The following is a 44,370-nucleotide window of genomic DNA, read 5'->3' on the forward strand; positions in this document are numbered from 1 at the left end:
CGGCGAGGTCAAGAAGCCTGAGACGATCAACTACCGCACCCTGAAGCCGGAGAAGGACGGACTCTTCTGCGAGAAGATCTTCGGTCCGCAGCGGGACTGGGAGTGCTACTGCGGTAAGTACAAGCGCGTCCGGTTCAAGGGCATCATCTGTGAGCGCTGCGGCGTCGAGGTGACTCGCTCCAAGGTCCGTCGTGAGCGGATGGGGCACATCGAGCTCGCCGCTCCGGTGACCCACATCTGGTACTTCAAGGGCGTTCCGAGTCGGCTGGGCTACCTGCTGGACCTCGCCCCCAAGGACCTCGAGAAGATCATCTACTTCGCCTCGTACGTCGTGACGAGCGTGGACGCCGAGTCGCGTCACCGTGACCTCTCGACGATCGAGAACGAGATCCTGGCCGAGAAGCGGCAGTCCGAGAACAGCCGCGACTCGGAGATCGAGAAGCGGGCCGCCAAGCTCGAGGCCGACCTGGCCGAGCTGGAGGCCGAGGGTGCCAAGGCGGACGTCCGGCGCAAGGTCAAGGAGGGCGGAGAGCGCGAGATGCGCCAGATCCGCGACCGGGCCCAGCGCGAGATCGACCGCCTGGACGAGGTGCTGGACACCTTCCGCAAGCTGGAGCCGAAGCAGCTGGTCACCGACGAGCTGCTCTACCGCGAGCTGCGCGACCGTTTCGGTGAGTACTTCACCGGTTCGATGGGCGCGGAGGCGATCAAGGCGCTGGTCCAGAACATGGACCTCGACGCCGAGGCCGAGAGCCTGCGGGAGACCATCCGGTCCGGCAAGGGGCAGCGGAAGATCCGGGCGCTCAAGCGGCTCAAGGTCGTGGCGGCGTTTCTGAACACCCGTAACTCGCCGCTCGGCATGGTGCTGGACTGCGTCCCGGTCATCCCGCCGGACCTGCGCCCGATGGTGCAGCTCGACGGTGGCCGCTTCGCGACCTCGGACCTCAACGACCTGTACCGGCGTGTGATCAACCGGAACAACCGCCTCAAGCGGCTGATCGACCTCGGCGCGCCCGAGATCATCGTCAACAACGAGAAGCGGATGCTCCAGGAGGCCGTCGACGCGCTGTTCGACAATGGCCGTCGCGGCCGGCCGGTCACCGGCCCGGGCAACCGCCCGCTCAAGTCGCTGTCCGACATGCTCAAGGGCAAGCAGGGCCGGTTCCGCCAGAACCTGCTGGGCAAGCGCGTCGACTACTCGGGCCGTTCGGTCATCGTGGTCGGCCCGAAGCTCAAGCTGCACCAGTGTGGTCTGCCCAAGCAGATGGCGCTGGAGCTGTTCAAGCCGTTCGTGATGAAGCGGCTGGTGGACCTCAACCACGCGCAGAACATCAAGTCCGCCAAGCGGATGGTCGAGCGTCAGCGCCCGGTCGTGTGGGACGTGCTGGAAGAGGTCATCGGCGAGCACCCGGTGCTGCTCAACCGGGCGCCGACCCTGCACCGTCTGGGCATCCAGGCCTTCGAGCCGCAGCTGGTCGAGGGCAAGGCGATCCAGATCCACCCGCTGGTCTGCACCGCGTTCAACGCCGACTTCGACGGTGACCAGATGGCGGTGCACGTGCCGCTGTCCGCCGAGGCCCAGGCCGAGGCGCGGATCCTGATGCTGTCGTCGAACAACATCCTCAAGCCGGCCGACGGCAAGCCGGTCACCATGCCCACGCAGGACATGGTCATCGGTCTGTACTACCTCACCCACCTCACCCCCGGTGAGAAGGGCGAGGGCCGGGTGTTCAGCTCGGACGCCGAGGCGCAGATGGCCTTCGACAACGGTGAGCTGGGCCTGCAGGCGCCGGTGAAGATCCGCCTGCGTGGCGTGGTCGGCGTCGACAACGGCACCGGCGCCGAGGCGTGGACCGCCCCGGAGGGCTGGGTCGAGGGTGACCCGCTGACCGTGGAGACCACCCTGGGCCGGGTGCTGTTCAACGAGACGCTGCCGCAGGGCTACCGCTTCGTGAACTACGAGATCCGCAAGGGTCAGCTCTCCGCGATCGTCAACGACCTCGCCGAGCGCTTCCCCAAGGTGGCGCTGGCCGCCACCCTGGACGGGCTCAAGGAGGCCGGTTTCCACTGGGCCACCTGGTCCGGCGTGACGATCGGCATGGAGGACGTCATCGCTCCGCCGCGCAAGGCGGAGATCCTGGCGAAGTACGAGAAGGAAGCCGACCGGATCGACAAGCAGTACCAGCGTGGTCTGATGACCGCCGAGGAGCGTCGCGGCGAGCTCATCGAGATCTGGACCAAGGCGACCAACGAGGTCGCCAAGGAGATGGACACCGCGCTGCCGCAGGAGAACCCCCTGTGGGTGATGATCAACTCGGGTGCCCGCGGTAACCTGCTCCAGCTCCGGCAGATCGCGGCGATCCGTGGTCTGGTGGCCAACCCGAAGGGCGAGATCATCCCGCGGCCGATCAAGGCCAGCTACCGGGAGGGTCTGTCCGTGCTGGAGTACTTCATCTCCACGCACGGTGCCCGTAAGGGTCTCGCCGACACCGCGCTGCGGACCGCCGACTCGGGTTACCTGACCCGTCGTCTGGTGGACGTCTCCCAGGACGTGATCATCCGCGAGGAGGACTGCGGCACCGACCGGGCGATCCCGATGCAGATCGGCGAGAAGCTGGACGGCAAGCTCGTCATTCACACCCACGCCGAGACCAGCGTGCACGCCCGGACCCTGGCCGACGACATCAAGGGGCCGGACGGCACCGTGGTGGCCGAGCGCGGTCAGGACATCAACTCCATCGGGGTCGACAAGATCGTCGCCGCTGGCGTGGAGACGGTCCGGGTGCGCAGCGTGCTCACCTGCGAGTCGAAGCTGGGCGTCTGCGCGGCCTGCTACGGCCGTTCGCTGCCGACCGGCAAGTCGGTCGACATCGGTGAGGCTGTCGGCATCATCGCCGCCCAGTCCATCGGCGAGCCGGGTACGCAGCTGACGATGCGTACCTTCCACACCGGTGGTGTCGCGGGTGAGGACATCACCCAGGGTCTGCCGCGTGTTCAGGAAATCTTCGAGGCTCGGGTCCCGAAGGGTAAGGCGCCCATCGCCGACACCCCCGGCCGGATCCGGATCGAGGACGGCGAGCGCTCGCGCAAGATCATCGTGGTGCCGGACGACGGCAGCGAAGAGATCGTCTACGACAAGATCTCGAAGCGCGTCAAGCTCCGGACCCACGACGGCGGTCACGTCGCGGTCGGCGAGAAGCTGACCGAGGGCACCATCGACCCGCACGAGCTTCTGCGGATCATGGGTCCGCGGGCGGTCCAGGTCCACCTGACCAGTGAGGTCCAGGAGGTCTACCGCTCGCAGGGTGTGCTCATCCACGACAAGCACATCGAGATCATCATCCGCCAGATGCTCAAGCGGGTGACGGTCATCGACTCCGGCTCGACCGAGTTCCTGCCGGGTGTGCTGGTCGACCGGGCGCTGTTCGAGTCGGAGAACCGCCGGCTCGTGTCGGAGGGTGGCGAGCCCGCCGCCGGCCGTCCGGTGCTGATGGGTATCACCAAGGCCTCGCTGGCCACCGACTCCTGGCTCTCCGCGGCCTCCTTCCAGGAGACCACCCGGGTGCTGACCGACGCTGCGATCAACTCGCGCAGCGACTCGCTGGTCGGCCTCAAGGAGAACGTGATCATCGGTAAGCTCATCCCGGCCGGTACGGGCATCAGCAAGTACCGCAACGTCCGGGTCGAGCCGACCGAGGAGGCCAAGGCCAAGGTCTACTCGATGACCGGCTACCCGGAGACCGACTACGGGTTCGGGCCGGCCAGCGGGCAGGCTGTGCCGCTGGACGACTTCGACTTCGGGTCGTACCGCTAAGCACCGACACCGACGAGGCCCCCGGCACCTGCCGGGGGCCTCGTCGTGTCCGGACCGACCCGGCCGTCGACCGGGTTGGGCATGATGGAGGCATGACGACCGCACCCGGACAGGTGTCCGTCGCGTCCCAGGGCCTGCGCCACCCGCTGGATCCGGACCCGGCCCGTGCCACGAAGGCGCGGGCGGTCTTCGCGCTGGGGCTGCTCGGCATGTTGACCGGGCTCTTCATCGGCGGGGTGGTGCCGGCGACGGTGGCGCTGCAACTGGCCCGGCAGGCCCGCCGGGAGGCGTACGCCTCGGGGGGTTTCCTGACCGGCGGCGTCTGGCTGCGGCGGGGGGAGCGGTTGGCCTGGACCGGCCTGGCGCTGGTCGCGGTCACCGTGGTCGTCGCCGTGGTGATCGGGGTGGTCCGGCTGGCTGACACGCCGTTCGGCCACGACTACCCGGCGAACATGGACTGACCGTTTCACCGGCCACGCCCAGCGCGGACGGCGCAGCTTCCGGCGGTAGCCTGGCCGGTGTCCGCCGCGCGGCGACGGCGGCCCTGTCGACAGGAGGACCTCGTGACGGAACCGGCGCGGCCCCCGGCGGACGAGCCGGCGGGGCATCCTGACGCGCCGGCCGCGAGCCCGGCCCCCTCCGGACCGGACGACCGGGCCCAACCCGATCCGGACGGGCAGCCCGCCCCACCCGCCGACGTCCCCGATCCGGGTACGCCGCCGTCGGGTTGGGGCGCGCCGCCCCCGCCCGGATGGGGTCCGCCCACGGCCGAGTGGGGCGGGGTCTATCCGCCCGGACACGGCCAGCCCCATCCCGCTTCCGGGGCGCCGCTGCCGCACGCCTGGGGTCAGCCGCCGTCGGGCCCGGGTGCGCCGACGGGCTGGGGTCAGCCGTCGGGGCCTGCCGCGCCGTCGGGCTGGGGTCAGCCGTTGTCCGGGACTGGTGCGCCCGGGGGTTGGGGGCACCCGCCGGCGGGGGTTGGTGTGCCGCCCGGCTGGGGTCAGCCGCCATCGGGGCCCGGCGCGCCAGCGGGTTGGGGCCAGCCGGCGCAGGGCCAGCCGCCCGGGTGGGGCGTGGCTCCCGCCCGACCGGTGCCGCCGCCCACCGACGACCAGCGGCGGCCGCCGAAGCGGGTGGAGGCGGTGCCCGGCACGCCGTTCGGCGTGGTGTACCTGGACGTGCCGCCGGTCACCTCCGGACTGGCGACCGGGGCGCTGGTGGCGGGCATCGCGTCGATCCTGGTCTCGCTCCTGGTGATCTGCTTCGGGGTGGCCTTCGCAGACGACGGCGGCGTCTGGGCCTCCGGCGCCTTCACCGTGCTGGGGGTGCTGGCGGGGGTGGCGGCGATCGTCACCGGTCTGCTCGGTCGGCGGCAGATCGGCCGACCGGCCGCGCCGTCGGCGGTACGGTTCACCGGGCGAGGGCTGGCGGTGGCGGGCATCAGCTGCGGCGCGGCGGGTGCGGTGCTCAGCCTGCTGGGTCTGGGTCTGGCGTTGCTGATCACCCTGACGTGAGGCCGTGCGCCGGGTCTGCGGTGCCTGCCCGGGGGCGACGGGTGGTCCGGCGGGGAAGCCGGTACACTTGTGTCCGTAGGTGCCCATCGCGGGCGACGAGGCGGGACGAGATCCGGCCGGCGAGTGTGAGACGGTCGCCGACCCATTCCGTTTTGACCTGGGCGGCTGTGGTAGGTACTCTTTCCCCTTGTGCCCGGGCGTGCCCGGGCAACTCGTGCGTGCGCTGGATCCGGAGTCCGGACGGCGGCACGACAAGCCAGAGATCCGGGGCGGGGCGATCCGCGTGCCGGTGACAGAAAACCCGGTACGCCTGCGAAAGCGTCCGCACCGGGACCGTGAGCTGGGCGACACGCCCGACCGCGGGTGCCGGGGCCTCCGCAAGGTGGCCCTGGTCGGAATGTAGGAGAGCCGGTCATCAGGCCGGCTAACGAGCAGACGGCGCGGCCGCGTACAGCGGCCGAAGGGAGCGGAGAAACCCGGTGCCCACCATCCAGCAGCTGGTCCGAAAGGGCCGTCAGGCCAAGACGACCAAGACCAAGACCCCGGCGCTCAAGGGGTCCCCCCAGCGGCGCGGCGTGTGCACCCGCGTGTACACCACCACCCCGAAGAAGCCGAACTCGGCGCTGCGCAAGGTCGCTCGTGTGAAGCTCAGCAGCCAGATCGAGGTGACCGCCTACATCCCGGGCGTCGGTCACAACCTGCAGGAGCACTCGATCGTGCTCGTTCGCGGCGGCCGGGTGAAGGACCTCCCCGGCGTGCGTTACAAGATCGTCCGCGGCTCGCTGGACACCCAGGGTGTCCGCAACCGCAAGCAGGCGCGCAGCCGTTACGGCGCGAAGAAGGAGAAGAGCTGACATGCCGCGTAAGGGACCCGCTCCGCGGCGGCCACTGGTCGCTGACCCGGTGTACAACTCGCCGCTGGTCACCCAGCTGGTGAACAAGATCCTGCTGCGCGGCAAGCGTCAGCTCGCCGAGTCGATCGTGTACGCGGCCCTCGAGGGCTGCCGCGAGAAGTCCGGCACCGACCCGGTCGTCACCCTCAAGCGGGCGATGGACAACGTCAAGCCGACCCTCGAGGTGCGCAGCCGTCGTGTCGGTGGCGCCACCTACCAGGTTCCGGTCGAGGTCCGCCCCACCCGGGCGACCACCCTGGGCCTGCGCTGGCTGGTCACCTACTCCCGCGCCCGGCGCGAGAAGACCATGGTCGAGCGGCTGATGAACGAGCTGCTGGACGCGAGCAACGGCCTCGGTGCCGCCGTCAAGCGGCGCGAGGACACGCACAAGATGGCCGAGTCGAACAAGGCCTTCGCGCACTACCGCTGGTAACACCCTGGTTCCGGCGCCTCCGGGCGCCGGAACCGCCACCAGTTGAGTCGAGACGACGATAAGTAGGGATTGAAGTGGCCGCCGCAGACGCGCTCGCCAAGGTACGCAACATCGGCATCATGGCGCACATCGATGCCGGTAAGACCACGACCACCGAGCGAATCCTGTTCTACACCGGCATCACGTACAAGATCGGTGAGGTCCACGAGGGCGCTGCCGTCATGGACTGGATGGAGCAGGAGCAGGAGCGTGGTATCACCATCACCTCCGCTGCTACCAAGTGTGAGTGGAAGGGCCACACGATCCAGATCATCGACACGCCTGGTCACGTCGACTTCACGGTCGAGGTCGAGCGGTCGCTGCGTGTCCTGGATGGTGCGGTCGCGGTTTACGACGGTGTCGCCGGCGTGGAGCCGCAGACGGAGAACGTCTGGCGGCAGGCCGACAAGTACAACGTCCCGCGCATGTGCTTCGTCAACAAGCTCGACCGGACCGGCGCCGACTTCTTCCGCTGCGTGCAGATGATGATCGACCGGCTGAACGCCACCCCGCTGGTGCTCCAGATCCCGATCGGGCTCGAGGGCGACCACATCGGTGTCGTCGACCTGATCGGCATGCGCGCCCTCACCTGGCGTGGGGAGACTCAGAAGGGTGAGGACTACGCGGTTGAGGAGATCCCGGCCGACCTGGCCGACTCCGCTGCCGAGTGGCGCGAGAAGCTGATGGAGACCCTCGCCGACGTCGACGACTCGGTGATGGAGAAGTACCTGGAGGGCGAAGAGGTCTCCGTCGAGGAGATCAAGGCCGCCATCCGGCGTGCCACCATCGCCGGCAAGGCCAACCCGGTGCTCTGCGGCTCGGCGTTCAAGAACAAGGGCGTCCAGCCCATGCTCGACGCCGTGGTCGACTTCCTGCCGTCGCCGCTGGACGTTCCGGCGATCGAGGGTACGGCCACCGACGGCGAGACCCCGCTGCTGCGTAAGCCGTCCAACTCGGAGCCCTTCTCCGGCCTGGCCTTCAAGATCCAGACGGACAAGCACCTGGGCAAGCTCACCTACGTGCGGGTCTACTCCGGCACGCTCGATTCCGGTTCCCAGGTGGTCAACTCCACCAAGGACCGCAAGGAGCGCATCGGCAAGATCTACCAGATGCACGCCAACAAGCGGGAAGAGCGTCCGTCGGCGCAGGCCGGCGACATCATCGCCGTGCAGGGTCTCAAGCAGACCACCACCGGCGACACGCTCTCCGACCCGGCGAACCCGGTCATCCTGGAGTCGATGACCTTCCCGGAGCCGGTCATCTCGGTGGCGATCGAGCCGAAGACCAAGTCCGACCAGGAGAAGCTGGGCACCGCCATCCAGCGCCTGGCCGAGGAGGACCCGACCTTCCGCGTCCAGCTGGACGAGGAGACCGGTCAGACGGTCATCTCCGGCATGGGTGAGCTGCACCTGGACATCCTGGTCGACCGGATGCGCCGCGAGTTCAACGTCGAGGCCAACGTCGGCAAGCCGCAGGTGGCGTACCGCGAGACCATCCGCCGCAAGGTGGACAAGGTCGAGTACACCCACAAGAAGCAGACCGGTGGTTCCGGCCAGTACGCCCGCGTCATCGTGAGCGTCGAGCCGCTTCCGCTGGACAACGACTCGCCGACCTACGAGTTCGCCAACGCCGTCAGCGGCGGCCGCATCCCCCGGGAGTTCATCCCCTCGGTGGACGCCGGTGCGCAGGACGCGCTGCAGTACGGCATCCTGGCGGGCTTCCCGCTGGTCGGCGTGAAGCTGACCCTGCTGGACGGCCAGTACCACGAGGTCGACTCGTCGGAAATGGCATTCAAGATCGCCGGCTCGATGGTGATGAAGGACGCGGCCCGCAAGGCCGACCCCGCACTGCTCGAGCCGATGATGGCCGTTGAGGTCACCACTCCTGAGGAGAACATGGGTGACGTCATCGGCGACCTCAACTCCCGCCGCGGCATCATCCAGGCGATGGAGGAGCGCAGCGGCGCCCGCATCGTGAGGGCTCTGGTGCCGTTGTCGGAGATGTTCGGCTACGTCGGCGACCTGCGGTCGAAGACCCAGGGCCGGGCTAGCTACAGCATGCAGTTCGACTCCTACGCCGAGGTTCCGCAGAGCGTCGCGAAGGAGATCATCGCGAAGGCAACGGGCGAGTAACTTCCCCGAGCAGGTGATTCGTGGTCGGTCGCGGGTGGTTTCACCCGCCCGCGGCCACCACGATCGGATCGCGTGAGACCGGGCCTGTAGGCTTCATCGCCGCAGAACCCACAAAAGCTCTCCGGCCGCCAGGCCGGAAAGGCTGTCGACAGAGTCCTAAGCGCCGACCGGCGCGCCGGGCGTACGAACCAAGAAGTCCACAGGAGGACACCAGTGGCGAAGGCTAAGTTCGAGCGGACTAAGCCGCACGTCAACATCGGCACCATTGGTCACATCGACCACGGTAAGACGACGCTGACGGCGGCCATCACCAAGGTCCTGCACGACCAGTTCCCGGACCTGAACCCGTACACGCCGTTCGACGAGATCGACAAGGCGCCGGAGGAGAAGGCCCGCGGCATCACGATCTCGATCGCGCACGTCGAGTACCAGACCGAGGCGCGGCACTACGCGCACGTCGACTGCCCCGGCCACGCGGACTACATCAAGAACATGATCACCGGTGCCGCGCAGATGGACGGCGCGATCCTGGTGGTCGCGGCGACCGACGGCCCGATGCCGCAGACCCGTGAGCACGTGCTGCTCGCGCGTCAGGTTGGCGTGCCGTACATCGTCGTGGCGCTCAACAAGAGCGACATGGTCGACGACGAGGAGCTCCTGGAGCTCGTCGAGCTCGAGGTCCGTGAGCTGCTCTCCTCGCAGGAGTACCCGGGTGACGACCTGCCGGTCGTCCGGGTTTCGGCGCTGAAGGCCCTCGAGGGTGACCCCGAGTGGACCGGCAAGCTCCTGGACCTGATGACCGCGGTCGACACCGCGATCCCGCAGCCGGAGCGTGAGACCGAGCGGCCGTTCCTCATGCCGATCGAGGACGTCTTCACGATCACCGGTCGTGGCACCGTCGTCACGGGTCGCGCCGAGCGCGGCATCCTCAAGCCGAACGAGGAGGTGGAGATCGTCGGTATCCGCGAGAAGTCGCAGAAGACGGTCTGCACCGGCATCGAGATGTTCCGCAAGCTGCTCGACGAGGCCCGCGCGGGCGAGAACGTCGGTCTGCTGCTGCGTGGCATCAAGCGCGAGGACGTCGAGCGCGGCATGGTGGTCGTCAAGCCGGGCACCACGACCCCGCACACGGAGTTCGAGGCGACGGTCTACATCCTCTCCAAGGAGGAGGGCGGCCGGCACACCCCGTTCTTCCAGAACTACCGTCCGCAGTTCTACTTCCGGACCACGGACGTCACCGGTGTCGTCACCCTCCCCGAGGGCACCGAGATGGTCATGCCGGGCGACAACACCACCATGTCGGTGAAGCTGATCCAGCCCATCGCCATGGAGGAGAACCTCAAGTTCGCGATCCGCGAGGGTGGCCGCACCGTCGGCGCCGGGTTCGTCACCAAGATCATCAAGTGAGCTAGGTAACCCCGATTAGACCCGCCGCCGGTCGTGCGGCATACTAGTCAGGTTGCGTAACGACAGTTCGTCGCCTGTGTTCGGCTTTCGCTGAACCTCCGGGTGGCGAGACAGTCGAGCGTGGGGTGGTTGGCGGCCCAGTCGCCAACCACCCTCGCACGGCGTTCAGGTCGCGGTAATGCGATCGGCGCCTTGACCCACCGCGCGGTCAGCACCACTCCGGAACCACGGGGCGGAGCCCGGCCCGAGGGCGCGACACGCCCGACCGCGGGGGTCGGCGAAGTGGGCCTGTGCCAGCCGGTACAGGCGCCCGCAACACAGCGGCATCGAGAGAAGGAACAGAAGCCACCATGGCGGGACAGAAGATCCGCATCCGGCTCAAGGCCTATGACCACGAGGTCGTCGACTCCTCGGCTCGGAAGATCGTCGAGACGGTGACGCGCACCGGGGCGCAGGTCGCGGGCCCGGTGCCGCTGCCCACGGAGATCAACCGTTTCTGCGTTATCCGCTCGCCGCACAAGTACAAGGACTCGCGCGAGCACTTCGAGATGCGCACGCACAAGCGGCTGATCGACATCATCGACCCGACCCCGAAGACGGTCGACTCGCTCATGCGCCTCGACCTGCCGGCTGGCGTCGACATCGAGATCAAGCTGTAGGGACCGGACAAATGGACAGGCAAGTCAAGGGGATCCTGGGCGCCAAGCTCGGCATGACCCAGGTCTGGGACAACAACAAGGTTGTTCCCGTGACCGTGGTCGAGGCCGGCCCGTGCGTCATCAGCCAGGTTCGTAGCGCCGAGAAGGACGGTTACTCCGCGGTCCAGCTGGCGTACGGCACGATCGACCCGCGCAAGGTCAAGAAGCCGATCAGCGGGCACTACGCGAAGGCGGACGTGGCGCCGCGCCGGCACATCGTCGAGCTGCGCACCACGGACGCCGGGGAATACTCGCTGGGCCAGGAGGTCACGGTCGAGGAGTTCCCGGCAGGCGTCACGATCGACGTCACCGGCAAGACCAAGGGCAAGGGCTACGCCGGCCCGATGAAGCGGCACGGCTTCCACGGCCTGGGTGCCGGTCACGGCGTCGAGCGCAAGCACCGCTCGCCGGGCTCCATCGGCGCCTGCGCCACTCCGGGTCGTGTCTTCAAGGGCACCCGGATGGCCGGCCGCATGGGTGGCGTGCGCTACACCGTGCAGAACCTCACCGTCCAGGCGGTCGACACCGAGAACAACCTGCTGCTCGTCCGGGGTGCCATTCCTGGTCCCAAGGGCGCGCTGGTTCTGGTCCGTACCGCGGCCAAGAGCAAGGTGAAGAAGGGCGGTGCGGCCAAGTGACCACCGTTGACGTGCGCACCGTCGAAGGCAGCACCAGCGGCTCCGTCGAGCTGCCGGCTGACATCTTCGACGTGCAGGCCAACGTCGCGCTGATGCACCAGGTCGTGGTGGCCCAGCTCGCGGCGGCCCGACAGGGCACGCACAAGACCAAGACCCGCGGCGAGGTCGCCGGTGGCGGCAAGAAGCCGTACAAGCAGAAGGGCACCGGTCGCGCCCGGCAGGGCTCGATCCGCGCGCCGCAGTTCGCCGGCGGTGGCGTGGTGCACGGTCCCGTGCCGCGCGACTACAGCCAGCGGACCCCGAAGAAGATGAAGGCCGCCGCACTCCGCGGTGCCCTCTCGGACCGGGCCCGCGCCGGGCAGGTGCACGTCGTCGAGGCGTTCGTCTCGGGCGAGAAGCCGTCGACCAAGGCCGCACTGGCCACGTTGACCACGCTCACCGAGGCCCGTCGGGTTCTCGTCGTGCTGAGCAGCACCGACGAGCTGAACTGGGTGTCGCTGCGCAACGAGCCGCGGGTGCACCTGATCGAGTCCGGCCAGCTGAACACGTACGACGTGCTGGTGGCCGACGACGTGGTCTTCACCAAGGACGCCCTGGACGAGTTCCTGGGCGTGCCCGCCGAGACCACCGAGGAGGGTGGCAAGTGAGCACGATCGCCGACCCGCGCGACATCATTGTGGCGCCGGTCGTCTCGGAGAAGAGCTACAGCGAGCTGAACCGGAACTGGTACACCTTCCTGGTGCACCCGGACGCGAACAAGACCGAGATCAAGATCGCTATCCAGCAGATCTTCGACGTCCGCGTCCTGACGGTCAACACGCTCAACCGCCAGGGCAAGCGCAAGCGCACCAAGACCGGCTTCGGTCAGCGCAAGGCGACCAAGCGGGCGATCGTGAAGCTGGCTGACGGTGACCGTATCGAGGCCTTCGGCGGCCCGGTCAGCTGAGGGGTGTAGACAATGGCTATCCGTAAGTACAAGCCGACGACGCCGGGCCGACGTGGCTCCAGCGTCGCCGACTTCGCCGAGATCACCCGGTCCACGCCGGAGAAGTCGCTGCTGGCTCCGCTGCCGAAGAAGGGCGGGCGTAACGCCCACGGCCGGATCACCACGCGGCACCACGGTGGCGGTCACAAGCGCCAGTACCGTCTGATCGACTTCAAGCGGGTCGACAAGGACGGCGTGCCGGCGAAGGTCGCTCACATCGAGTACGACCCGAACCGCACGGCGCGCATCGCGCTGCTGCACTACGCCGACGGCGAGAAGCGGTACATCATCGCGCCGAAGGACATGAAGCAGGGCGACCGCGTCGAGTCCGGTCCGGGCGCCGACATCAAGCCGGGTAACAACCTGCCGCTGCGCAACATCCCGGTCGGTACCACGATCCACAACGTGGAGCTGCGTCCGGGCGGCGGGGCCAAGCTGGCCCGTTCCGCCGGCGTCGGCATCCAGCTGCTCGGCCGTGAGGGCGCGTACGCGACCCTGCGTATGCCGTCCGGCGAGATCCGGCGGGTGGACGTGCGCTGCCGCGCGAGCGTCGGCGAGATCGGCAACGCCGACCAGTCGAACATCAACTGGGGTAAGGCCGGCCGTATGCGGTGGAAGGGCAAGCGCCCGACCGTCCGTGGTGTCGCCATGAACCCGGTCGACCACCCGCACGGTGGTGGTGAGGGTAAGACCTCCGGTGGTCGCCACCCGGTCAACCCGCAGGGTAAGCCCGAGGGCCGCACCCGCCGTAAGGGCCAGCCGAGCGACAAGCTGATCGTCCGCCGCCGCTACGCCACGCGTAAGCGCGGCTGAGGGAGATAAGACATGCCTCGCAGCCTCAAGAAGGGCCCGTTCGTAGACGACCACCTGCTCAAGAAGGTGGAAGTGCAGAACGACAAGGGCTCGAAGAACGTGATCAAGACCTGGTCGCGGCGCTCGACGATCATCCCGGAGATGCTCGGGCACACGATCGCGGTGCACGACGGACGCAAGCACGTCCCGGTGTTCGTGACCGAGGCGATGGTCGGGCACAAGCTCGGCGAGTTCGCGCTGACCCGCACGTTCAAGGGTCACGAGAAGGACGACCGGAAGAGCCGTCGGCGCTGACGCCGCGGGCATACGGATAGAGGGAACAAGGGGTTACAGCGATGCCAGGAAAGGGCGACGCTCCGGTGCTTCCGGGCGCGCGGGCGGTTGCGCGGCACGTGCGCATCTCGCCGATGAAGGCGCGCCGGGTGGTCAACCTCGTCCGCGGCCTGCCCGCGAAGGAGGCGCTCACGGTGCTGCAGTTCGCGCCGCAGGCTGCGAGCGAGCAGGTGTACAAGGTGCTCGCTAGCGCGATCGCCAACGCGGAGAACAACGAGCGGCTGGACCCCGACGCGCTGCTCGTCAGCGAGGCGTTCGTGGACGAGGGCCCGACGATGAAGCGGTTCCAGCCGCGGGCACAGGGTCGGGCGTACCGGATCCGCAAGCGCACCTGCCACATCACCGTGGCGGTCGAGGCGGTCGCGCCGGCAGCGCCGAGGAAGGCCGCGGCGAAGAAGGCCGCCCCGGCCACGGAGGCCGCACCGGCCGAAGCGCAGAGCAAGACGGAGGACGCCGAGTAATGGGTCAGAAGGTTCACCCCACTGGGTTCCGGCTCGGCATCTCGACCGACTGGAAGTCCCGTTGGTTCGCGGACAAGCTCTACAAGGACTACATCGGCGAGGATGTCAAGATCCGCCGCATGATGTCCAAGGGCCTCGAGCGTGCCGGGATCTCCAAGGTCGACATCGAGCGCACCCGCGACCGCGTCCGCGTCGACATCCACACCGCCCGGCCGGGCATCGTCATCGGCCGTAAGGGTGCGGAGGCCGACCGGATCCGCGGCGAGCTCGAGAAGCTCACCGGCAAGCAGGTCCAGCTGAACATCATCGAGGTGAAGAACCCCGAGTCGGACGCTCAGCTCGTCGCGCAGGGCGTGGCCGAGCAGCTGTCCAGCCGGGTCAGCTTCCGTCGGGCGATGCGCAAGGCCATGCAGTCGGCCATGAAGAACCCGGTCTGCAAGGGCATCCGGGTTCAGGTCTCGGGTCGCCTTGGCGGCGCCGAGATGAGCCGGACCGAGTTCTACCGCGAGGGCCGGGTTCCGCTGCACACGCTGCGGGCCAACATCGAGTACGGCTTCTTCGAGGCCCGTACCACCTTCGGCCGGATCGGCGTGAAGGTCTGGATCTACAAGGGCGACGCGGTTCCGGGCCGGGAGGCTCCGGCCGAGGCCGGTCCGTCGCGCCCGCGTCGTGGTGAGCGCGGCGACCGTCCCGAGCGTCCGCGCCGTGGCCGGTCCGGTTCGTCCGGCACGACCGCTGGTGGCACCGAGGCCGGCCGGGCTGCTGCGACCACCATCGCGCAGCAGGCCGAGACGCCGAGTGGCGAGCCGGTCGACAGCGCTGCTGTCGCCGCGGCGGCTGCTCCGGCAGAAACGCAGCAGGAGGGCTGACAGATGCTGATGCCGCGCAAGCCCCCGAAGGGCTTCCGCAAGCCGCACCACCCGGACCGCAGTGGCGCGTCCAAGGGTGGTAACCGGGTGGTGTTCGGCGAGTTCGGGATCCAGGCTCTCGAGCCGGCGTACGTGACCAACCGCCAGATCGAGTCGGCGCGTATCGCGATGACCCGTCACATCAAGCGTGGCGGCAAGGTCTGGATCACGATCTTCCCGGACCAGGCCCTCACCAAGAAGCCTGCCGAGACCCGGATGGGTTCCGGTAAGGGTTCGCCCGAGTGGTGGGTCGCCAACGTCAAGCCGGGGCGGGTTCTCTTCGAGATGTCCTTCCCCAACGAGCAGATCGCGCGAGAGGCCATGCGTCGCGCGATCCACAAGCTCCCGATGAAGTGCCGCATTGTTACGCGCGAAGTGGGTGAATCCTGATGGCAGCGGGCGTTAAGGCGACCGAGCTGCGTGAGCTCTCCGAGGAGGAGCTGGTCACGAAGCTGCGGGAGGCCAAGGCGGAGCTGTTCAACCTCCGCGTGCAGGCCGCAACCGGGCAGCTGGACAACAACCGGCGGCTGCAGGTCATCCGTCGGGAGATCGCCCGGATCTACACGATCATGCGCGAGCGCGAGCTGGGGCTCTCGGCCGCGCCGACTGAGGTGACTGCATCATGACCGAGAACACCACCACTGACGCCACCCGCGCGCGCCGCAAGGTCCGCGAGGGCCTGGTGGTCAGCGACAAGATGGACAAGACCGTCGTGGTCGAGGTCGAGGACCGGGTTCGGCACGCGCTGTACGGCAAGATCATGCGCCGTACGCGCAAGCTGAAGGTGCACGACGAGCAGAACGCCGCCGGCATCGGCGACCGGGTCCTGATCATGGAGACCCGGCCGCTGAGCGCCACCAAGCGTTGGCGGATCGTGGAGATCCAGGAAAAGGCCAAGTAGCGAAGGCTCGATCTCGCCCGGCGTTGCGTCGGGCGTAGGTTCCGCCAGGCTCCGGCCGGCCGCTACGGCGGCCGGAGAACCGGCAGACATAGGAGATAGACGTGATTCAGCAGGAGTCGCGACTGCGCGTCGCCGACAACACGGGTGCTCGGGAGATCCTGTGCATCCGGGTTCTCGGTGGCTCCGGTCGGCGCTACGCGAGCATCGGCGACGTCATCGTGGCCACGGTCAAGGACGCGATCCCGGGTGCCGGTGTGAAGAAGGGCGACGTCGTCAAGGCGGTCGTCGTTCGCACGGCCAAGGAGAAGCGGCGGCCGGACGGCTCGTACATCCGCTTCGACGAGAACGCCGCCGTCATCATCAAGGACGGTGGGGACCCGCGCGGTACCCGCATCTTCGGCCCGGTGGGCCGGGAGCTGCGGGACAAGCGGTTCATGAAGATTATTTCCCTCGCGCCGGAGGTGTTGTGACCGTGAAGGTCAAGAAGGGCGACACGGTCGTCGTCATCGCCGGCAAGGACAAGGGTGCCAAGGGCAAGGTCATCGCGGCCTACCCGCGGCAGGACAAGGTCCTGGTCGAGGGCGTGAACCGGGTCAAGAAGCACACCCGCATCAGCACCACCCAGCGTGGCGCCAAGACCGGCGGCATCGTCACCCAGGAGGCCCCGATCCACGTCTCGAACGTGCAGGTCCTGGACTCCGACGGCAAGCCGACCCGCGTCGGTTACCGGATCGACGACAACGGCCAGAAGGTCCGCATCGCGCGTAGCACCGGTAAGGACCTGTGATGACCACGGCTACCGAAAAGACCATGCCGCGCCTCAAGGAGCGGTACCGCAACGAGATCGTGGCCCAGCTGCGTGAGCAGAACAGCTACGGCAACCCCATGCAGGTGCCGCGGCTGGTCAAGATCGTCGTCAACATGGGTGTCGGCGAGGCTGCTCGCGACGCCAAGCTGATCGACGGCGCGGTCCGCGACCTCGCCACGATCACCGGCCAGAAGCCGCAGGTGCGGCGGGCGACCAAGTCCATCGCGCAGTTCAAGCTCCGCGAGGGCATGCCGATCGGCGCGAAGGTGACCCTTCGTGGCGACCGGATGTGGGAGTTCCTGGACCGGCTGCTGTCCATTTCGCTGCCGCGTATCCGCGACTTCCGCGGTCTGGACGGGCGCAAGCTGGACGGGCACGGCAACTACACGTTCGGTCTGACCGAGCAGTCCGTGTTCCACGAGATCGACCAGGACCGGATCGATCGGCAGCGGGGTATGGACATCACGGTGGTCACGACCGCCACGACTGACGACGAGGGTCGGGCGCTGCTCAAGCTCCTGGGCTTCCCGTTCAAGGAGAACTGAGATGGCCAAGAAGGCGCTGATCATCAAGGCGGCCGCGAAGCCGAAGTTCTCGGTTCGCGCGTACACCCGCTGCCAGCGGTGCGGGCGTCCGAAGGCGGTCTACCGCAAGTTCGGGCTCTGCCGGGTCTGCATCCGGGAGATGGCCCACCGCGGTGAGCTGCCGGGTGTGTCCAAGGCTTCCTGGTAAGGGCGACCGCGTCCCGGCTGTCAGCCGGGAACTCCTGCACCGATTAGGTATTGCTCTTCGCCGTAGGCCCGGGGCTGATGCCCCGGGAACCCCGGCGAGAAAGGCTGACGAAATCCATGACGATGACCGACCCGATCGCAGACATGCTCACGCGTCTGCGTAACGCCAACCAGGCGTACCACGATCAGGTGAAGATGCCCTACTCCAAGATCAAGGCGAACATCGCCGAGGTCCTGAAGGCCGAGGGTTACATCGCCACCTGGTCGGTCGAGGAGCCCGAGGAGGGCGCCGTCGGCAAGCGACTGGTCGTCGAGCTGAAGTACGGCCAGAACCGGGAGCGGAGCCTGGCCGGCATCAAGCGCGTGTCCAAGCCCGGTCTCCGGGTGTACGCCAAGTCGGACGGGCTCCCGCGGGTGCTCGGTGGGCTGGGCGTGGCGATCATTTCGACGTCCCAGGGGCTGCTGACCGACCGGCAGGCCCGCAAGCGGAGTGTTGGCGGGGAAGTCCTCGCCTTCGTCTGGTAACGGGAGACTGGTAGAAATGTCGCGAATTGGACGTAAGTCGATCCCGGTACCAGCCGGCGTCGACATCACGATCGACGGGCAGACCGTCAAGGTCAAGGGCCCGAAGGGCGAGCTCCAGCACACGATCGCCGACCCGATCACGATCGAGCGTGCGGAGGACGGGCAGCTGAACGTCAACCGCCCGAACGACGAGCGCAAGGCCAAGGAGCTGCACGGCCTGAGCCGTACCCTGGTCGCCAACATGATCGTCGGCGTGACCGAGGGCTACCGCAAGAGCCTGGAGATCGCCGGCACCGGTTACCGGGTCACCGCCAAGGGTTCGGACCTCGAGTTCGCGCTCGGGTTCTCGCACCCGGTGGTCGTTCCCGCGCCGGCGGGCATCACCTTCACGGTGGAGCGGCCGACCCTGTTCCACGTGGCCGGCATCGACAAGCAGCAGGTCGGTGAGGTCGCCGCCAACATCCGGAAGATCCGTCCGCCGGAGCCCTACAAGGGCAAGGGCGTGAAGTACCAGGGCGAGGTCATCCGCCGCAAGGCCGGCAAGGCAGGTAAGAAGTAATGGGCGAGGTCATCCGCCCCAGCAACGCGAAGGCTGGAAAGGCAGGTAAGAAGTGAGCGCCACGCTGCTCAAGCGCCGCCGCGGCGTCGCCGCCAAGCGCGCCGTTGGGCGTGCGCGTCGGCACTTCCGCGTCCGCAAGAACGTCAGCGGTACGGCCGAGCGTCCGCGCCTGGTCGTCACCCGTTCGCTGCGGCACATGGTTGCCCAGATCGTCGACGACACCAAGGGCCACACCCTGGCGTCGGCGTCGACCCTGGACTCCTCGCTGCGCGGTGCGGAGGGCGACAAGAGCGCCCTCGCCGGCAAGGTGGGCGCCCTGCTCGCCGAGCGGGCCAAGGCCGCCGGCGTCTCCAAGGTCGTCTTCGACCGCGGTGGCAACCGGTACGCGGGGCGAGTCGCCGCGCTTGCCGACGCCGCCCGCGAAGCCGGGCTCGAGTTCTAACAACCCCGTCACGAGAGATAAGGAAGGCTGCTGATGCCAGGTCAACAGCGCCGTGGCGGCGGGTCCGGTGGCAACGAGGGTGGTCGCCGCGACAACCGCCGTGAGGGCGGCCGCGGAAACGCGCCCGTCGAGAAGACCCCGCACCTTGAGCGGGTCGTCGCGATCAACCGCGTCGCCAAGGTCGTGAAGGGTGGTCGTCGCTTCAGCTTCACCGCCCTGGTGATCGTGGGCGACGGCGACGGCACGGTCGGCGTGGGCTACGGAAAGGCCAAGGAGGTGCCCGCGGCGATCGCCAAGGGTGTCGAGGAGGCCAAGAAGCACTTCTTCAAGGTTCCGCGGATCGGTCAGTCGATCCCGCACCCGGTGACGGGTGAGGACGCCGCTGGCGTCGTGCTGCTCAAGCCGGCCTCGGCCGGTACGGGTGTCATCGCCGGTGGTCCGGTGCGTGCCGTGCTGGAGTGCGCCGGGATCCACGACGTGCTCTCCAAGAGCCTCGGCTCGTCGAACCCGATCAACATCGTGCACGCCACCGTGGCGGCCCTGAAGGGGCTTGAGTCCCCCGAGCAGGTCGCGGCGCGTCGTGGTCTGCCGGTGGAGGACGTCGCGCCGGCCGCCATGCTGGCGTCGCGTGCGGGGGTGGCGCGCTGATGGCACGCCTGAAGGTCACCCAGCTCCGGTCCGGTATCGGGACCAAGCACAACCAGCGTGAGTCGCTGCGTTCGCTCGGTCTCAAGCGGATCAACGACGTGGTGGTCAAGGAGGACCGGCCCGAGATCCGCGGCATGATCTTCACTGTGAGCCACCTCGTGAAGGTCGAGGAGGTCGAGTAATGACGATCAAGGTGCACCACCTGCGCCCGGCGCCCGGTTCGAAGACCGCGAAGACCCGTGTGGGTCGTGGTGAGGGTTCCAAGGGCAAGACCGCTGGTCGCGGTACGAAGGGCTCCAAGGCCCGCAAGAACATCTCGGCGGCGTTCGAGGGTGGGCAGATGCCCATCCACATGCGCCTGCCGAAGATGAAGGGCTTCAAGAACAAGTTCAAGGTGGTCTTCCAGGTGGTCAACCTGGACCGGCTCGCCGAGCTGTTCCCGAACGGCGGCCAGGTTGGCCCGCTCGAGCTGGTCGAGGCCGGCGCGGTCCGCAAGGGCCAGCCGGTCAAGGTCCTCGGCACCGGGGACCTTGGCGGGGTGGCGCTCCAGGTGTCGGCGCACGCGTTCAGCGCGTCGGCCAAGGAGAAGATCGCCGCCGCCGGTGGCTCCGCCACCGAGCTGTAAGGCGTACGACCTCGGCGCCCGTCAGTTGTGAGTAACTGGCGGGCGCCTAGGTCTGCCTGGGGCGTGTGCGCCCGGTAACATCGGATTCGGTTTATGTAGCCGGGCACACCTGCCCGGAGCGGGACAGGGCTGTTAGAGTCCCATCCCAGCCATGGATTGCGGGCACTCGCCCGTGATCCACCCCCACCCGCCAGGGATCACCGGCGGCCCGCCTCGCGCAGGAGGAAGAAGTTGCTGTCCGCCTTTCTCAGTGCGTTCCGTACGCCTGACCTGCGCAAGAAGCTGCTGTTCACAGTAGGCATCATCGCGGTCTACCGGCTGGGTGCCACGCTCCCCAGCCCGGGCGTCTCGTACGGCAACGTGCAGAAGTGCCTCGACTCCATCTCCGGGCAGACGACGGGCCCGCTGAATCTGCTCAACCTCTTCTCCGGCGGGGCGCTGCTCCAGCTCTCGGTCTTCGCGTTGGGCATCATGCCCTACATCACCGCGTCGATCATCCTGCAGCTGCTGACCGTCGTGATTCCGCGCCTGGAGCAGCTCCGCAAGGAGGGCCAGGCCGGCCAGGCGAAGATCACGCAGTACACCCGCTACCTGACCCTCGGTCTCGGCGTGCTGCAGGCCTCGGCGTTCGTGGCGCTGGCCCGCTCGGGGCAGCTGTTCCAGAACCGCTGCGACCAGTTCCCGATCATCCCCGAGGGCACCGGCATCCCGGACTGGCTGACCCTGTCCATCCTGGTGATCACCATGACCGCCGGCACGGGCATGGTCATGTGGCTCGGTGAGCTGATCACCGACCGGGGCGTCGGCAACGGCATGTCCGTTCTGATCTTCACCTCGATCGCGGCCCGGCTGCCCGGCGAGGGCTGGCAGATCAAGACCAGCCAGGGCTGGGGCAAGTTCGCCCTGGTCATCGCGCTGGTTCTGGTGGTCATCACCGCGGTCACCTTCATCGAGCAGGCGCAGCGCCGGATCCCGGTGCAGTACGCCAAGCGGATGATCGGCCGGCGGATGTACGGCGGCACCTCGACCTACATCCCGCTGAAGGTCAACCAGGCGGGTGTCATCCCGGTCATCTTCGGTTCGTCGCTGCTCTACCTTCCGCAGCTGGCGCTCCAGTTCTTCGACCAGAACGACCCGGGCAAGGTCCAGGCGTGGATCCAGAACAACCTGGTCGCTCCGAACAGCCCGATCTACATCTCGGTCTACTTCCTGCTGATCATCTTCTTCACGTACTTCTACGTCTCGATCACGTTCAACCCGACCGAGGTCGCGGACAACATGAAGAAGTACGGCGGGTTCGTGCCGGGTATCCGGCCGGGCAAGCCGACGGCCGACTACCTGGACTTCATCCTCAGCCGGATCACCCTGCCGGGCGCGCTCTACCTCGGCATCATCTCCATCCTGCCGAACTTCTTCTTCATCTGGCTGGACAGCCAGCAGTACCAGAACTTCCCGTTCGGTGGCACCGCTGTGCTCATCATGGTCGGCGTCGGTCTGGAGACCGTGAAGCAGATCGAGAGCCAACTCATGCAGCGGAACTACGAAGGGTTCCTGCGGTAGATGAGACTCGTTCTGGTTGGCCCGCCGGGTGCGGGTAAGGGCACGCAGGCAGAGTTCGTCGCCGCGCACCTGTCGGTACCCAAGATCTCGACCGGAGACATCTTCCGCTCGAACGTCACCCAGGGCACGCCGCTCGGCGTCGAGGCGAAGCGTTACATGGACGCAGGCGAGCTGGTTCCGGACGAGGTCACCATCAACATGGTCCGGGACCGGCTGGCCGAGCCGGACGCCAGCGAGGGCTTTCTGCTCGACGGCTTCCCGCGGACGACTCCGCAGGCCGCCGCTCTGGACAAGCTCCTCGCCGATCTGGGCACCGCCCTGGATCTGGTCCTGGAGCTGGTGGTCGACGACGACGAGGTGATCCGGCGGCTCTCCGGCCGGCGCACCTGCCGGGGTTGCGGCAAGATCTGGCACGTCGAGTTCGACGCCACCACCCGGCCGGGCATCTGTGACCGGTGCGGCGCCGAGCTGTTCCAGCGCGACGACGACAAGCCGGAGACCATCGCCACCCGCCTGCGGGAGTACAGCGAGAAGACCGCGCCCCTGGTCGACTACTACGGCGCCCAGGGCAAGCTGGTCGGGATCGACGCCACCGGCCCGGTGGAGGACGTCACCACCCGGGCCATCGACGCCCTGCGGTCGTACGGCGGCTGAGGTTCTCCCCGCGCCGCGGCGGATAGAGTGCGAACAGCGGGGTACGCCAGACGTGCCCCGCTGAATGGCCACGAAAGGTAACCGCTCCATGCGTCGTCCCCAGCTGGACATCCAGCTGAAGACCCCTGACCAGATCGAGAAGATGCGCGCGGCCGGGCTCGTGGTCGCCGAGGCCCTGCGCCGGATGCGCGAGGCGGTGGCCCCCGGCGTGAGCACGGCGGACCTGGACGCCATCGCCGAGTCGACGATCCGCGAGGCGGGCGCCGTCCCGTCCTTCAAGGGCTACCACGGCTTCCCGGCGTCGATCTGCTCGTCGGTCAACGAGCAGATCGTGCACGCCATCCCCTCGCCGGAGCAGGTGCTCGCCGACGGCGACCTCATCTCGATCGACTGCGGCGCGGTGCTCAACGGGTGGCACGGGGACTCCGCTATCACCGTCGGGGTGGGCGACGTCGACCCGGCGCTGCTCAAGATGGCCGAGGTCGCCGAGGACGCGATGTGGGCGGGCATCGCCGCCGCAGCGCGCGGAGCGGCCAGCGGCAAGGGGCGGCTCACCGACATCTCGTACGCCGTGGAGACGGCGGTCCGCAAGGGCGGCCGGTACGGCATCGTCGACGGCTACGGTGGCCACGGCATCGGCACCGAGATGCATCAGGACCCGCACGTGCTCAACCATGGCCGGCCGGGCAAGGGGCCGCGTCTGGTCCCCGGCATGGCGCTGGCGATCGAGCCCATGATCACCATGGCGTCCCCGCGTACGGTCGAACTGGCCGACGGTTGGACGGTCGTCACCCGGGACGGTTCGGTCGCGGCGCACGTCGAGCACTCGATGGCGCTGTTGCCCGACGGCGTGTGGGTGCTCACGGCCTTCGACGGGGGCCGCGCCCGCCTGGGCGACCTGGTCACCGCCCGCCAACCCGCAGAAACCACAACCCCCTGACCCACCTCGCCGGTTGATCATGAAGTTATTGCCCTGACACGCCGGTGCGGCTGGCAATAACTTCATGATCAACCGATGTTCGAGGTCGGGCTGACTGGCGTGGCGGTGGCATGCTTGCCGGCATGGACGGGCGCGACGGGATGCGAGCCGCGGACGCGGACCGCGAGGTGGTTGCCGACCGGCTACGGGCCGCCCTCGGCGAGGGGCGGTTGGACCTGCACGAGTACGACGAGCGGGTGCAGCGGGCCTACGCGGCGCGCACGTACGCCGAGCTGGACGCCCTGCTCACCGATCTACCCCCGGTCACGCCCCCGGAGCATTCGGCCCTGCGGCCGGCCAGCGCGCCGGCTGAGCCGCCCGTCGGCCCGCTCGCGCACGGCCACGTCAATCGTTGGCTGGCCGAGGTCTGGCTGCCGTACGTGAGGGTGATCGCCATCGTGGTGACCATCTGGGGCGTGACCTCGCTGCTGAGCCAGGAACTGCTCTACTTCTGGCCGGCGTGGGTGGCCGGGCCCTGGGGCGTGGTGCTGCTGCTCCGGACGGTCGGCGGGCTGGCCGGGGGAGAGCCGCGCCGGCAGGCGATCGAGCGGGAGCGCCGGCGTGAGCGCAAGCGAGCCAAGCGTGAGCGCCGCCGGGATCTGCGCACCGACGGGCCGGAAGACCCCGGGCCTGAAACCTGACCCACCCCGATGATCATGGACTTGGTGTCGTCGATCGCGGTGTTTCGCCTCGACAACCTCATGATCGATATTCGGTGGGGCGCGGCTCCGCGAAGATCATCCGAGGGCCGGGTGGGGGAGCGGGGGCCGACGCGAGGCTGCGGTGGGTGGCCAATTTGGCGACGGCGCGCAGGCCGGCGTACACTTTCTGTTCGGCGCACAGCGTCCACTCCGGCATGCCCACCCTGCGCTTCGGTGGGACCTGGAGCCGCGGCTGGCGCGGGCTTCTGATCTTGGTCAGTTTCCCGTGTAAGACGTTGTGGGCCGCCCGGAGCAATCGACGTCAGGACAGCGGAGGACATGCCGAAAAAAGACGGAGCCATTGAGATCGAGGGTCGGGTCATCGAGCCCCTGCCGAACGCCATGTTCCGGGTGGAGCTCGCGAACGGCCACAAGGTGTTGGCTCACATCAGCGGCAAGATGCGGCAGCACTACATCCGCATCCTGCCGGAGGACCGGGTCGTCGTCGAACTCTCGCCGTACGACCTGACCCGCGGGCGCATCGTCTACCGCTACAAGTAGTCCTGACGGCGGCCGGGAAGTCCCGTGTCCGTCTTCGACGTCCGGTCTCGCGCATCGCGCGTCCCCGGGCCAGATGGGAAGTAAGGCAACCGTGAAGGTCAAGCCGAGCGTCAAGAGGATCTGCAACAAGTGCCGGGTTATCCGCCGGCACGGCCGGGTCATGGTCATCTGCAGCGACCCGCGCCACAAGCAGCGCCAGGGCTGACTCAGCCCGTCCGGTCGGAACACGGCCGGGTGGCGTTGGTCCGGGCAGATCCTCAGCGACACACACATCACACATGCTCGTCCCAGCCGCGAGCGGTACGCGAGACGTACTTCTTCGTGGCTGACCCCCGGTCGGAGGCCGGGGCCCGCTCGGGCAGCGACCGATCCCGGTCGCCGGCGCTGACAGCGTCGGAAAGACGGGACGGCCGGTAGCGGGGTGGGACGGGTCCACACCTCCGCCACACATCACGAGGAGTACGCCCGCACATGGCACGTCTAGTCGGCGTGGATCTCCCCCGCGAGAAGCGGATGGAGATCGCGCTCACCTACATCTTCGGGGTCGGTCGCACCCGCGCCCTGGAGACACTCGCCGCCACCGGCATCTCGCCGGACAAGCGCGCTCGGGACCTCACGGACGAGGAGCTCGTGCAGCTCCGCGACCACATCGAGGGCAACTACAAGGTTGAAGGCGACCTGCGCCGCGAGGTCGCCGCTGACATCCGCCGCAAGGTCGAGATCGGCTGCTACGCCGGCATCCGGCACCGCCGGGGCCTGCCCGTGCGTGGCCAGCGGACCAAGACCAATGCACGGACCCGCAAGGGCCCGAAGCGGACCGTCGCCGGCAAGAAGAAGCCCGGCAAGAAGTAGTTCTTAACCGGATGACGGGGTCGGCCGCCGCCGAGGTAGGGCGGGCCGCAACCCAATCCGGAAAGTCAACTAGGAGCGCACAGACTTATGCCACCGAAGGCTCGTGCCGGAGCCGCTGTCAAGAAGGTCCGGCGCAAGGAACGCAAGAACGTCGCCCACGGGCAGGCGCACATCAAGAGCACCTTCAACAACACCATCGTGTCCATCACGGACCCGACCGGTGCGGTCATCTCCTGGGCCTCCGCGGGCCAGGTGGGCTTCAAGGGCTCCCGCAAGTCGACTCCGTTCGCCGCGCAGCTGGCCGCCGAGGCCGCCGCGCGTCGGGCCATGGAGCACGGCATGCGCAAGGTCGACGTGTTCGTCAAGGGCCCCGGCTCCGGCCGGGAGACCGCGATCCGTTCGCTGCAGGCCGTCGGGCTGGAGGTCGGCCAGATCGCCGACGTCACCCCGCAGCCGCACAACGGATGCCGTCCGCCTAAGCGTCGTCGGGTCTGAGAGGTAGAGAGAGATGGCTCGTTACACCGGTGCTGACTGCCGCCGTTGCCGGCGGGAGAAGATGAAGCTGTTCCTCAAGGGCAGCAAGTGCGATGGCCCGAAGTGCCCGTTCGAGTCCCGGCCGTTCCCGCCCGGGCAGCACGGCCGCGGCCGCACCAAGGAGACGGAGTACCTGCTCCAGCTCCGCGAGAAGCAGAAGGCCCGCCGCGTCTACGGCGTGCTGGAGAAGCAGTTCCGTGGCTACTACGAGGAAGCCGTTGGCAAGCAGGCCAAGACCGGTGAGGTCCTTCTGCAGATCCTCGAGTCGCGGCTGGACAACGTCGTTTACCGGGCCGGCTACGCCCACTCGCGGGACATGGCCCGCCAGCTGGTCAAGCACGGTCACTTCATGGTGAACGGCAAGAAGGTCGACATCCCGTCGTACCGCGTCAAGGAGCACGACATCATCGAGGTCCGGGGCAAGAGCAAGGAGCTCACCCCGTTCGTGGTGGCGCAGGCTCAGGCCGGTTCGAAGACGGTGCCGGCCTGGCTGGAGGCAATCCCCAGCCAGATGAAGGTGCTCGTGCACTCCCTCCCGGCCCGGCAGGTCATCGACACGCAGGTCCAGGAGCAGTTGATCGTCGAGCTCTACTCCAAGTAGTCGGGCTCGTTGCGGTGGCCCGCCCTTCGGGGCGGGCCACCGGAACAGTTTGTGTCGTGGACGTCAAATAGCGGGCGTCCTGAAAGAGAAGAGACAACATGCTCATCAGCCAGCGACCCTCCCTCTCCGAGGAGTCGATCAACGAGACCCGGTCGCGGTTCGCCATCGAGCCGCTCGAACCGGGCTTCGGCTACACCCTGGGCAACTCGCTGCGGCGCACGCTGCTGTCGTCGATCCCGGGTGCGGCGGTCACCTCGATCAAGATCGACGGCGTGCTGCACGAGTTCACCACGATCCCCGGTGTCAAGGAGGACGTGGTCGAGCTCGTCATGAACATCAAGGAGCTGTGCGTCAGCTCCGAGCACGACGAGCCGGTCAGCATGTACCTGCGCAAGCAGGGCCCGGGCGACGTGACGGCGGGCGACATCCAGCCCCCGGCCGGCGTCTCGGTGCACAACCCGGACCTCAAGCTCGCGACCCTCAACGGCAAGGGCCGGCTCGACATGGAGCTGACCGTCGAGCGGGGCCGGGGCTACGTGACGGCTGCACAGAACAAGCAGTCCGGCGCCGAGATCGGCCGCATCCCGGTCGACTCGATCTACTCGCCGGTGCTGAAGGTGACCTACCGCGTCGAGGCGACCCGCGTCGAGCAGCGCACCGACTTCGACCGGCTCATCATCGACGTCGAGACCAAGCCGTCGATGGGCCCGCGTACCGCGCTGGCCTCCGCCGGTTCGACGCTTGTGGAGCTGTTCGGGCTGGCCCGGGAGCTGGACGAGACCGCCGAGGGCATCGACATCGGGCCGTCCCCGCAGGACGCCCAGCTGGCGGCGGACCTCGCTCTGCCGATCGAGGAGCTGGACCTCACCGTCCGCTCCTACAACTGCCTCAAGCGCGAGGGCATCAACTCCGTTGGTGAGCTCATCGGGCGTACCGAGGCCGACCTCCTCGACATCCGCAACTTCGGTCAGAAGTCGATCGACGAGGTCAAGATGAAGCTCGCCGGGATGGGTCTCGGGCTGAAGGACTCGGCTCCGAACTTCGACCCGGCGCACGTCGTGGACACCTTCGGCGAGGCCGACTACGACACCGACGACTACCGCGAGACCGAGCAGCTCTAGTCCGCGCTGCCGCCACAACTGAGGAGCACCAAAAATGCCCACGCCCACCAAGGGCCCCCGCCTCGGCGGCAGCCCCTCGCACGAGCGGCTGATGCTCGCCAACCTGGCGACCGCGCTGTTCCAGCACGGCAAGATCCAGACCACCGAGACGAAGGCCCGCCGGCTGCGTCCGCTGGCCGAGCAGCTCATCACCAAGGCCAAGCGCGGTGACCTCGCCTCGCGGCGGCGGGTGCTGGGTGTCGTCAAGGACAAGGACGTTGTCTACGCCCTGTTCGACCAGATCGCGCCCCGGTACTCCAACCGCCCCGGCGGTTACACCCGGATCGTGAAGACCGGTCCGCGCAAGGGTGACAACGCGCCGATGGCCATCATCGAGCTGGTGGAGGAGCTTCAGGTCGCCGAGCCGAAGGTGAACAAGAAGACCGCCGCCCGCAAGGCCGCGCAGCAGGACAAGGTCGAGGCGCTCGCCCCGGCCGAGGAGGCCCCGCAGTCGGCCCCGGCCGACCAGGACTCCGAGGCACCGGCGTCGGCGTCCGGTGACACCGACGCCGCCCGCGAGGACAGCGACGAGGCCACCGAGAACAAGGCCTGATCAAGGGCAACGTCGGGCCCGGCACCCCCATCGGGGTGCCGGGCCCGACCCGTAACAGGAGGTACGAGGTGGACGAGCGGATCCGGCTGCGGCTGGACGTCTCGTACGACGGCGTTGGTTTCTCCGGCTGGGCGCCCCAGCCGACCCGGCGGACCGTCGCCGGGGTGCTCGTCGAGACCCTGGACCTGGTCCTCGGCGCGGGCACGGCGACCGGTCTGACCGTCGCGGGTCGCACCGACGCGGGGGTGCACGCCACCGGGCAGGTCTGCCACCTGGACCTCCCCGCCGAGGTGTGGCGGCAGCACGACGGACGGCTGCTGCGCCGGCTCGCGCGGCTGCTCCCCACCGACGTGCGGGTACGGGCGATGTCGGAGGTGCCGGCCGATTTCGACGCCCGGTTCTCGGCCACCTTCCGGCGCTACGAGTACCGGGTGACCGACGCCCCGTACGGCGCCGAGCCGCTACGCCGGCACGAGGTGCTGGCCTGGCCGCGACCGCTGGACCTGGCCGCCCTGAACGCCGCCGCGGCCGGTCTGGTCGGTGAGCACGACTTCGCCGCGTACTGCCGGCGCAAGGAGAACGCGACGACGCTGCGCGAGGTGACCCGGCTGGACTGGCGGCGCGACCCGGACGGCATCCTGGTCGCCACCGTGCAGGCCGACGCGTTCTGCCAGGCGATGGTCCGCAGCCTCGTGGGGGCGATGCTCGCGGCCGGCGACGGCCGTCGGGCGGTCCAGTGGCCGGGCAGCCTGCTCGACCGGCAGGAGCGTTCCAGCGAGGTGACGGTGGCCCCGGCGCACGGGCTCACCCTGGTCGCGGTCGGCTACCCGGCCGACCCGGCCGACTACGCCCGCCGCGCCGACCTGACCCGCCGCCTGCGCGTGCCCGTCGAGGGCTGACAACGGCGGCCGCGACCTCGTCCGCCCGTCGAGAAGGCTGACGACGGCGGCAGCGGACGACGACGGGTGTGCCACCGGTCGGCGGCACACCGGTCGGGCGGAGGCGCGGATCAGTCTCCGGGCAGTTCGCCGCTGCCGCTGCCGCTGCCGCTCTGGGTTCCGCCGCTCTCGGTCGGCGCTGCCGTTGGTTGTCCGGCCGTGCGGCTGTCGGCCCGCCGTTGCAGGACGCCTCGGCTGAGGTGCGCCTCGATCATGTCGAACAGGATCTCCCGGATCTTGGTGTCGCCGGACTTGACCGCGGCTCCGTCCGCGCGGACCACCAGCGCGTACGCCAGGTAGTGGCCCCGGACCTGCCAGCCGACCCGTGCCGGGGCGGTGGCCAGGACATCCGCGTCGTCGCCGGCGGACAGCCCCCGGAACCGGCCCTGCCGGTCGTCGAGGAGTTGCCGGATCCGGTCCCGGGCCCGTTCGGCGCTGACCTTGTCGGTGAGGTTGAACAGGCCGGCGGTGACCAGGTGGTCGCCGCCGGGAGCCCGCAACGTCGCCCGGACGACCTGGTTGCAGCCGAGCCGGACCAGCAGGTCGGCCACCTCGTCGGTGGCGGCGACGGCGCAACTGCCGCTGGAGTGCGTCTTGAGGATCTCGTAGGCGGGCTGGCCGTCGGCGAGCTTCAACTCCTTGCCGGGAAAGAGTTCCTTCGCGGTGAGCGGCGCCTGGTCGGTGTCCCGCGAGTCGAGATCCTGCCGCTGCGCGGAAGCGGACGCGGCGACGTTCGGCTGGTACGTCGGGGTGGCCTGTGGCGCCGGCTTGTTGTCCACCAGCAGCGCGGCGGCGCCCAGACCGCAGAGCGCGAGCAGGACCAGGACGGCCGCACCGCCGACCAGCACCTGCCAGAGTCGCCCGCCGCCGCGCCGCGCGGGCGGCTCCACCGGCTGGGCCGAGGTGTAGACCTGGCTGCGGGGGGCCGCGACCGGGGTGCTGACGCGGGTGACCGGCGGCGGCTGGGTCGACGGCAGCATCAGCTGGTTGGGTCGGGGCAGCGACGGAGCGGGAAACCGGGACGGTGAGGGGCCGGCCGGCGGAGGCGGACCGGCGCCGAGCACGGCCAGGTCGGAGCCGGGCTCCGGGTCCTCGAATGCGTCCTCTTCGGACTCGTACCGATACACCATGTCGCCTAGAGTAGGAGCCATTGTCTCTTTAGGGGGTAATATTGGGAAATGCGGTTGTGGGCCGTGTCGTGGCCGACCCGGGCCGGTGCGAGAATTGCCGGCGTGACCGGCGACCATTACTTCACCGCGCAGCCCGCCAGCGACGCGCCGGCGCGCGAAGTCGAGTTCTCTGTCGCCGACCGCGACTACCAGCTCGTCTCGGCCGGCGGCGTCTTCTCCGCCAGCCGCCTCGACCCCGGCACCGCGGTGCTCCTGCGCAAGGCCGAGCTGCCCGCCGCCGACACCACCGGTGACCTGCTCGACCTCGGCTGCGGGTTCGGCCCGATCGCCTGCGTGCTGGCCGACGTGGCACCGGCGAGCACCGTCTGGGCGGTCGACGTCAACGCCCGCGCCCGCGAACTGACCGCCGTCAACGCGGCCCGGATCGGCGCCGCCGACCGGGTCCGGGTCAGCGCACCGGACGACGTGCCGGCGGACCTCCGGTTCGCGCAGCTGTGGTCCAACCCGCCCATCCGCATCGGCAAGGACGAGTTGCACGAGCTGTTGCTGCGTTGGCTGCCCCGACTCGCCCCGGACGGCGTCGGCTGGCTGGTCGTCGCCCGCCACCTCGGCGGCGACTCGCTGCACCGCTGGATCGTCGACCAGGGTTGGCAGGTCGAGCGGCACGCCAGCCAGAAGGGCTTCCGGGTGCTGCGGGTCACCCGGTAATTGGATGTCCCTCCCGGCCCTCGCTGGGGCAGGATCCCGGCGTGGGATACGTGGACGTGGCAGCGGTCGGGCACATCCTGCCCGACGGTCGGGAACTCTTCGCCGACGTGTCGTTCCGGGTCGGTGAGGGCGCCAAGGTCGCCCTGGTCGGGCCGAACGGCGCGGGAAAGACGACCCTGCTGCGGATGGTCGCCGGTGACCTGCCGGTGCGTACCGGCACCGTCGCGCGGGCCGGCGGGCTGGGCGTGATGCGCCAGTTCATCGGCATGATCGGCGACGAGACGACGCTGGCCGACCTGGCGCTGTCGCTCGCCCCGCCACCGCTGCGCGACGCCGGCCGCCGGCTCGCCGAGACCGAGACGGCCATGCGGGCGGCCGAGGTCCGCGGCAAGTTCAGCAGCGCCGCCGGAAAGGCCCAGCTGGCGTACGCCGACGCGCTCGGCGCCTGGGGCGAGGCCGGCGGGTACGACGCCGAGGTGCTCTTCGACACCGTCGCGACCATCGTGCTCAACCAGCCGTGGGACGCCGTACGAGACCGGCCGGTGCGTACCCTCTCCGGCGGCCAGCAGAAGCGCTTCGCCCTGGAGTTGCTGCTGCGCGGCCCGGACGAGGTGCTGCTGCTCGACGAACCGGACAACTTCCTCGACGTGCCCGGCAAGCGCTGGCTGGAGGCGCGGCTGCGCGAGTCCACCAAGTCGGTGCTCTACGTCTCCCACGACCGCGAGCTGCTGGCCCAGAGCGCCGACCGGGTGGTGGCCGTGGAGGGCGGCAGCGCCTGGGTGCATCCCGGTGGCTTCGCCAGTTGGTACGAGGCGCGGGTGGCCCGGCACGCCCGTCTCGACGAGCTGCGCCGGCGCTGGGACGAGGAGCACCAGAAGCTGCGCGAGCTGATGCTGATGTACAAGCAGAAGGCCGCGTACAACGACGGGTTGGCCTCGCGCTACCAGGCCGCGCAGACCCGGTTGCGCAAGTTCGAGGAGGCCGGACCGCCGCCCGTACCGCCGAAGGACCAGGACATCCGGATGCGGCTGACCGGCGGGCGGACCGGCAAGCGCGCGGTCGTCTGCGACCAGCTGGAGCTGGACGGCCTGACCTTCCCCTTCGACCTGGAGATCTGGTACGGCGACCGGGTGGCGGTGCTCGGCGCCAACGGGACCGGCAAGTCGCACTTCCTGCGGCTGCTGGCCCGGGGTGGCACCGATCCCGACCCGGCGAACGGGCCGGTCGACGGGGCGGGCGGGCTCGCCCCGGTGACGCACGACGGCACCGCCCGGCTCGGCGCCCGGGTCCGCCCCGGCCACTTCTCGCAGACCCACGACCGACCGGAGTTGATGGGCAAGACGCTCGTCGAGATCCTGTGGCGGGGTGACGAGCACCGCACCGGGATGGACCGGCACGCGGCGATGGGGGTGCTCAGCCGCTACGAGCTGGCCGGGCAGGGCGACCAGCGCTTCGGCACGCTCTCCGGCGGGCAGCAGGCCCGGTTCCTGGTGCTGCTGTTGGAGCTGTCCGGCGCGACCCTGCTGCTGCTCGACGAGCCCACCGACAACCTCGACCTGGCCAGCGCCGAGGCGCTGGAAGCGGGCCTGAACGCGTTCGAGGGGACGGTGGTGGCGGTCACCCACGACCGGTGGTTCACCCGCTCCTTCGACCGGTTCGTGCTGTTCCGGGGCGACAGCGAGGTGGTGGAGACCCCGGAGCCGGTCTGGGACGTGGGCTGAGCGGTCGCCGGGCGGCGGTGCGTCCGGCCGGCATAGGGTGGATCTCGTGACTGAGATGACCTATCGCCGGCTGGGCGACTCCGGGCTCGTGGTGTCCGTCGTCGGGATCGGCTGCAACAACTTCGGCCGCAAGCTCGACCTCGATGGCACCCGCGCGGTCGTGGACGCCGCCCTGGACGTCGGGATCAACCTCTTCGACACCGCCGACATCTACGGCGAGCCGCAGGGCGGCTCCGAGGAGCTGCTCGGGCAGGCGCTCAAGGGACGCCGGGACGACGTGGTGGTGGCCACCAAGTTCGGCATGGACATGAACGGCCTCAACGGTCCGGACTTCGGCGCCCGGGGTTCGCGGCGGTACATCGCCCGCGCGGTGGAGGCGTCGCTGCGCCGGCTCGGCACCGACCACATCGACCTGTACCAGATGCACGAGCCCGACCCGGGCACCCCGATCGACGAGACCCTCGCGGCCCTCGACGATCTGGTCCGCGACGGCAAGGTCCGCTACCTCGGCAACTCCAACTTCGCCGGCTGGCAGATCGCCGACGCCGACTGGGTCGCCTCGTCCAACGGCCGGGCCCGATTCATCAGCGCGCAGAACCACTACAGCCTGCTGGAGCGGTCCGCGGAGGCCGAGGTGATCCCGGCCTGCGAGCGGTTCGGCCTCGGCATGCTGCCGTTCTTCCCGCTCGCCAACGGCCTGCTCACCGGCAAGTACAAGCGGGGCGGGCAGCCGCCGGCCGGCAGCCGGCTCTCCGGCGGTGGCCGGTACGCCGACCGGCTCGCCGCGGCCGACTGGGACACCATCGAGGCGATCGAGGCGTACGCGGCCGAGCGGGGTCTGACCATGCTCCAGGTGGCGATCGGCGGGTTGGCCGCCCAGCCGGCGGTGACCTCGGTGATCGCCGGCGCCACCACGCCCGAGCAGGTGTACGCGAACGCCGCCGCCGGCACCTGGGAGCCCAGCGACGACGACCTGGCGGCGCTGCGCGCCATCCTCTGAGCGCGGCGGGCGCGTGGTCGCCTGAACGACACCGGGCCGGGCCGCTCGTCGCGGCCCGGCCCGGTCGTTTCAGTGGCGCCGGAGCGCCGGTCGGTCAGTCGTTCGGCGTGGAGGCGCGGCGGCGGCCGAACAGCATGGCCGCCCCCATCGCCGCGGCGACCAGCACGAGGCCGGCCGCCGCGAACGGCCACCAGCCGGCGCCCGCCCCGCGGTCGCCGGTCCCGTCCGCGGTCACCGCGACCGGTCTGGGGGCCGGAGGTGACTGCGCCGCCCGGGCCTGCACCGTGGCGGTGGCCTTGCCCTGCAGCGGAGCGGGGGAGTTCACCGTCACCTTCCACGTGCCGGTGGAGAGCACCGGGCCGCTGCTGTAGAACCCTTGCCCCTCGGGCTGTGGCTCCAGCTGCACCGGCCCGACCCGCTGCCCGTCCGGGCCGGTGGCGGTGAGCACCAACCGCACCAGCTGGTCCAGCCGACGGCCATCGGTGTAGGTGGCCTGGATGGTGACCCCCTCGGCGCCGTCGCCAGCCACCGTCAGCTTGAGTTTGTCGGCCTGGGCGGCCGCCGGGGCCGCGGCGAACAGGGTCAGGGCCAGTCCGGCGAACACGGCGGCGACCACCTTGCGGATACCCGTCACGGACATCTCCTCACTACGGATGAGGGAGGCCCCTCCCCGACACCGTGGCGTCGGGGAGGGGCCTCGTCGGATCAGAGCTGGCGGCCCGGAGCGAGCCGGGTGACGTCGCCACTCAGTCGCCCGGCACCCTTGACGGGTTTGCCGTCGTTCGCCTTGACCCCGGCGTTGCTGGCCGGCGTTCCGCCGAGCCGCACCGTCATGGCGTCGGCGTCGCGGATCAGCACGTCCCGGATCTCCGCCTCGGTCACCAGCTTGGTGTCCGCGGCGAGCTTCCGGAATGCGGTCAGTTCCTTGAGCGCCTTGTTGTCGTTGCCCGCCGCCTCGGCCTTACGGACGGCGTCGAGCTTGTTCGTCAGATCCTTGTGCGCCTTGGCCGAGAGCCGCCCCGTCGCCTTGAACCGGTCCAGCAGGAACTGCATGTCCCGGAACGAGGTGGTGACGAAGAACCGGACCGCCGAGGTCGTCGTGTTGCCGGCCTTGTCGGTCGCGGTGACGGTCAGCTCGTGCAGGCCGAGCGGCAGCTCGTACATGGCCTGCAGGGTGCCGCTGGCGTACGCCTTGCCGTCCAGTTGGCCGACCACGGTCGCGATGCCCGAGGTCGGGTCGACGGCCTGCCAGGACACCCGAACGTCCTGGCTGTCCCCGTAGAGCTGGCCGTCGGCGATACCGGAGACCAGCAGCGTCGGCTTGGTGCCGTCGATCTTCAGGATCGCCGACTTGAGCGTCTCGGCGTTGCCCGCCTTGTCGGTGGAGCGGTACAGCAGCTCGTGCTGCCCGTCACCGGTCACCTCGACCGGCTTCGAGTACGGCGTCCACGCGCCGCCATCCAGCGACCACTCGACCGTCTTGACTCCGGAACCGGCGTCGGTCGAGGTCAGCACCACCGGGATCGTCCCGTTGTGCCAGCCGGCGTCGTTCGCCGGAGCGAACGTCGCCGTGGTGACCGGCGCGGTGGCGTCGATCTTGACCGAGACGGTCTTCGTCGACTCCACGTTGCCCGCCTGGTCCGTCGAGCGGAATCGCAGCTCGTGCGCCCCGTCGCCGCTGACCGTCACCGGAGCGGTGTAGTCGGTCCAGGTGGTGGCCCCGTCCAGCTGGTACGCCGTACCGGCCAGTCCGCTGCCGCCGGCCTCGTCGGCGGCGGTCAGGGTGACCGTCACCGGCCCGGTGTACCACCCCTCGGTGGGGGTGCCGGACACCGCCGCCGTCGTCACCGGAGCGGTCTCGTCGGTGACCACCTTGGTGCTCAGCCGGAAGTAGTCGAACGAGGCCGTCTTCGACGCCGTCTGGTTGGCGCCGAGGGTGAACAGACCGACCTTCGGGGTGGCCCCGACCGCGCTGTTGGTCAGCGCCTCCAGCGTGGTCCAGGTCGTCCCGTCGGCTGAGTACGACGCCGTGAAGGTGTTGCCGCTGCGGGCCAGCCGCAGGTGCCACACCGCCGAGGTGAGGCTTGTGGCCTCCGGCTGCGGGTTCTGGACGACGCCGCCGATCTCGCTGCGGAACTCGATCCGCCGCGTCACCGTCTGGCCGGCCTGGTTGTCCGCGATGAAGTCGAACTTCAGGTAGTTGTCGTCGTCCGCCTGCACGAGCAGACCGGCCTGCTGGTACTGCTCGTTCAGCAGGCTGCCGTCGACAGTCGTCTCCAGGGTCCAGTCGCCCGAGGGCGCGGTCTGGAGGATGAAGTTCTTCGGCCCGGTGTTGCTGGTGCCGTAGATGTCACCGTTCGGCACGTCGATCCGCAACGCGCCACCGGTGACCCGGTAACCGTTCGGGTCCTCCCGCAGGATCGCGTCCCACCGGCACTTGTCCAGCGTGTCGCCGGTGAACTCGTCCGACGGGTCGATCGGGCCGGCCGGGGCGTCCGGCGTGACCTGGAACGAGTCGAAGGCCGCGTCGACCACTGGCGCCTCGGTGCCGCCGTTGAGCGCGAAGACCCCGATCCGTGGGTTGGTGATGCCGGCGAGCGCGGCCGACCGGCCGGCCGGGGTGAAGGTCTGCCCGTCGCCCGAGAAGGCCGCGGTCAGGTTCGTCCCGTCGCTGGTGATCCGCAGGTACACGGTGTCACCCGCCGGTGCGGCGGCGTTGTCGGCAGCGTCGTTGCGCGGCGTTCCGGCCGTCTCCCGGATGAACTCCACCCGCCGGCTGCCGTTGTAGAGCAGGTCCAGCTTGGCGTAGTTGTCGTCGTCGCCGTAGACCAGCAGGCCGGCCTGCTGGTAGTTGGCCGTCACCGGCAGGGTGACCTTGGTGGTCATCTCCCAGGCGCCGCTCGGAGCCGCCTGGAGCACCAGGTTGGTGGCGTCGTTGCGCGCGCCGTAGAGGTCACCGACCCCGGTCGGCAGCCGCAGCGCGCCGCCACTGACCGAGTAGAGCTGGTTCTCCCGGACCACGCTGGTCCACCGGCCCTTGTCGAGGCTGGTGCCGTTGAAGTCGTCCGAACGCGCCCCGAAGCAGGACGTGTCCGGCGCGTTCACCCGCACCGGCACCGTGGCGTACGACTTGGCGCCCTTGCTGTCGGTCACCGTGAGGGTGGCCGTGAAGGCTCCCACGCTGGTGTACGTGTGGCTGGCGTCCAGGGTGGACGCCGTACCGCCGTCACCGAAGTCCCAGGCGTACGTCAGCGGGGTGTCGCCCTCGGCGTCGGTGGCCGTGCCGTCGAAGGAGACGGTGACCGGCACGGTGCCGGTGGCCGGGGTCGCGGTGGCGGTGACCACCGGCGGCCCGTTCTCGGTGACGCCGCGGCCGACGAAGTCCATCCAGTTGACGTTGAACAGGGAACCCGTTCCGCCGTTCGGATCGCGGGCCACGAAGTACAGCGAGCCGCTCGCGGCACCGGTGACCGGCGCGCTCACGTCCGTGTACGTCTGCCACGCGCCGGTCGCCGGAACGGTGGCCGTGGCCACGACCGGTCCGTCGACGGCGCCCGCGTGGACCTCGATCCGACCGCCGGCGGCGGCCGAGGCGGCCCGGAACCGGATCTCGGTGATGTTCGTCAGGTCCGCCGGGACGATCGACCACCAGTCGCCGTCCTCGATGAACCCGATGTTCTGGCCGCCACCTGCGGTGTCGGCCCCGGTCTCCCGCTGCACGCCGGCGTCTCCGCCGCCGGTGCCGCCCGGCACCCGTCCGGTGGCCGTGAAGTACTCGGCCTGCTTCTGCTTGGGCTGCAGGATCTCGATGTCCCGGCCGGTGAGCGCGCCGGACCCGCCGGCCCCGCCCTTGTCGGTGTAGGTGGCCTCGAAGACCGCGAACACGTTCGCCTCGGCGCCGTGCCCGGAGGCGAGCGACGTCTGGACGGTGCCGGTGCAGCCGGTGTGCTGCTCCAGCGGGTGGGCGTGCTCGTCGTGACCGAGCAGCACCTGCAGGTTCACCCGGGCGCAGTCGATCTGCCCGTCCTCGGGGTCGGTCACCTTGACCGTGTAGCGGACCTGGTCACCCCAGTTGAAGAAGCCACCGTCCGGCGGGAACTCGATGCTCACCGTCGGTGCGGTGTTGCCCACGGTGACCGGCACGTTGGCCACCGCGGTACGGCCCTTCGGGTTGGTCACGGTGAGCTGGGCGGTGTAGTTGCCCGCCGTGGCGTACGTGTGCGTCGGGTTGGCCTCGGTGGAGGTCTGCCCGTCGCCGAAGGTCCAGGCGTAGGTGAGCGCGCCGCCGTCCGGGTCCCGGGAGCCGGCGCTGGAGAAGGCGACCGTCAACGGCGCCGGCCCCGAGGTCGGGTTGGCGGACGCCGCGGCAATCGGTGCGCGGTCGCCGGCGGTGTAGTCGATCCGGTAGATGCCGGAGTCGTCGTTGTTGCCGCCGAAGCCCGTGCCCCACTCGATCAGGTAGAGCGCGCCGTCCGGGCCGAACTCGAAGTCCATCGGCCGGATCATGCGCATACCGGTGAGCAGCTGGTTGATGTCCACCAACGACTTGCCGTCGGCGGTCATCTGCATCGTGTACATCTTGTTCTGGTTCCACTCGCCGAGCAGCGCCTTGCCGTCGTAGTAGGCCGGCCACTTGCGGGTGGAGTTGAGGTTGGCGTCGTACCGGTAGGCCGGACCGCCCATCGGGGCGCCACCGCCACCGATCTCCGGGTACCGCGCGTCACCGGCGTAGCCGTAGTCGACGGTGGCCGGGACGACCGGCGGGAGGTTGGTCAGGCCGGTGTTGTTGGGCGAGTTGTTCACCGGCGCGGCGCAGTCGAACTTCGGACCGCTCGGGCCGGACGGGAACGTGTAGTCGTTGTACGCCTCGTTCGTCCCGGTGCAGTACGGCCAGCCGTAGTTGCCGGGGGTCACGACGTTCCACTCGACCAGACCGCGGGGGCCCCGGTTCGGGTTGTCCGCGTTGGCGTCCGGCCCGTAGTCCCCGACGTACAGCGTGTCGGTCTTCGGGTCGGTGCCGATCCGGAACGGGTTGCGGAAGCCCATCGCGTAGATCTCGGGACGGGTCTTCTCGGTGCCCGGCGCGAAGAGGTTGCCGGTCGGAACGGTGTACGTCCCGTCGTCCTCCGGGTGGATCCGGATCACCTTGCCGCGCAGGTCGTTCGTGTTGGCGGAGGTGCGCTGCGAGTCGTAGTCCTGACGGCCCGGCCGCTCGTCGAGCGGCGAGTACGCGTTCGACTCGAACGGGTTGGTGTTGTCACCGGTGGCCAGGTAGAGGTTGCCGGCGCTGTCGAAGGTCATGCTGCCGCCGGCGTGGCAGCAGGTGTTGCGCTGGGTGTCGACCCGCAGCACCTGCTTCTCGCTCGCCGGGTCGATGGTGTCGCCGGTCACCGTGAACCGGGACAGCAGGTTGCGGGTGACGCCGTCGTTCGGGGCGTAGTAGAGATACACCCACTTGTTGGTGGCGAAGTCCGGGTCGAGCCGGATGCCGATGAGGCCGTCCTCGTTGCCGGTGAAGACGTCCAGGTCGACGGCGGTGACGGTGCTGCCGGTGTCGGGCTTGATGATCTGCACCCGGCCGTCGCGCTCGATGTAGAAGACCCGCCCGTCGGGGGCGATGTCCAGCTCCATCGGGTTGCTTGTGTTGCTGTCCAGCGTGACCTTCTCGAAGCTGGACGTCTTCGAGGCGCCGCAGTCGGCGTCGACCACGCCGGCCGCCGTCTGGATGCCGCCGAGCAGGTGCTTGAGGAACTCGGGCTCGGCGTACGACTCCCGGGTGTGCCCGCCGCCGGTGTACCAGGAGCGGCCACCGTCGAAGTCCTGGCACCACGCGGTCGGGTGGTCGGCGCCCATCGCGCCGGCGCCCGGGGTGTAGCTCTTCTCGTCCAGGCTGGCCAGCACGTGCACGTCCGGCCGGGGGTTGGTCTGGAAGTTGTACCACTCGTCGAACCGGGACCAGCGGTCCGGCAGTTCGGCGGTGGACGGGTGGGCGTGGTCCTCCACCTTGACGGTGGCCTGCTGGTTCTGCGGGTGGTTGGCGAAGTACGCGCCGACCAGGTCGCCGTACCAGGCCCAGCTGTACTCGGTGTCCGAGGCGGCGTGGACGCCGGCGTAACCGCCGCCGGCCCGCACGTAGCGCTCGAAGGCCGCCTGCTGGTCGGCGTCGAGGACGTCACCGGTGGTGGAGAGCCAGATCACGGCCTTGTACTTGGCGAGGTTGGCGTCGTTGAACGAGGCGCCGTCCTCAGTGGTGTCCACTGTGAACCCGTTCGCCGCGCCGAGCTGCTGGATGGCGGCGATGCCGGTGGGGATGGAGTCGTGCCGGAAGCCGGCGGTCTTGGAGAAGACCAGGACGGAGTAGGGGTCGGCCGCTGCGGCCTTCGGTGCCTTCGGCACCACCTGGGTGACCGGAGCCGCGGCCTGCGCGTCTCGCGGGGGGACCTGCGCCGCGGCCGGAGCCGCCTGCGCCGGCGACCCGAGCAGGGTCGTCGAGGCGAGCGCTAGGGAGAGCAGGGTAGCGGTGAGTGGTAAACGGGTACGACGAGAACGGGACACGCCGCCTCCAATGTCGCGGTGGACAGGAATCGCGGGGGCCGGCTGCCGAAGACCGTCCCGGATGGAGCCGGCGGGGAGGCCGTGCCAGGGCGTCCCCACCGGCATTTTGTCGAATCGCTGAACAAATTAATTCTGGTGTATCCATGTCGGGCAAGATGCCGGCCGGTAACGGTTCTGCAACGGCGTGCGACATTCCGAACAGGACCGGAGAAAGTACCCCATCGATGGAGCCGTGTCCGGCCGGCGGCCGCTCCCTTGGCAGACCGGCGGAAGTGTCGTACGGTGACAAGCAAGTAACCCACGGGAGCCCGGTGTACCGGGCTGAGAGGGGGGCTGACAGCCCCCGACCGTCGAACCTGATCCGGGTAATGCCGGCGCAGGGAGGAGTGTTGCCGTGCCGTCCCTTGGACGACTGCATCTCATCACCGACACCCGACCCGGGCGTGACCCACTCACCGTGGTCCGGGCCGCCCTCGCGGCGGCCCGCGCCGACCTCGTCGTGCAGGTCCGGGTGGAGGACTCCGCGACCGATCGCGAGGCGTACGACCTGGCCGGCCGGGTGCTGGCGCTCTGCGCGCCGTACGGAGCGACCTGCCTGGTCAACGACCGGCTGCACGTGGCGCTCGCGGTGGGCGCCGCCGGTGGGCACGTCGGGGCCGACGACCTGCCGGTCGCCGCCGCCCGGCACGTGCTCGGCCCGACCGGAGTGCTCGGCGCCACCGCACGCGCGCCGCAGACGGCTGTCGAGGCGGTCACCGCCGGGGCCAGCTACCTGGGCGTCGGCCCATGCCACGCCACCAGCACCAAGAACGGCCTGCCGGATCCCATCGGGCCCGCGGGCGTCCGCGCCGTCGCCGACGCCGTCGACGTGCCGGTCATCGCGATCGGCGGGGTGACCGCCGACCGGGTGCCGGCGCTGCGGGCCGCCGGGGCGTACGGGGTGGCGGTGGTCGGCGCGCTCTCCGACGCCGCCGACCCCGCGCGGGCGACCGCCGACCTGCTGCGGGCGCTGGCGTGACGCGCACCGATGTGGCGGTGGTCGGCGCGGGCCCGATCGGACTGGCCATCGCGTGGCGCTGTGCCATCCGGGGGTTGCGCGTCGAGGTGCACGACCCGGCTCCCGGGTCGGGGGCATGGGCCGTCGCCGCCGGCATGCTCTCCCCGGTCGCCGAGGCGTACTTCGGCGAGCGGCGGCTGACCGAGCTGCTGGTGGCGTCCGCCGCCCGCTGGCCCGGGTTCGCCGCCGAACTGACCGAGGCGAGCGGCACCGAGATCGGCTACCGGACCGAGGGCACCCTGATGGTCGGGCTGACCGGCGACGACCTCGCCGAGGCACGCCGGCTCTGGGCGTACCAACAGGGGTTGGGTCTGCCGGTGACGCCGCTGCGCCCCAGCGAGCTGCGCGACCGCGAACCGGCGCTCGCCCCTCGGGTGCGCGGCGGCGCGCTCGCGCCCACCGACCACCAGGTCGATCCCCGGTTGCTGGTGCCGGCGCTGCGAACGGCCGCGCAGCGGGCCGGCGCGGTGCTCGTGCCGCAGCCGGTCCGGCGGCTGTCCGACGTGGACGCGGGGGTCACCGTGGTCGCCGCCGGCTGCGGGGCCGCCGGGCTCACCGGCCTGCCCGTGCGGCCGGTGAAGGGCCAGATCCTCCGGCTGCGCGCGCCCGGCGGCGTCGCGCCGGGCTTCCGGCACGTGATCCGGGGGTACGCCGACGGCGAGCACGTCTACCTGGTGCCCCGCGCCGACGGCGAGGTGGTCCTCGGCGCGACGGTCGAGGAGCGCGCGGACACCAGCGTCACCGCCGGCGCGGTGCTGCGGCTGCTGCGCGCCGGTGTCGACCTGCTGCCCGAGCTGACCGAGTACGACCTGGTCGAGGCGGTCGCCGGCCTGCGGCCCGCAACGCCGGACAACGCGCCGATCCTCGGGCCGCTGCCCGGCCGGCCGGACGTCCTGGCCGCCACCGGGCACCACCGGCACGGCATCGTGCTCACCCCGATCACCGCCGAGAAGATCGCCGACCTGGTGACCACCGGAGTGCCCGACCCGCTGCTCGCGCCCTTCGGCGCGGACCGGTTCGCCGTCGCGTCGTCGACCGGGACCGGCGACGCGGCACGGCCCGACGCGGGCGACGTGAGCGGACGCCGGTTCGCCGTCGCCTCTCCGGCCGGCGACGCGGCACGGCCCGGCGCGGGCGACGTGAGCGGACCTGGACGGACGACCGAGGAGGACCTGTGGAGTTGACGGTGAACGGGGCCGGGCGCAGCGTCCCCGGCGGCGCGTCGGTGGCCGACCTGGTCCGCGACGTCGCCCCGCACCAGCGTGGCGTCGCGGTCGCGGTCAACGGCGAGGTGGTGCCCCGGGCCGGCTGGCCGGGCACGGTGCTGCGCGACGGTGACCGCGTCGAGGTGCTGACCGCCGCGCAGGGCGGGTGAGCGGCGTGTCCTTCGAACTGGGTGGGGTCACGTTCTGCTCGCGGTTGATCCTCGGCACCGGCGGCGCCGCGAACCTGCATGTGCTGGAACAGGCGATCCGGGCGTCCGGTACGGAGCTGGTCACGCTGGCGCTGCGCCGGGTGGACACCGCCCCGGGCACCGCCGGAGGGCTGCTCGACCTGCTGGACCGGTGCGGCGTACGGCTGCTGCCGAACACCGCCGGCTGCCACACCGCGACCGAGGCGGTGAAGGTGGCCCGGCTGGCGCGCGACGCGTTCGACACCGACTGGGTCAAGTTGGAGGTGATCGGCGACGAGCGGACGCTGCTGCCCGACGGCGTGGAACTGCTCCGCGCCGCCGAGGAGCTGGTCGCCGACGGCTTCACGGTGCTGCCGTACACGAGTGACGACCCGGTGCTGGCCCGCCGCCTCGCCGACGTGGGCTGTGCCGCGGTGATGCCCGCCGGGGCGCCGATCGGCTCCGGGCTCGGCATCGGCAATCCGCACCACATCCGGCTGATCCGGCAGAGCGTGGACGTGCCCGTGATCCTGGACGCCGGCATCGGCACGGCGTCCGACGCGGCCCTGGCCATGGAGCTGGGCTGCGACGCGGTCCTGCTGGCCAGCGCGGTGACCCGGGCCGCCGACCCGGTGGCGATGGCCACGGCGATGCGGTACGCCGTCGAGGCGGGCCGACTGGCCGCCGGTGCGGGACGTATCGCCCGCCGCTTCCACGCCCTGCCGTCCACTCCCGACGAGGGAAGACCAGACCTGTGACGGGGTTGGTGCCGTCGGGGGTGGTCCTGTTGACCGATCGGCTGGTCGCCACGGGCGGGCTTGAACGGGTCGTCGCGGGAGCGGTCGCCGGGGGAGTGCGATGGGTCGTGCTGCGGGAGAAGGACCTGCCCCGCGCCGAGCGCGCCGCCCTCGCGGTCGACCTGCGCGCGATCCTCGCCGACGTCGACGGGACCCTCATCGTGGCCGGCCCCGACCCGCTCGGCGGCGACGCCGTCCACCTGCCCGCCGCCGGCCCGTACCCGCCGCCGCCCCACCAACTGGTCGGCCGCTCCTGCCACAGCGTGGCCGAGCTGAACCGCCTCACCACCGAGCACTACGCCACGGTCTCCCCAGTCTGGCCAACAAAATCCAAGCCCGGCTACGGCCCACCCCTGAACGTCGCGGGACTGGGCAGCCTGGTGCGCGCAAGCCCGGTGCCTCTGCTGGCTCTGGGCGGGGTTGAAACCCCGGAACAGGTAACCGCGTGCGTCGACGCCGGAGCCGCCGGAGTGGCAGTGCTGGGCGCACTCATGCGAGCCAAAGACCCAGAAGAAACAGCCGCCACCCTGAGCAGCGCTTGTGTCGAGGCGGTCACCCCTGAGCTCTTCCCAAGCCGGCACGGGCGCACGGAGGTCTCCCGGTCAGGGCTGCGGCCGACCGTGCCCACGCAGGGATCAAGCCTGACCGCCCGGAGTGGGCACGGTCGGC

The 44,370-nt window shown here is 69.8% G+C and carries 51 protein-coding genes and 1 riboswitch; of the genes, 48 read left to right on the plus strand and 3 right to left on the minus strand.

Annotated features, from left to right (window positions below; translation table 11 throughout):
- The 40 genes from ABZU53_RS28365 to truA all read left to right on the plus strand — a co-directional run.
- The coding region (locus tag ABZU53_RS28365; protein ID WP_355068548.1) for a DNA-directed RNA polymerase subunit beta' at nucleotides 1–3,814 on the plus strand (3,814 nt) is incomplete at its 5' end.
- A gap of 92 nt (nucleotides 3,815–3,906) precedes the next feature.
- On the plus strand, nucleotides 3,907–4,275 hold the full coding sequence (locus tag ABZU53_RS28370; protein WP_354858666.1) for a hypothetical protein: 369 nt from the start codon (nucleotides 3,907–3,909) through the stop codon (nucleotides 4,273–4,275).
- Between the two features lie 672 nt (nucleotides 4,276–4,947).
- Entirely contained in the window at nucleotides 4,948–5,328 is a 381-nt protein-coding gene (locus ABZU53_RS28375) for a hypothetical protein (RefSeq protein ID WP_354858671.1), read from the plus strand.
- 479 nt (nucleotides 5,329–5,807) lie between these two features.
- Nucleotides 5,808–6,182 carry a 30S ribosomal protein S12 gene (rpsL, locus tag ABZU53_RS28380; RefSeq protein WP_007465318.1) on the plus strand — a complete coding sequence of 125 codons (375 nt, stop codon included), beginning with the start codon at nucleotides 5,808–5,810 and terminating at the stop codon, nucleotides 6,180–6,182.
- A gap of 1 nt (nucleotide 6,183) precedes the next feature.
- Nucleotides 6,184–6,654 (plus strand): 30S ribosomal protein S7, encoded by a 471-nt coding sequence (rpsG, locus tag ABZU53_RS28385; RefSeq protein WP_007465317.1) that lies wholly within the window; start codon nucleotides 6,184–6,186, stop codon nucleotides 6,652–6,654.
- Nucleotides 6,655–6,728: 74 nt separating this feature from the next.
- Nucleotides 6,729–8,825 (plus strand): elongation factor G, encoded by a 2,097-nt coding sequence (gene fusA, locus ABZU53_RS28390; protein ID WP_354858664.1) that lies wholly within the window; start codon nucleotides 6,729–6,731, stop codon nucleotides 8,823–8,825.
- 213 nt (nucleotides 8,826–9,038) lie between these two features.
- Nucleotides 9,039–10,232, plus strand: a complete 1,194-nt coding sequence (gene tuf / locus ABZU53_RS28395; protein WP_007465313.1) for an elongation factor Tu — start codon at nucleotides 9,039–9,041, stop codon at nucleotides 10,230–10,232.
- Between the two features lie 350 nt (nucleotides 10,233–10,582).
- A complete protein-coding gene (gene rpsJ / locus ABZU53_RS28400; protein WP_007073037.1) occupies nucleotides 10,583–10,891 on the plus strand; it encodes a 30S ribosomal protein S10 in 309 nt (102 codons plus the stop codon).
- An 11-nt stretch (nucleotides 10,892–10,902) separates the two neighbouring features.
- Complete coding sequence (gene rplC, locus ABZU53_RS28405; RefSeq protein ID WP_354823900.1) at nucleotides 10,903–11,568, plus strand: 50S ribosomal protein L3; 666 nt, start codon at nucleotides 10,903–10,905, stop codon at nucleotides 11,566–11,568.
- Nucleotides 11,565–12,215: a 50S ribosomal protein L4 gene (gene rplD, locus ABZU53_RS28410; protein ID WP_354858661.1), complete on the plus strand. Its 651-nt coding sequence runs from the start codon at nucleotides 11,565–11,567 to the stop codon at nucleotides 12,213–12,215. The genes rplC and rplD overlap by 4 nt, the downstream gene beginning before the upstream one ends.
- Nucleotides 12,212–12,514 carry a 50S ribosomal protein L23 gene (gene rplW / locus ABZU53_RS28415; protein ID WP_088998352.1) on the plus strand — a complete coding sequence of 101 codons (303 nt, stop codon included), beginning with the start codon at nucleotides 12,212–12,214 and terminating at the stop codon, nucleotides 12,512–12,514. The genes rplD and rplW overlap by 4 nt, the downstream gene beginning before the upstream one ends.
- A gap of 12 nt (nucleotides 12,515–12,526) precedes the next feature.
- Nucleotides 12,527–13,366 carry a 50S ribosomal protein L2 gene (gene rplB, locus ABZU53_RS28420; protein ID WP_007465301.1) on the plus strand — a complete coding sequence of 280 codons (840 nt, stop codon included), beginning with the start codon at nucleotides 12,527–12,529 and terminating at the stop codon, nucleotides 13,364–13,366.
- 12 nt (nucleotides 13,367–13,378) lie between these two features.
- Nucleotides 13,379–13,660: a 30S ribosomal protein S19 gene (gene rpsS, locus ABZU53_RS28425; RefSeq protein ID WP_007465299.1), complete on the plus strand. Its 282-nt coding sequence runs from the start codon at nucleotides 13,379–13,381 to the stop codon at nucleotides 13,658–13,660.
- A 41-nt stretch (nucleotides 13,661–13,701) separates the two neighbouring features.
- Nucleotides 13,702–14,160 carry a 50S ribosomal protein L22 gene (rplV, locus tag ABZU53_RS28430; RefSeq protein WP_007465297.1) on the plus strand — a complete coding sequence of 153 codons (459 nt, stop codon included), beginning with the start codon at nucleotides 13,702–13,704 and terminating at the stop codon, nucleotides 14,158–14,160.
- A complete protein-coding gene (rpsC, locus tag ABZU53_RS28435; protein WP_007465294.1) occupies nucleotides 14,160–15,029 on the plus strand; it encodes a 30S ribosomal protein S3 in 870 nt (289 codons plus the stop codon). Before rplV ends, rpsC begins: the two co-directional genes overlap by 1 nt.
- Nucleotides 15,030–15,032: 3 nt before the next feature.
- Nucleotides 15,033–15,458 (plus strand): 50S ribosomal protein L16, encoded by a 426-nt coding sequence (gene rplP / locus ABZU53_RS28440; RefSeq protein ID WP_007465292.1) that lies wholly within the window; start codon nucleotides 15,033–15,035, stop codon nucleotides 15,456–15,458.
- Nucleotides 15,458–15,694: a 50S ribosomal protein L29 gene (rpmC, locus tag ABZU53_RS28445; RefSeq protein ID WP_007465283.1), complete on the plus strand. Its 237-nt coding sequence runs from the start codon at nucleotides 15,458–15,460 to the stop codon at nucleotides 15,692–15,694. The genes rplP and rpmC overlap by 1 nt, the downstream gene beginning before the upstream one ends.
- Nucleotides 15,691–15,969, plus strand: a complete 279-nt coding sequence (gene rpsQ, locus ABZU53_RS28450; protein ID WP_354858656.1) for a 30S ribosomal protein S17 — start codon at nucleotides 15,691–15,693, stop codon at nucleotides 15,967–15,969. The genes rpmC and rpsQ overlap by 4 nt, the downstream gene beginning before the upstream one ends.
- A gap of 101 nt (nucleotides 15,970–16,070) precedes the next feature.
- Nucleotides 16,071–16,439: a 50S ribosomal protein L14 gene (gene rplN, locus ABZU53_RS28455; RefSeq protein WP_007073026.1), complete on the plus strand. Its 369-nt coding sequence runs from the start codon at nucleotides 16,071–16,073 to the stop codon at nucleotides 16,437–16,439.
- The gene (gene rplX, locus ABZU53_RS28460) at nucleotides 16,436–16,756 is read left to right on the plus strand and encodes a 50S ribosomal protein L24 (protein ID WP_007465276.1); all 321 of its coding nucleotides are present in this window, start codon (nucleotides 16,436–16,438) and stop codon (nucleotides 16,754–16,756) included. Before rplN ends, rplX begins: the two co-directional genes overlap by 4 nt.
- Nucleotides 16,756–17,322: a 50S ribosomal protein L5 gene (rplE, locus tag ABZU53_RS28465; protein ID WP_354858655.1), complete on the plus strand. Its 567-nt coding sequence runs from the start codon at nucleotides 16,756–16,758 to the stop codon at nucleotides 17,320–17,322. Before rplX ends, rplE begins: the two co-directional genes overlap by 1 nt.
- A gap of 1 nt (nucleotide 17,323) precedes the next feature.
- Nucleotides 17,324–17,509, plus strand: coding sequence for a type Z 30S ribosomal protein S14 (locus ABZU53_RS28470; RefSeq protein ID WP_007465272.1), 186 nt, complete (start codon nucleotides 17,324–17,326; stop codon nucleotides 17,507–17,509).
- Nucleotides 17,510–17,625: 116 nt separating this feature from the next.
- Nucleotides 17,626–18,033, plus strand: coding sequence for a 30S ribosomal protein S8 (rpsH, locus tag ABZU53_RS28475; protein ID WP_007465270.1), 408 nt, complete (start codon nucleotides 17,626–17,628; stop codon nucleotides 18,031–18,033).
- 16 nt (nucleotides 18,034–18,049) lie between these two features.
- The gene (gene rplF / locus ABZU53_RS28480; protein WP_354858653.1) at nucleotides 18,050–18,592 is read left to right on the plus strand and encodes a 50S ribosomal protein L6; all 543 of its coding nucleotides are present in this window, start codon (nucleotides 18,050–18,052) and stop codon (nucleotides 18,590–18,592) included.
- A 64-nt stretch (nucleotides 18,593–18,656) separates the two neighbouring features.
- Complete coding sequence (gene rplR, locus ABZU53_RS28485; RefSeq protein WP_355068567.1) at nucleotides 18,657–19,034, plus strand: 50S ribosomal protein L18; 378 nt, start codon at nucleotides 18,657–18,659, stop codon at nucleotides 19,032–19,034.
- Between the two features lie 33 nt (nucleotides 19,035–19,067).
- Nucleotides 19,068–19,682 (plus strand): 30S ribosomal protein S5, encoded by a 615-nt coding sequence (rpsE, locus tag ABZU53_RS28490; RefSeq protein ID WP_007465263.1) that lies wholly within the window; start codon nucleotides 19,068–19,070, stop codon nucleotides 19,680–19,682.
- The gene (rpmD, locus tag ABZU53_RS28495; protein WP_007465262.1) at nucleotides 19,682–19,864 is read left to right on the plus strand and encodes a 50S ribosomal protein L30; all 183 of its coding nucleotides are present in this window, start codon (nucleotides 19,682–19,684) and stop codon (nucleotides 19,862–19,864) included. Before rpsE ends, rpmD begins: the two co-directional genes overlap by 1 nt.
- Nucleotides 19,864–20,307 (plus strand): 50S ribosomal protein L15, encoded by a 444-nt coding sequence (gene rplO / locus ABZU53_RS28500; protein WP_007465260.1) that lies wholly within the window; start codon nucleotides 19,864–19,866, stop codon nucleotides 20,305–20,307. The genes rpmD and rplO overlap by 1 nt, the downstream gene beginning before the upstream one ends.
- Before the next feature lie 231 nt (nucleotides 20,308–20,538).
- Complete coding sequence (gene secY, locus ABZU53_RS28505) at nucleotides 20,539–21,867, plus strand: preprotein translocase subunit SecY (protein WP_354858647.1); 1,329 nt, start codon at nucleotides 20,539–20,541, stop codon at nucleotides 21,865–21,867.
- Nucleotides 21,868–22,521: an adenylate kinase gene (locus tag ABZU53_RS28510; protein ID WP_007465256.1), complete on the plus strand. Its 654-nt coding sequence runs from the start codon at nucleotides 21,868–21,870 to the stop codon at nucleotides 22,519–22,521. It abuts the gene before it with no gap.
- A gap of 88 nt (nucleotides 22,522–22,609) precedes the next feature.
- On the plus strand, nucleotides 22,610–23,461 hold the full coding sequence (map, locus tag ABZU53_RS28515) for a type I methionyl aminopeptidase (RefSeq protein WP_354858645.1): 852 nt from the start codon (nucleotides 22,610–22,612) through the stop codon (nucleotides 23,459–23,461).
- Nucleotides 23,462–23,583: 122 nt separating this feature from the next.
- Nucleotides 23,584–24,141: a DUF1707 domain-containing protein gene (locus ABZU53_RS28520; protein WP_355068550.1), complete on the plus strand. Its 558-nt coding sequence runs from the start codon at nucleotides 23,584–23,586 to the stop codon at nucleotides 24,139–24,141.
- A 339-nt stretch (nucleotides 24,142–24,480) separates the two neighbouring features.
- Nucleotides 24,481–24,702 (plus strand): translation initiation factor IF-1, encoded by a 222-nt coding sequence (gene infA, locus ABZU53_RS28525; RefSeq protein ID WP_007073013.1) that lies wholly within the window; start codon nucleotides 24,481–24,483, stop codon nucleotides 24,700–24,702.
- A gap of 91 nt (nucleotides 24,703–24,793) precedes the next feature.
- On the plus strand, nucleotides 24,794–24,907 hold the full coding sequence (rpmJ, locus tag ABZU53_RS28530; RefSeq protein ID WP_043965539.1) for a 50S ribosomal protein L36: 114 nt from the start codon (nucleotides 24,794–24,796) through the stop codon (nucleotides 24,905–24,907).
- A 266-nt stretch (nucleotides 24,908–25,173) separates the two neighbouring features.
- Nucleotides 25,174–25,554, plus strand: coding sequence for a 30S ribosomal protein S13 (gene rpsM, locus ABZU53_RS28535; protein ID WP_007465236.1), 381 nt, complete (start codon nucleotides 25,174–25,176; stop codon nucleotides 25,552–25,554).
- Nucleotides 25,555–25,641: 87 nt separating this feature from the next.
- Complete coding sequence (gene rpsK, locus ABZU53_RS28540; protein WP_030329919.1) at nucleotides 25,642–26,049, plus strand: 30S ribosomal protein S11; 408 nt, start codon at nucleotides 25,642–25,644, stop codon at nucleotides 26,047–26,049.
- 13 nt (nucleotides 26,050–26,062) lie between these two features.
- Nucleotides 26,063–26,689 carry a 30S ribosomal protein S4 gene (gene rpsD / locus ABZU53_RS28545; protein WP_354858640.1) on the plus strand — a complete coding sequence of 209 codons (627 nt, stop codon included), beginning with the start codon at nucleotides 26,063–26,065 and terminating at the stop codon, nucleotides 26,687–26,689.
- Nucleotides 26,690–26,787: 98 nt separating this feature from the next.
- On the plus strand, nucleotides 26,788–27,810 hold the full coding sequence (locus tag ABZU53_RS28550) for a DNA-directed RNA polymerase subunit alpha (protein ID WP_007465227.1): 1,023 nt from the start codon (nucleotides 26,788–26,790) through the stop codon (nucleotides 27,808–27,810).
- A 34-nt stretch (nucleotides 27,811–27,844) separates the two neighbouring features.
- Nucleotides 27,845–28,402: a 50S ribosomal protein L17 gene (rplQ, locus tag ABZU53_RS28555; RefSeq protein ID WP_354858638.1), complete on the plus strand. Its 558-nt coding sequence runs from the start codon at nucleotides 27,845–27,847 to the stop codon at nucleotides 28,400–28,402.
- A gap of 68 nt (nucleotides 28,403–28,470) precedes the next feature.
- A complete protein-coding gene (gene truA, locus ABZU53_RS28560; RefSeq protein ID WP_355068552.1) occupies nucleotides 28,471–29,301 on the plus strand; it encodes a tRNA pseudouridine(38-40) synthase TruA in 831 nt (276 codons plus the stop codon).
- A 110-nt stretch (nucleotides 29,302–29,411) separates the two neighbouring features.
- Here truA and ABZU53_RS28565 read toward each other — a convergent pair whose 3' ends face one another.
- Nucleotides 29,412–30,470 (minus strand): hypothetical protein, encoded by a 1,059-nt coding sequence (locus ABZU53_RS28565; protein ID WP_355068554.1) that lies wholly within the window; start codon nucleotides 30,468–30,470, stop codon nucleotides 29,412–29,414.
- A gap of 102 nt (nucleotides 30,471–30,572) precedes the next feature.
- Here ABZU53_RS28565 and ABZU53_RS28570 point away from each other — a divergent pair, with 102 nt between their 5' ends.
- From ABZU53_RS28570 to ABZU53_RS28580, 3 genes are read left to right on the plus strand one after another with little or no spacing between them, the layout of a single operon-like run.
- The gene (locus ABZU53_RS28570) at nucleotides 30,573–31,178 is read left to right on the plus strand and encodes a methyltransferase (RefSeq protein ID WP_354858630.1); all 606 of its coding nucleotides are present in this window, start codon (nucleotides 30,573–30,575) and stop codon (nucleotides 31,176–31,178) included.
- Nucleotides 31,179–31,219: 41 nt separating this feature from the next.
- Nucleotides 31,220–32,899: an ATP-binding cassette domain-containing protein gene (locus ABZU53_RS28575; protein WP_355068556.1), complete on the plus strand. Its 1,680-nt coding sequence runs from the start codon at nucleotides 31,220–31,222 to the stop codon at nucleotides 32,897–32,899.
- A 37-nt stretch (nucleotides 32,900–32,936) separates the two neighbouring features.
- Nucleotides 32,937–33,899: an aldo/keto reductase gene (locus ABZU53_RS28580; RefSeq protein ID WP_355068558.1), complete on the plus strand. Its 963-nt coding sequence runs from the start codon at nucleotides 32,937–32,939 to the stop codon at nucleotides 33,897–33,899.
- Between the two features lie 94 nt (nucleotides 33,900–33,993).
- Here ABZU53_RS28580 and ABZU53_RS28585 read toward each other — a convergent pair whose 3' ends face one another.
- Nucleotides 33,994–34,533: a hypothetical protein gene (locus tag ABZU53_RS28585; RefSeq protein WP_355068560.1), complete on the minus strand. Its 540-nt coding sequence runs from the start codon at nucleotides 34,531–34,533 to the stop codon at nucleotides 33,994–33,996.
- Nucleotides 34,534–34,604: 71 nt separating this feature from the next.
- Nucleotides 34,605–40,454, minus strand: a complete 5,850-nt coding sequence (locus ABZU53_RS28590; protein ID WP_355068562.1) for a ThuA domain-containing protein — start codon at nucleotides 40,452–40,454, stop codon at nucleotides 34,605–34,607.
- Nucleotides 40,455–40,744: 290 nt separating this feature from the next.
- A riboswitch (TPP riboswitch) is annotated at nucleotides 40,745–40,854 on the plus strand.
- On the opposite strand from ABZU53_RS28590, the gene thiE reads away from it, so the two are divergent.
- The 5 genes from thiE to ABZU53_RS28615 all read left to right on the plus strand — a co-directional run.
- Nucleotides 40,849–41,472 (plus strand): thiamine phosphate synthase, encoded by a 624-nt coding sequence (gene thiE / locus ABZU53_RS28595; RefSeq protein ID WP_354858619.1) that lies wholly within the window; start codon nucleotides 40,849–40,851, stop codon nucleotides 41,470–41,472. It overlaps the preceding riboswitch by 6 nt.
- Nucleotides 41,469–42,695: a glycine oxidase ThiO gene (gene thiO, locus ABZU53_RS28600; protein ID WP_355068564.1), complete on the plus strand. Its 1,227-nt coding sequence runs from the start codon at nucleotides 41,469–41,471 to the stop codon at nucleotides 42,693–42,695. Before thiE ends, thiO begins: the two co-directional genes overlap by 4 nt.
- Nucleotides 42,686–42,886: a sulfur carrier protein ThiS gene (gene thiS / locus ABZU53_RS28605; protein ID WP_234583421.1), complete on the plus strand. Its 201-nt coding sequence runs from the start codon at nucleotides 42,686–42,688 to the stop codon at nucleotides 42,884–42,886. The genes thiO and thiS overlap by 10 nt, the downstream gene beginning before the upstream one ends.
- Nucleotides 42,883–43,662 carry a thiazole synthase gene (locus tag ABZU53_RS28610; RefSeq protein WP_354858613.1) on the plus strand — a complete coding sequence of 260 codons (780 nt, stop codon included), beginning with the start codon at nucleotides 42,883–42,885 and terminating at the stop codon, nucleotides 43,660–43,662. Before thiS ends, ABZU53_RS28610 begins: the two co-directional genes overlap by 4 nt.
- On the plus strand, nucleotides 43,659–44,370 hold a 712-nt coding region (locus ABZU53_RS28615), incomplete at its 3' end, for a thiamine phosphate synthase (RefSeq protein ID WP_355068566.1). The genes ABZU53_RS28610 and ABZU53_RS28615, both read left to right, overlap by 4 nt.

The organism is Micromonospora sp. NPDC005194 (assembly GCF_040608335.1).
In the GTDB taxonomy this organism is placed as follows: Bacteria; Actinomycetota; Actinomycetes; order Mycobacteriales; family Micromonosporaceae; genus Micromonospora.

Excerpts from the sequence above, each read along its gene's own strand:
- rplE (WP_354858655.1), top strand. The coding sequence starts at position 16,756 with ATGACCACGGCTACCGAAAAGACCATGCCGCGCCTCAAGGAGCGGTAC.
- rplQ (WP_354858638.1), top strand. The coding sequence starts at position 27,845 with ATGCCCACGCCCACCAAGGGCCCCCGCCTCGGCGGCAGCCCCTCGCAC.
- rplF (WP_354858653.1), top strand. The coding sequence starts at position 18,050 with ATGTCGCGAATTGGACGTAAGTCGATCCCGGTACCAGCCGGCGTCGAC.
- rpmD (WP_007465262.1), top strand. The coding sequence starts at position 19,682 with ATGGCACGCCTGAAGGTCACCCAGCTCCGGTCCGGTATCGGGACCAAG.
- rpmC (WP_007465283.1), top strand. The coding sequence starts at position 15,458 with ATGGCAGCGGGCGTTAAGGCGACCGAGCTGCGTGAGCTCTCCGAGGAG.
- rpsK (WP_030329919.1), top strand. The coding sequence starts at position 25,642 with ATGCCACCGAAGGCTCGTGCCGGAGCCGCTGTCAAGAAGGTCCGGCGC.
- rplB (WP_007465301.1), top strand. The coding sequence starts at position 12,527 with ATGGCTATCCGTAAGTACAAGCCGACGACGCCGGGCCGACGTGGCTCC.
- ABZU53_RS28470 (WP_007465272.1), top strand. The coding sequence starts at position 17,324 with ATGGCCAAGAAGGCGCTGATCATCAAGGCGGCCGCGAAGCCGAAGTTC.
- rpsE (WP_007465263.1), top strand. The coding sequence starts at position 19,068 with ATGCCAGGTCAACAGCGCCGTGGCGGCGGGTCCGGTGGCAACGAGGGT.
- rpsD (WP_354858640.1), top strand. The coding sequence starts at position 26,063 with ATGGCTCGTTACACCGGTGCTGACTGCCGCCGTTGCCGGCGGGAGAAG.
- ABZU53_RS28550 (WP_007465227.1), top strand. The coding sequence starts at position 26,788 with ATGCTCATCAGCCAGCGACCCTCCCTCTCCGAGGAGTCGATCAACGAG.
- rpsS (WP_007465299.1), top strand. The coding sequence starts at position 13,379 with ATGCCTCGCAGCCTCAAGAAGGGCCCGTTCGTAGACGACCACCTGCTC.
- rplO (WP_007465260.1), top strand. The coding sequence starts at position 19,864 with ATGACGATCAAGGTGCACCACCTGCGCCCGGCGCCCGGTTCGAAGACC.
- rpsG (WP_007465317.1), top strand. The coding sequence starts at position 6,184 with ATGCCGCGTAAGGGACCCGCTCCGCGGCGGCCACTGGTCGCTGACCCG.
- rpsC (WP_007465294.1), top strand. The coding sequence starts at position 14,160 with ATGGGTCAGAAGGTTCACCCCACTGGGTTCCGGCTCGGCATCTCGACC.
- ABZU53_RS28510 (WP_007465256.1), top strand. The coding sequence starts at position 21,868 with ATGAGACTCGTTCTGGTTGGCCCGCCGGGTGCGGGTAAGGGCACGCAG.
- infA (WP_007073013.1), top strand. The coding sequence starts at position 24,481 with ATGCCGAAAAAAGACGGAGCCATTGAGATCGAGGGTCGGGTCATCGAG.
- map (WP_354858645.1), top strand. The coding sequence starts at position 22,610 with ATGCGTCGTCCCCAGCTGGACATCCAGCTGAAGACCCCTGACCAGATC.
- rpsM (WP_007465236.1), top strand. The coding sequence starts at position 25,174 with ATGGCACGTCTAGTCGGCGTGGATCTCCCCCGCGAGAAGCGGATGGAG.
- ABZU53_RS28370 (WP_354858666.1), top strand. The coding sequence starts at position 3,907 with ATGACGACCGCACCCGGACAGGTGTCCGTCGCGTCCCAGGGCCTGCGC.
- rpsQ (WP_354858656.1), top strand. The coding sequence starts at position 15,691 with ATGACCGAGAACACCACCACTGACGCCACCCGCGCGCGCCGCAAGGTC.
- rplV (WP_007465297.1), top strand. The coding sequence starts at position 13,702 with ATGCCAGGAAAGGGCGACGCTCCGGTGCTTCCGGGCGCGCGGGCGGTT.
- ABZU53_RS28520 (WP_355068550.1), top strand. The coding sequence starts at position 23,584 with ATGGACGGGCGCGACGGGATGCGAGCCGCGGACGCGGACCGCGAGGTG.
- rpsJ (WP_007073037.1), top strand. The coding sequence starts at position 10,583 with ATGGCGGGACAGAAGATCCGCATCCGGCTCAAGGCCTATGACCACGAG.
- ABZU53_RS28565 (WP_355068554.1), bottom strand. The coding sequence starts at position 30,470 with ATGGTGTATCGGTACGAGTCCGAAGAGGACGCATTCGAGGACCCGGAG.
- rpsH (WP_007465270.1), top strand. The coding sequence starts at position 17,626 with ATGACGATGACCGACCCGATCGCAGACATGCTCACGCGTCTGCGTAAC.
- rplC (WP_354823900.1), top strand. The coding sequence starts at position 10,903 with ATGGACAGGCAAGTCAAGGGGATCCTGGGCGCCAAGCTCGGCATGACC.
- rplP (WP_007465292.1), top strand. The coding sequence starts at position 15,033 with ATGCTGATGCCGCGCAAGCCCCCGAAGGGCTTCCGCAAGCCGCACCAC.